General features: G+C 38.7%; 53 protein-coding genes, 1 other RNA gene and 3 pseudogenes (1 of these 57 cut by a window edge). 49 read left to right on the forward strand and 8 right to left on the reverse strand.

Going from position 1 to position 57,671, the window contains the following annotated elements; genetic code table 11:
* From IGI47_RS07415 to nth, 4 genes are all read left to right on the forward strand, one after another.
* Window positions 1–922, forward strand: partial view of an NADH oxidase gene (locus IGI47_RS07415; RefSeq protein WP_438783804.1) — the 3' portion only. It extends 431 nt beyond the left edge of the window; the window shows 922 of its 1,353 coding nt (coding positions 432–1,353); the start codon falls outside the window, past its left edge; the stop codon is at window positions 920–922.
* A gap of 213 nt (window positions 923–1,135) precedes the next feature.
* Window positions 1,136–1,423 carry a DUF5960 family protein gene (locus IGI47_RS07420; protein ID WP_311929945.1) on the forward strand — a complete coding sequence of 96 codons (288 nt, stop codon included), beginning with the start codon at window positions 1,136–1,138 and terminating at the stop codon, window positions 1,421–1,423.
* A 233-nt stretch (window positions 1,424–1,656) separates the two neighbouring features.
* Window positions 1,657–2,358 (forward strand): DnaD domain protein, encoded by a 702-nt coding sequence (locus IGI47_RS07425; RefSeq protein WP_311929946.1) that lies wholly within the window; start codon window positions 1,657–1,659, stop codon window positions 2,356–2,358.
* A gap of 1 nt (window position 2,359) precedes the next feature.
* Complete coding sequence (gene nth, locus IGI47_RS07430; protein WP_104661411.1) at window positions 2,360–3,022, forward strand: endonuclease III; 663 nt, start codon at window positions 2,360–2,362, stop codon at window positions 3,020–3,022.
* A 289-nt stretch (window positions 3,023–3,311) separates the two neighbouring features.
* Here the strand turns inward: nth and IGI47_RS07435 are convergent, their stop codons facing one another.
* Entirely contained in the window at window positions 3,312–5,648 is a 2,337-nt protein-coding gene (locus tag IGI47_RS07435) for a PBP1A family penicillin-binding protein (protein WP_438783806.1), read from the reverse strand.
* Window positions 5,638–6,285: a Holliday junction resolvase RecU gene (gene recU, locus IGI47_RS07440; RefSeq protein ID WP_438783808.1), complete on the reverse strand. Its 648-nt coding sequence runs from the start codon at window positions 6,283–6,285 to the stop codon at window positions 5,638–5,640. The genes IGI47_RS07435 and recU overlap by 11 nt, the downstream gene beginning before the upstream one ends.
* A gap of 62 nt (window positions 6,286–6,347) precedes the next feature.
* On the opposite strand from recU, the gene IGI47_RS07445 reads away from it, so the two are divergent.
* The 6 genes from IGI47_RS07445 (at window position 6,348) to IGI47_RS07470 (ending at window position 11,315) form a co-directional block, all read left to right on the forward strand.
* Window positions 6,348–6,887: a DUF1273 domain-containing protein gene (locus tag IGI47_RS07445; RefSeq protein ID WP_438783809.1), complete on the forward strand. Its 540-nt coding sequence runs from the start codon at window positions 6,348–6,350 to the stop codon at window positions 6,885–6,887.
* Between the two features lie 88 nt (window positions 6,888–6,975).
* Complete coding sequence (gene gpsB, locus IGI47_RS07450) at window positions 6,976–7,389, forward strand: cell division regulator GpsB (RefSeq protein WP_311929950.1); 414 nt, start codon at window positions 6,976–6,978, stop codon at window positions 7,387–7,389.
* A gap of 19 nt (window positions 7,390–7,408) precedes the next feature.
* An RNA gene (gene rnpB / locus IGI47_RS07455) (RNase P RNA component class B) lies at window positions 7,409–7,784 on the forward strand.
* Window positions 7,785–7,917: 133 nt separating this feature from the next.
* Window positions 7,918–9,081: a THUMP domain-containing class I SAM-dependent RNA methyltransferase gene (locus IGI47_RS07460; protein WP_311929951.1), complete on the forward strand. Its 1,164-nt coding sequence runs from the start codon at window positions 7,918–7,920 to the stop codon at window positions 9,079–9,081.
* Window positions 9,082–9,113: 32 nt separating this feature from the next.
* Window positions 9,114–10,610, forward strand: a complete 1,497-nt coding sequence (locus IGI47_RS07465; protein ID WP_438783810.1) for a carboxypeptidase M32 — start codon at window positions 9,114–9,116, stop codon at window positions 10,608–10,610.
* A 21-nt stretch (window positions 10,611–10,631) separates the two neighbouring features.
* Window positions 10,632–11,315 carry an HD domain-containing protein gene (locus IGI47_RS07470; protein ID WP_311929953.1) on the forward strand — a complete coding sequence of 228 codons (684 nt, stop codon included), beginning with the start codon at window positions 10,632–10,634 and terminating at the stop codon, window positions 11,313–11,315.
* A 513-nt stretch (window positions 11,316–11,828) separates the two neighbouring features.
* On the opposite strand, the gene IGI47_RS07475 is transcribed toward IGI47_RS07470, so the two are convergent.
* On the reverse strand, window positions 11,829–11,954 hold the full coding sequence (locus IGI47_RS07475) for a hypothetical protein (protein WP_438783812.1): 126 nt from the start codon (window positions 11,952–11,954) through the stop codon (window positions 11,829–11,831).
* 186 nt (window positions 11,955–12,140) lie between these two features.
* Window positions 12,141–12,326 (reverse strand): hypothetical protein, encoded by a 186-nt coding sequence (locus IGI47_RS07480; RefSeq protein WP_438783814.1) that lies wholly within the window; start codon window positions 12,324–12,326, stop codon window positions 12,141–12,143.
* Window positions 12,327–12,852: 526 nt separating this feature from the next.
* Between IGI47_RS07480 and IGI47_RS07485 the strand changes: the two are divergent.
* The 7 genes and pseudogenes from IGI47_RS07485 (at window position 12,853) to IGI47_RS07515 (ending at window position 21,205) form a co-directional block, all read left to right on the forward strand.
* Window positions 12,853–14,039 (forward strand): annotated as a pseudogene (locus IGI47_RS07485) (glycine C-acetyltransferase).
* A 107-nt stretch (window positions 14,040–14,146) separates the two neighbouring features.
* Entirely contained in the window at window positions 14,147–15,100 is a 954-nt protein-coding gene (locus IGI47_RS07490) for an L-threonine 3-dehydrogenase (protein WP_438783815.1), read from the forward strand.
* Between the two features lie 206 nt (window positions 15,101–15,306).
* On the forward strand, window positions 15,307–16,677 hold the full coding sequence (locus tag IGI47_RS07495) for an APC family permease (protein ID WP_311929958.1): 1,371 nt from the start codon (window positions 15,307–15,309) through the stop codon (window positions 16,675–16,677).
* Window positions 16,674–17,075 (forward strand): annotated as a pseudogene (locus IGI47_RS07500) (serine dehydratase beta chain); the annotation flags it as partial. The gene IGI47_RS07495 and the pseudogene IGI47_RS07500, both read left to right, overlap by 4 nt.
* Window positions 17,076–17,146: 71 nt before the next feature.
* Window positions 17,147–18,562, forward strand: a complete 1,416-nt coding sequence (gene pepV, locus IGI47_RS07505) for a dipeptidase PepV (protein ID WP_438783816.1) — start codon at window positions 17,147–17,149, stop codon at window positions 18,560–18,562.
* Between the two features lie 38 nt (window positions 18,563–18,600).
* On the forward strand, window positions 18,601–19,461 hold the full coding sequence (gene sdaAA / locus IGI47_RS07510; protein WP_438783817.1) for an L-serine ammonia-lyase, iron-sulfur-dependent, subunit alpha: 861 nt from the start codon (window positions 18,601–18,603) through the stop codon (window positions 19,459–19,461).
* 193 nt (window positions 19,462–19,654) lie between these two features.
* Window positions 19,655–21,205, forward strand: coding sequence for an AbgT family transporter (locus IGI47_RS07515; protein ID WP_438783819.1), 1,551 nt, complete (start codon window positions 19,655–19,657; stop codon window positions 21,203–21,205).
* Between the two features lie 72 nt (window positions 21,206–21,277).
* On the opposite strand, the gene IGI47_RS07520 is transcribed toward IGI47_RS07515, so the two are convergent.
* Window positions 21,278–21,601 (reverse strand): hypothetical protein, encoded by a 324-nt coding sequence (locus IGI47_RS07520; protein ID WP_123862412.1) that lies wholly within the window; start codon window positions 21,599–21,601, stop codon window positions 21,278–21,280.
* A gap of 125 nt (window positions 21,602–21,726) precedes the next feature.
* Between IGI47_RS07520 and IGI47_RS07525 the strand changes: the two genes are divergently transcribed.
* The 5 genes from IGI47_RS07525 (at window position 21,727) to IGI47_RS07545 (ending at window position 29,450) form a co-directional block, all read left to right on the forward strand.
* On the forward strand, window positions 21,727–22,875 hold the full coding sequence (locus tag IGI47_RS07525) for a VanZ family protein (protein WP_311929962.1): 1,149 nt from the start codon (window positions 21,727–21,729) through the stop codon (window positions 22,873–22,875).
* Window positions 22,876–22,972: 97 nt separating this feature from the next.
* Window positions 22,973–24,322 (forward strand): DEAD/DEAH box helicase, encoded by a 1,350-nt coding sequence (locus tag IGI47_RS07530; RefSeq protein WP_311929963.1) that lies wholly within the window; start codon window positions 22,973–22,975, stop codon window positions 24,320–24,322.
* A 584-nt stretch (window positions 24,323–24,906) separates the two neighbouring features.
* Window positions 24,907–27,549, forward strand: a complete 2,643-nt coding sequence (gene alaS, locus IGI47_RS07535; RefSeq protein ID WP_438783820.1) for an alanine--tRNA ligase — start codon at window positions 24,907–24,909, stop codon at window positions 27,547–27,549.
* Window positions 27,550–27,697: 148 nt separating this feature from the next.
* Window positions 27,698–28,294 carry an ECF transporter S component gene (locus IGI47_RS07540; protein ID WP_095443847.1) on the forward strand — a complete coding sequence of 199 codons (597 nt, stop codon included), beginning with the start codon at window positions 27,698–27,700 and terminating at the stop codon, window positions 28,292–28,294.
* A gap of 19 nt (window positions 28,295–28,313) precedes the next feature.
* A complete protein-coding gene (locus IGI47_RS07545; protein WP_311929965.1) occupies window positions 28,314–29,450 on the forward strand; it encodes a cation diffusion facilitator family transporter in 1,137 nt (378 codons plus the stop codon).
* Window positions 29,451–29,513: 63 nt separating this feature from the next.
* Here the strand turns inward: IGI47_RS07545 and IGI47_RS07550 are convergent, their stop codons facing one another.
* The gene (locus tag IGI47_RS07550; protein ID WP_311929966.1) at window positions 29,514–29,918 is read right to left on the reverse strand and encodes a ribonuclease HI family protein; all 405 of its coding nucleotides are present in this window, start codon (window positions 29,916–29,918) and stop codon (window positions 29,514–29,516) included.
* A gap of 77 nt (window positions 29,919–29,995) precedes the next feature.
* Between IGI47_RS07550 and IGI47_RS07555 the strand changes: the two genes are divergently transcribed.
* The gene (locus IGI47_RS07555; RefSeq protein WP_113845539.1) at window positions 29,996–30,433 is read left to right on the forward strand and encodes an EbsA family protein; all 438 of its coding nucleotides are present in this window, start codon (window positions 29,996–29,998) and stop codon (window positions 30,431–30,433) included.
* 124 nt (window positions 30,434–30,557) lie between these two features.
* On the opposite strand, the gene IGI47_RS07560 is transcribed toward IGI47_RS07555, so the two are convergent.
* Window positions 30,558–30,770, reverse strand: a complete 213-nt coding sequence (locus IGI47_RS07560) for a cold-shock protein (RefSeq protein ID WP_005879125.1) — start codon at window positions 30,768–30,770, stop codon at window positions 30,558–30,560.
* 175 nt (window positions 30,771–30,945) lie between these two features.
* On the opposite strand from IGI47_RS07560, the gene IGI47_RS07565 reads away from it, so the two are divergent.
* The 26 genes and pseudogenes from IGI47_RS07565 (at window position 30,946) to IGI47_RS07690 (ending at window position 56,070) form a co-directional block, all read left to right on the forward strand.
* Window positions 30,946–32,616: a formate--tetrahydrofolate ligase gene (locus IGI47_RS07565; protein ID WP_438783821.1), complete on the forward strand. Its 1,671-nt coding sequence runs from the start codon at window positions 30,946–30,948 to the stop codon at window positions 32,614–32,616.
* Between the two features lie 304 nt (window positions 32,617–32,920).
* On the forward strand, window positions 32,921–33,292 hold the full coding sequence (locus IGI47_RS07570; RefSeq protein ID WP_438783822.1) for a hypothetical protein: 372 nt from the start codon (window positions 32,921–32,923) through the stop codon (window positions 33,290–33,292).
* 1 nt (window position 33,293) lies between these two features.
* Window positions 33,294–33,992 (forward strand): CBS domain-containing protein, encoded by a 699-nt coding sequence (locus IGI47_RS07575; RefSeq protein ID WP_438783824.1) that lies wholly within the window; start codon window positions 33,294–33,296, stop codon window positions 33,990–33,992.
* 4 nt (window positions 33,993–33,996) lie between these two features.
* The gene (gene lspA / locus IGI47_RS07580) at window positions 33,997–34,461 is read left to right on the forward strand and encodes a signal peptidase II (protein ID WP_005879682.1); all 465 of its coding nucleotides are present in this window, start codon (window positions 33,997–33,999) and stop codon (window positions 34,459–34,461) included.
* A complete protein-coding gene (locus IGI47_RS07585) occupies window positions 34,458–35,369 on the forward strand; it encodes an RluA family pseudouridine synthase (protein WP_311929970.1) in 912 nt (303 codons plus the stop codon). Before lspA ends, IGI47_RS07585 begins: the two co-directional genes overlap by 4 nt.
* 241 nt (window positions 35,370–35,610) lie before the next feature.
* Window positions 35,611–36,150, forward strand: a complete 540-nt coding sequence (gene pyrR, locus IGI47_RS07590; protein WP_438783826.1) for a bifunctional pyr operon transcriptional regulator/uracil phosphoribosyltransferase PyrR — start codon at window positions 35,611–35,613, stop codon at window positions 36,148–36,150.
* Between the two features lie 11 nt (window positions 36,151–36,161).
* Window positions 36,162–37,445, forward strand: a complete 1,284-nt coding sequence (locus IGI47_RS07595; RefSeq protein WP_438783827.1) for a solute carrier family 23 protein — start codon at window positions 36,162–36,164, stop codon at window positions 37,443–37,445.
* 12 nt (window positions 37,446–37,457) lie between these two features.
* Window positions 37,458–38,384, forward strand: coding sequence for an aspartate carbamoyltransferase catalytic subunit (locus tag IGI47_RS07600; protein WP_005879675.1), 927 nt, complete (start codon window positions 37,458–37,460; stop codon window positions 38,382–38,384).
* 18 nt (window positions 38,385–38,402) lie between these two features.
* Complete coding sequence (locus IGI47_RS07605; protein WP_311929972.1) at window positions 38,403–39,683, forward strand: dihydroorotase; 1,281 nt, start codon at window positions 38,403–38,405, stop codon at window positions 39,681–39,683.
* 4 nt (window positions 39,684–39,687) lie between these two features.
* Window positions 39,688–40,764, forward strand: coding sequence for a carbamoyl phosphate synthase small subunit (locus IGI47_RS07610; protein WP_438783829.1), 1,077 nt, complete (start codon window positions 39,688–39,690; stop codon window positions 40,762–40,764).
* A gap of 2 nt (window positions 40,765–40,766) precedes the next feature.
* Complete coding sequence (carB, locus tag IGI47_RS07615) at window positions 40,767–43,952, forward strand: carbamoyl-phosphate synthase large subunit (RefSeq protein WP_438783831.1); 3,186 nt, start codon at window positions 40,767–40,769, stop codon at window positions 43,950–43,952.
* Between the two features lie 122 nt (window positions 43,953–44,074).
* Window positions 44,075–44,851, forward strand: a complete 777-nt coding sequence (locus tag IGI47_RS07620) for a dihydroorotate dehydrogenase electron transfer subunit (protein WP_311929975.1) — start codon at window positions 44,075–44,077, stop codon at window positions 44,849–44,851.
* Entirely contained in the window at window positions 44,848–45,780 is a 933-nt protein-coding gene (locus tag IGI47_RS07625) for a dihydroorotate dehydrogenase (RefSeq protein WP_438783833.1), read from the forward strand. The genes IGI47_RS07620 and IGI47_RS07625 overlap by 4 nt, the downstream gene beginning before the upstream one ends.
* Complete coding sequence (gene pyrF, locus IGI47_RS07630; RefSeq protein WP_311929977.1) at window positions 45,777–46,487, forward strand: orotidine-5'-phosphate decarboxylase; 711 nt, start codon at window positions 45,777–45,779, stop codon at window positions 46,485–46,487. The genes IGI47_RS07625 and pyrF overlap by 4 nt, the downstream gene beginning before the upstream one ends.
* 1 nt (window position 46,488) lies before the next feature.
* Window positions 46,489–47,124, forward strand: coding sequence for an orotate phosphoribosyltransferase (gene pyrE, locus IGI47_RS07635; RefSeq protein ID WP_311929978.1), 636 nt, complete (start codon window positions 46,489–46,491; stop codon window positions 47,122–47,124).
* 468 nt (window positions 47,125–47,592) lie between these two features.
* Window positions 47,593–48,234, forward strand: a complete 642-nt coding sequence (locus tag IGI47_RS07640) for a YfbR-like 5'-deoxynucleotidase (RefSeq protein ID WP_081133533.1) — start codon at window positions 47,593–47,595, stop codon at window positions 48,232–48,234.
* A 30-nt stretch (window positions 48,235–48,264) separates the two neighbouring features.
* A complete protein-coding gene (locus IGI47_RS07645) occupies window positions 48,265–48,969 on the forward strand; it encodes a carbonic anhydrase family protein (RefSeq protein WP_438783834.1) in 705 nt (234 codons plus the stop codon).
* Entirely contained in the window at window positions 48,966–49,880 is a 915-nt protein-coding gene (locus IGI47_RS07650) for a LysR family transcriptional regulator (protein WP_438783835.1), read from the forward strand. Before IGI47_RS07645 ends, IGI47_RS07650 begins: the two co-directional genes overlap by 4 nt.
* Before the next feature lie 469 nt (window positions 49,881–50,349).
* Window positions 50,350–50,793, forward strand: a complete 444-nt coding sequence (locus IGI47_RS07655; RefSeq protein WP_311929981.1) for a GNAT family N-acetyltransferase — start codon at window positions 50,350–50,352, stop codon at window positions 50,791–50,793.
* A 297-nt stretch (window positions 50,794–51,090) separates the two neighbouring features.
* Window positions 51,091–51,861: a DeoR/GlpR family DNA-binding transcription regulator gene (locus tag IGI47_RS07660; RefSeq protein WP_438783836.1), complete on the forward strand. Its 771-nt coding sequence runs from the start codon at window positions 51,091–51,093 to the stop codon at window positions 51,859–51,861.
* Window positions 51,854–52,486 carry an HAD family hydrolase gene (locus IGI47_RS07665; protein WP_311929983.1) on the forward strand — a complete coding sequence of 211 codons (633 nt, stop codon included), beginning with the start codon at window positions 51,854–51,856 and terminating at the stop codon, window positions 52,484–52,486. Before IGI47_RS07660 ends, IGI47_RS07665 begins: the two co-directional genes overlap by 8 nt.
* A 192-nt stretch (window positions 52,487–52,678) precedes the next feature.
* Window positions 52,679–52,795, forward strand: a pseudogene (locus IGI47_RS07670) (DUF3788 family protein); the annotation flags it as partial.
* A gap of 343 nt (window positions 52,796–53,138) precedes the next feature.
* Window positions 53,139–53,861: an ATP-binding cassette domain-containing protein gene (locus tag IGI47_RS07675; protein WP_438783837.1), complete on the forward strand. Its 723-nt coding sequence runs from the start codon at window positions 53,139–53,141 to the stop codon at window positions 53,859–53,861.
* Between the two features lie 14 nt (window positions 53,862–53,875).
* Window positions 53,876–54,526, forward strand: coding sequence for a methionine ABC transporter permease (locus tag IGI47_RS07680; protein WP_376716936.1), 651 nt, complete (start codon window positions 53,876–53,878; stop codon window positions 54,524–54,526).
* A gap of 11 nt (window positions 54,527–54,537) precedes the next feature.
* Window positions 54,538–55,350: a MetQ/NlpA family ABC transporter substrate-binding protein gene (locus IGI47_RS07685; RefSeq protein WP_438783838.1), complete on the forward strand. Its 813-nt coding sequence runs from the start codon at window positions 54,538–54,540 to the stop codon at window positions 55,348–55,350.
* 246 nt (window positions 55,351–55,596) lie between these two features.
* Complete coding sequence (locus IGI47_RS07690) at window positions 55,597–56,070, forward strand: YbaK/EbsC family protein (RefSeq protein WP_438783839.1); 474 nt, start codon at window positions 55,597–55,599, stop codon at window positions 56,068–56,070.
* Window positions 56,071–56,707: 637 nt separating this feature from the next.
* Here IGI47_RS07690 and IGI47_RS07695 read toward each other — a convergent pair.
* Window positions 56,708–57,298, reverse strand: a complete 591-nt coding sequence (locus tag IGI47_RS07695; RefSeq protein ID WP_311929988.1) for a response regulator transcription factor — start codon at window positions 57,296–57,298, stop codon at window positions 56,708–56,710.
* Window positions 57,299–57,671: the final 373 nt, after the last annotated feature.

Here is a 57,671-nt window from a genome sequence, read left to right on the forward strand (position 1 = left end):
TGAAGAAGCAAAACGCGTAGTGATCGTAGGTGGAGGCTACATCGGGATCGAATTAGTTGAAGCATTTGTTGAATCAGGTAAACAAGTGACGTTGATCGATGGACTTGATCGTATTCTTAACAAATACCTTGATAAACCATTCACAGACATCCTTGAAAAAGAACTTGTCGATCGTGGCGTCACATTAGCCTTGGGAGAAAATGTTTCCGAATTTATTGCAGATGACAACGGTAAAGTGAAACAAGTTGCAACTCCAAAAGAAACATTTGATGCAGATATGGTTATTCTATGTGTTGGGTTTAGACCGAATACTACTCTGATCAAGGGTAAAGTAGATACATTGCCAAATGGTGCCATCAAAGTGAACGAGTACATGCAAACGAGTGACCCAGATATTTTCGCGGCTGGAGACTCTGCGGTAGTCAATTACAATCCAAGTGGAACACAAAACTATATTCCTCTTGCTACGAATGCAGTACGTCAAGGTTTGCTTGTAGGAAATAATCTGACGGAACATAAAATGGCTTATTGTGGTACACAAGGTACGTCTGGACTTTATTTGTTTGGGTGGACGATTGGTTCAACAGGTGTGACAAAAGAAAGTGCACCTATGAATAATCTTGATGTAGAAGCAACTGTCTTTGAAGACAATTATCGTCCTGAGTTTATGCCAACGACTGAAAAAGTCATGATGGAATTAGTTTATGAAAAAGGAACGAACCGTATCGTTGGCGCTCAATTTATGTCTAAATACGATATTACGCAATCTGCGAATACGATGTCGTTAGCTGTTCAAAATAAAATGACCGTCGAAGATCTAGCACTTTCTGACTTTTTCTTCCAACCACATTTTGATCGCCCTTGGAACTACTTGAACTTATTAGCTCAAGCAGCTCTTGGCGAAATTGAAACAGCACAATAGTTAGAAGGCACCTGTGTATTTTTTCGTTTTAGTTAATGATAAAGGCAAAAAAGCAAAGATTCTACTTTGCTTTTTTGCCCTTTTTTAAAATCAGGGGAGTGTGACGAATTAGTTGTTTTCTAAAGGATTTTCTGCCAAAATAAGTAGAGAAAGACAACTCATGGATAAATGAACATGGATCGTCAAGAATGATTGATGGGGAGGAATAGTAAGATGGAAAAAGAATATTTTGTACAACAAGAGGCATTTATGGAGGATTATCAACAATTAGCGGCGCAAAAAGATGTGACGATTGAGTTGCTAGCGGATAAGATAATCAGCCAATTGAATCAGACACAAGAAGATTATTATGAGATGCCTGCAGAAGAAGCAAAGGATGGCGTATCTCACCGCTTCCCATTTTCTCGCCGTATCTATTCAGATGAAAATGATGGAACGCTGAACACAGAATATACTTACGAAGGCGAACCCTATATTTTACAAACGGAAGAAGATTTTTAAAAGTAATGCTTTTAGCTATAGCTAAGTAATCGATTGACCTGTCTATTTCAAAAAAATTTGAAATAGACAGGTCAATTTTTATAGAAATCGGAACACCAAATCCATTACATTTATTCCGAAAAGTGAAAAGGTGCAAAATAAAAACAAAAAAATAAACCTCATTAACCAAGGGAATGGTCACTTGCTTCATTTAATTTTTTTACGTATACTGAGAATGAAGCGGAGGAAAAACCATGTTGAACTTAGAAAATTATTTAAAATCAGGTCAAACGATTATATCGAATTTATTGCTAAAAAATTATCATCGGATTGGACTTCAGTCAGAAGAATTTTTATTTATATTGCAGATACACATGGCACAGCTAGAAGGTGATTCATTTCCAGATTTGCAGATAATTGCTCTAAACATGGGTGTCAAGCAAGACCGTATTTATCAACTATTGAATCGATTAGTCAGCAATGGCTTTATAAATATCAAAACAGAAACGATCGATGGAAAGAAAGTGGATCGCTATGACCTTTATCCGATATATGATGTTCTGGGAGATTTTTTGGAAAAACAAAGTCGAAAACTAGAAGATATGAGTCAGGAGAAAGAAGTCCAGTCTGTTTATCAGATGTTTGAACAAGAGTTTGGGCGGCCTCTGTCTGCGATAGAATTTCAGCGGATCGGTCAATGGCTTGAAGAAGATCATTACCAACCGGAGATCATCAAACTAGCATTGCGTGAAGCTGTCTTGAACCAGGCGTACAGTTTCAATTATGTAGATCGGATTTTGTTGTCTTGGGAGCGTAAAAATCTCAAAACAAAACAGCAGGTAGAGGAAGATCAAAAAAGAAGAAAGCAGCAGCTTTTGCAAAAGGAAGTGGACTCATCAAATCAACAAGAAGAGGAGCTTCCCAAAGTATCATTGAAAAACTGGTTGGAGGACTAATATGTTAAGTAAGCAGAAAACGATGGAAGCAATTGAAAAAATGTATCAGATGTTCCCTGAGGCTCATGGTGAATTACAACATAGCAACCCTTATGAATTACTGATAGCAGTCATCTTGAGTGCTCAAGCCACTGATGTTTCTGTAAATAAAGCAACTCCTGCCCTGTTTGAGGCATTTCCTACGCCTGAAGACTTAGCGGCTGCTTCGGTTGAAGAAATCATTCCTAAAATCAAGACGATCGGCCTTTATCGAAACAAAGCAAAAAATATCAAAGCATGCGCACAACAATTGATCGAAAACTTTGGCGGTCAAGTGCCAACTACTAGAGAAGCATTGGTATCATTGCCTGGAGTAGGGCGAAAAACAGCCAATGTTGTCCTTGGGGATGCATTCGGTATCCCAGCGATTGCTGTCGATACACATGTCGAACGAGTGTCGAAACGTCTGAGAATCTGTAAATTGAACGCTTCGGTACTAGAAGTAGAAGAAACGCTCATGAGAAAAATACCAGAAGACTTGTGGGTGAAAACACACCATACCTTGATTTTTTTTGGTAGGTATCATTGTACGGCAAGAAACCCGCGTTGTGAAGTATGTCCACTACTGGATATGTGCCAAGAAGGTAAAAATAGGATGAAGTTGCATAATAAAGATAAGTCATGAAGATCGAATAATAAAAATCGAACGAATTCGGAAATAAGTCGAAATTCACAAAAATTTGAAAAGCAATTTTCGTGAATTTCTTCTTGTTTCTCGGAGTTAAACACTTCTGTCCCTGCCTCTTTTTTCTCCAATTCCTCAAATCGAAACGACTTTTTTCTCGACCTCATTCGATTTGCATAAACGGTAGCAACAGACTTATTGAAATCATGCTGTCTGCTTAACTCATATGTAGAGCAAAATCCAGGGATTCGCATTGTATTTTGCGAATCCCTGGATTTTATTAAGCATATCATCCAGCTGAACTGCCGCTAACTAGTGATTCATTCGCATTACTTGACGGCGTCGTTGACTCAGAGGACTCTTGTGGAGCCGATGAGCTAGATGCCGGTGGAGTGCTGCTTGATGATGAAGGCGCAGTACTTGATGATGTTTCACTACTAATTGATGACTCAGAGCTCTGACTGGATGTCGTGCTTTCTGTTGAACTTTGAGTCGTAGTATTTTCAGTAGTAGAAGATGTTGAACTTTCTGGTATTGTAACAGTCGAAGATGGAACGGTACTTGACGGTGTGGTTCTTCTTTGCGTATTGTTCACTTGATCTCGATAGTATAACTCGCCACCATAGCGAACAAGTCCACTTGGCATTTCCCAATCTTCATTTGTCACATTTGCTGATACATATTTCATCAATTCTCTATAAACATCTGAAGCCACATGAGAAGATTCGGATGTTACAGGCGTTAGCTTCTCGTTGTATCCAGTCCAAACAGAGATCGCATAATTTGGTGTGTAGCCGGCAAATAAAATATCAGGATACACGCCGCTCGAAAGACCTATTTTTGCATATTCCTCATCTGTATAGTTAGATGTCCCAGTTTTTCCAGCTTGGAAAAGTCCAGGGATGAGTGCATTCGATCCAGTTCCTTTTGTGATCGTATCTTTTAGGATATCAGTGACCATATAGGCAGTTTCTGGTGACATGGCAGTTTTTCCTTCAGGTTCATACGTTTGTTCAGTACCATCTTGGAAGACGATCTTATTGACATATTGTGGTTTATAATAGGTTCCGCCGTTGGCAAAAGCAGCGTAGGCAGCAGCCATTTTCAGTGATGATGCACCATATTTTGTCCCATCTTGTTTTTCTGTGTTGCTTGAGATTGCATTTGACTGATGGATCGTACTGTACTCGATGCCCAGATCCTTCAAGAATGAGCTTACTTTATCAGAGCCGACTTCATTAAATAGTTTTACGGCAGGGACGTTTCTAGAAAGATATAATGCTTGTCTTAATGTGATCGTACCTAGATAGCTGTTATCCCAGTTACCAACAGGAGTCGAAGTTCCTTCGTAGTTATAAGGAGCATCAGTAATCATTTTTCCAGTTGAGTATTTTAAATACTCGAATGCAGGGCCGTAATCAGTGACAGGTTTCATTGTAGAACCGAAATCGCGTGAAGTATTCACTGCTAGATTCATTCCTAGAGTCACGTCATCTGCAACATGGCGGCCACCGATCTGTGCTTTCACTTCTCCGGTTTTAGTATCGATCAGTGTCGATGCAACTTGCATTTTGTCGTCCGGGTAATTGACGTATTCATCCGTATTCACAATGTTATAAAGTTGTTTTTGTGCATCTAAATCTAAATTCGTATAGATATCTAGACCGTCAGTATAGACATTCTTATCCGTTTTTTCTTGGACCTCATTAATGACTTCTTTTACGTAGTTATCAACGATTTTTGAATTATCTGCCTCTTTTTTCAATTCTTGGAGACCTTCATTTATCGGTGTATTGACCGCATTGTCATAATCGCTTTGAGAAATCTTGTCATTTTGCAACATCGTGTACAAAACAGTATCACGACGCTTCTTTGCTTGTTCAGGATACTGATAAGGGTCATAAGCAGATGGTGCTTGCGGCATTCCAGCCAATAACGCAGTTTGTGGCAAAGATAAATCGCCTAGCTTCTTACCAAAATACATCTCTGAGGCAGTTTCCATGCCGTATAGTCCATTTGACATATATACTTTGTTCACATAATAAGTCAATATTTCTTGTTTTGATTTTTTCTGTTCTAACCTCACAGCCATCCAAGCTTCTTGTGCTTTTCTTTTTAATGTTTGGTCAGAAGCGTTTGTCGAGAAGTAAGAAAGTTTGATCAATTGTTGTGTCAAAGTACTTCCTCCTTGCAGTCCGCCAGAAGTAAAGTTTGAGACAGCAGAACCAATGATCCGTACAGGGTCGATCCCGATATGTTTATAAAATCTTCGGTCTTCGACAGAAACGATTGCATTTTCTAGCGTCTTTGGTAATTCATTTGCAGAAATCTTTTCGCGTTTTTCTGCACCTAGGTCTTCGAACAGTTCACCATCTTGGGTATAAAGTTTAGAAGAGACGGTGGCGTCTAACGCATTGTCAGTCAATGCAGGTGCATCCTTTGCGTAGAACCAGAAAAGTCCGACTCCCGCTAAAAATGCTACGCATGCTAGTGACAGCACGATCAGAAATATTCGTGTAATCAGGCTTTTCGTATTTTTCCTAGTTTTTTTTCCAGACTTCTTCGGTCCTTTTTTAGAAGAAGGGGTACTGTTGCGTCTGGAAGTTCTAGTTTGTTCATTTGCCATTCTTGTGTTCTCCTTCAATAGTTAGTGTTGAGAGATACTGATCGACTGCATCTAAATAAGGGATACGTGGCGAAAAGCCAGTTTGGATCTCGATCCCCAAATTTTCTATCAAAGAGAGCGGCAGAGATTTCCTGCCGTTTTCCTTTTGTGCATGCCAATAGTTGATCAGGTGTGTACTATTTAAATAAAAGCAGCGTTTCAAAGATGAAAACCATAATAAGACAAAACAAATCCCATTTTGATGCAGACAAGCTTCCATATGGCTGATTTGATGCACATGAAAGTTTTTAAATGGAAAAGAAGTTTTATTCTTCGTTTCTTTTGCTTCAAAATCCAAATAGAAACCTCGATATACACCGTTATAATCTGTTGTGGAAGCTTGGGTGAAATATGCTTCCTTAATAACAGCGGCGCTACGTCGAGGATAATCTACTTTAACGATTTGTATTGGTGTTGGTTTTTTATGGATAACAGCTATTTGGCGCGCAAGGTAATACTCATTACTTTCGTTGATCGCTTCTTCAAAACGCATACCTCGATTGCCGAATTCTATCGGTGCTTTTCTTTTTTCTTGAATTTTCTCTTCTAAAGAGGCATTCTTATGGTATGGTTGGCCATTCGGATAGCGTAAAACCATTTTAATCACACTCCTAGGCCATATTATAGCAAAAAAGGCGAGAGAAAGAAAAGGAAACTGAGATGGATAGTGTAAAAGTCATTTACTTTTCGGGATATCGGAGTTTTGAACTTGGTGTATTTAAAGAAAATGATCCCAAAGTGTCAGTTATTAAAAAAGTCTTAAAAAGAGAGATCCAGCAATTAGCAGAAGAAGGCTTGGAATGGATCATTGTAAGTGGCAACCTTGGTGTGGAATTGTGGGCAACGGAGATCGTAGCAGAATTGAAACTTGATTACCCCGAGTTGCATCTAGGGATCATTTATCCTTTCATGGCATTCGGTAGCAATTGGAATGAGAACAATCAAGAGAAGAAAAGACTAGCAGAACAACTTTCTGACTATGTTGAAGCTGTAAGTCATCAGCGCTACCAATCGCCGAGTCAATTAAGAAATCACACCCGTTTTCTTCTTGAACACACAGATGGTTGTCTATTGATTTATGATGAAGAATTTCCTGGGAAAACCCAGTATTTTTTAAAGGATGCAGAAAAATATCAAGAAGAACATCCCTATGAAATTCGCTTGATCAGTATGGACGATTTACAAAATTTCAGTGAATAAATGAGATAGTGTTTGATTTATCAATATTTTTCCGATACAATGAGAAAGTAGAAATGTTATTATGTAAATGAGAACTAGAGGTGTAAATATGGCGAACTTGGTTTATAGTCCTAAAGACATTTTACAACAAGAATTTAAAACAAAAATGCGTGGATATGACCCCATTGAAGTCGATGAATTCTTAGACAATATTATCAAAGATTATGAAACTTACAGCAAAGAACTCCTTGCTTTACAAGAAGAAAATGATAAGTTGAGCGCAAAAATCGCTCAATTATCAAAAACTCAAGGAGCTACTCCAACACGGGTGCAACAAACTGAAACACCTAAGAGCACAGCAGTAACGAATTTCGATATCTTGAAACGTTTGTCAAATCTTGAACGTGAAGTTTTTGGAAAAAAATTGGATCAACAAGCAGCAGTAAAAGTTTCCCAACCAAATCCAAATAACTACACAAATGTAAGTGATGACGATGATAATGAAAAAACTCGTCAATTCTAACAAATGAACGATCTTTGCGGTTTTCGGGTAATCGCGGTCTGACTTGATCAGGCTGAGGAAAGTCCATGCTCGCACAGGCTGAGATGTCTGTAGTGTTCGTGCTTAGCGAAAAAATAAGCTAAGGTACTCTTTCGGGAGTAACGGCAGGAAAACGAGCTAAGGTCATATGACTATGCTTTAGTATCCTTGAAAGTGCCACAGTGACGAAGCGAATAGGGAAACTTATTCGGTGGAACGCGGTAAACCCCTCGAGCGAGCAACCCAAACAACGGTAGGGGCGCTTTTTGTCGGGGAATTAAGAACGAGACAAAAGGGCAGGTTAACTGCAGATAGATGGTTACCACGTTCTCCTTTCTTCCCTGAAAAGGAGGACGTACAAAACATGGCTTACAGAAAACCGCAATAAAACAGGGAATACCTTCCAACCATGTTGTGAAGGTTTTTTTAACATTTGAGATTAAACTTTCGTTTTGATTTTTTAAAAGCTGGACGAATCGTTCAGCTTTTCTTATAAATAAGGAGAATGATATGGACATTAATAGAGAATTTAATCTTGTGGCGACTGCTGCAAGCGGTCTAGAAGCATTGGTCGGAAAAGAGTTACGTGATTTGGGAATTGAGTGCGAAGTCGAAAATGGGAGAGCCAGATTCAAAGGAACGATGGAAACGATCGCGACAGCCAATTTGTGGTTAAGAACTGCGGATAGAGTAAAAATCGTTGTTGGCGAGTTTGATGCGTTTACTTTTGATGAATTGTTCGAGAATGTGAAAGCTTTACCATGGGAAGACTTTCTTCCACTAGATGCCGAATTCCCAGTAGCGGGCAAATCGATCAAATCGAAGCTTTATAGTACACCCGATTGTCAGGCAATCACTAAGAAAGCAATCGTTGATCGTCTACGTACGTACTATCATCGACCAGCTTCAGTGCCATTAACGGAAACAGGTGCACATTTTCAATTAGAGGTTGCATTGTTGAAAGACCATGTGATGATTACTTTAGATACGACTGGACCAAGCTTGTTTAAAAGAGGCTATCGTTTGGAAAAAGGTGGCGCGCCGTTAAAAGAAAATATGGCAGCTGCCCTAGTGATGCTGACGAATTGGAGAAAAGACCGTCCATTTTATGATCCCGTTTGTGGTTCTGGAACGATTTGTATCGAAGCAGCATTGATCGGTCATAATATCGCACCTGGCTTCAACCGAGAATTTGCCTGTGAATCATGGGATTGGTTCAACAAAGAAGTAATGAAAAATGTACGAGCTGCAGCAGAAGAAAAAGCAGATTATGACATCGAACTAGATATCACTGGCTCAGATATCAATGGACGAATGATCGAAATCGCTCAGGCAAATGCTGAAGAGATCGGTTTAGGTGATTCGATCACCTTCAAACAGCAAGCAGTGAAGGATTTCAAGACTGAAAAAGAATATGGCGTGATCGTTGCAAATCCTCCGTATGGGGAACGTCTTGGAGAAGAAGAAACAGTTAGACGTTTGTATGAAGAAATGGGCGATGTTTTTAGACCACTCAAAACATGGAGCAAGTATATTTTGACAAGTGATCTTGCCTTTGAAGAATATTACGGACAAAAAGCAACAAAAAAACGTAAATTATATAACGGTGCTTTGCGTACGGATCTATTTCAATATTGGGGAACGCGTCCTCCAAGAAAAAGTAAAGAAGCGTAAAAAATAAAAATGGATGTTTGGAGGAATTAGTAATGAAGGAAAAGGAATTGCTACAAGAACTAAAAGAAATCAATCTACTGCAACAAGCTTTAGGGATCTTGGATTGGGATATCCAAACAGGAATACCTGAAAAGGCTAGTAATGAGCGAAGCGAAGTAAATAGTTATCTATATAGTATTTATTTTTCAAAAAAAATCGGCCCTAAAATCAAAGAAGCCATTCATTACTTTTCTGAACATCCTACTGAATTGTCTGAAACAGGAAAAGTCATCTTTGAAAAAGTGAAAGAAGACTATGAGTTAGAATATAAAGTACCAGAAGAACTAATGACTGCACTGACCGCTGCAACTTCTAGCGCTCAAGTACAATGGCAGAAATCTCGTGAAACGAAAAAATTTGCGGATTTCCAACCAGCGCTAACAAAGAATATCGAATTGACAAAAGAATTGATTCCTTATTGGAAGAAAGACGAAGCAACGGATTATGACGTTTTGTTAAATCAATATGAACCAGGAATGACCGTTGAGATCTTAGATCGGGTATTTGATCAGTTAAAAGCGGGAATCCTCAAGATTTGTCAAACCATAAACGAAAAAGGACAAGAACCAAGAACGGATTTTCTTACGCGTAAAATGACAAAGGCACAACAAGAAAAATTCGTAGTCGGTGTCATTGAGCAATTAGGCTATGATTTTTCAAGAGGCCGTTTAGATGATACGATCCATCCTTTTATGCTTGGTATCAATCATAATGATGCACGGATCACTACACGTTGGAATGAGCATGATTTCAAAATGGCAGTTTTTGGTGTGATCCACGAAGCTGGTCATGGGATGTATGAACAGGATATCGATGAAAAATATGCATATACGCCAATTTATCAAGGTACTTCTATGGGAATCCACGAGTCACAATCCCTTTTCAATGAAATCATTATTGGAAGCAACCGCAATTTCTGGGAGAAACAGTATCCATTTTTCCAAGAATGTGCAGAAGGTACATTTGATGATATCTCCTTTGATGATTTTTACCGATCATTGAAAAAAACACAATCTAGTTTAATACGGATTGAAGCAGATAGCTTAACTTATCCGTTGCATATCATTATTCGTTATGAAATCGAGAAAATGATCTTTAATGAAGGGATAGCCATTGAAGAATTACCAGAAATTTGGAATGATAAATATGAAGAATATCTGGGTGTTCGTCCTGAAAATGATGTAGAGGGTATCTTACAGGATGTCCATTGGTCAGGGGCTAGTTTCGGCTACTTCCCATCTTATGCATTAGGCTATATGTATGCAGCACAACTGCTACATGCAATGGAAAAAGAACAATCAATTGATGAAATCTTAGCTTCAGATGATTATTCACCGATCAAAGAATGGATGAAAGAACATATCCATCAATACGGTGCGTCACGTAAACCAACTCAATTGATCCAAGATGCTACAAATGAAGGATTGAATCCTCAATATTTGATCGATTACATGGAAAAAATCTATTTTTCTGTCTACCAAGTCGATTAAAAACAAGGAGAAGTATCATTTATGGAAAAACTAGCTCAAATTGCTGAATATAGCATGAAGCAGTTGGCAAATGATCAGACGGGTCATGGAAGTGACCACACAAAACGGGTGGTCAAGCTAGCTAAAAAGATTCTAGTGACTGAACCTCAAGCTGATCCATTTATCACGCTTGCTTCTGCTTATCTGCATGATACGATCGATGATAAAGTTGTTCGAGATGAACAAGTGGCGAAACAAGAATTAAAACATTTTCTAATAGCAATCGATTTAAAAAAAGAAACGATCGATGCAATTTTCTTCATTATTGAAAATATGTCTTTTTCAAAAGGGATATCTGAGAAAGCGCCAGTGCTATCACTAGAAGGTCAAATCGTTCAGGATGCAGATCGAATCGAGGCGTTAGGAGCGATCGGTATTTTGCGAACAGCCTATTTTGGTGGAGGACATGGCCACCCGATTTTTGATCCAAAAATCCATCCAACAAATTATACCAATAAAGCTGACTACCGTAAGGGATCAACTGTTATCAATCACTTTTACGAAAAGCTCTTCTTATTACCAGATTTGATGAATACAGCATATGGCAAAGAAGAAGCGAAGCGCCGAGAATGTTTTATGCGTGATTTCTTGATCGAATTTTTTAATGAGTGGGACATTGATGACCTGGATTTTACACCGGATAGTTGGCTAAAGAAGTCATACTGATGAAGAGCATGTCAATCAAAACCACCCGTTCACACGGGTGGTTTTGATTTTTGAAATTTCCGAAAAAACTGACTCTTGGATGACATTTATTCGAGAGTCTGTAGCAAAATTAATTGTTAGATTTGTCCCACATTCAGCTTTTTTAAGTATAAAGAAAGTATGAATTTTTTTCTTGTTGTTGAGAGCAGAACGAGTTCATTCAGCTTCTCTAAGGTAACCTTGCCAAGAATCCATTTCTAATTTTTTGAGGTTTTCAGCGCTATAAGCAATACGATAACCAGTGTTTTTATGGGTATAAAAAGAAATTGGTTCGCCCTGATAAAGAAAGTCGATTATCAATGTAGAATTTAGCCCATCTTTTACCGAAAAATTAGTTATGTCACTTTTGTTATAAGTTGTAACGGATGCTTTTCCCGAAATTTTTATTGCAACTATTTTGTCTTTTATAAATACTAGGCAATAAGGTTTTTCAAACAGATTGGTGATAATCGAGGCTCGAGCTGATAAAAACAATCAAGTAGCGGATTTAGCAACAGGATTCATTCGAATACTAGCAAGAATGTAATTACTACGGGGGTGCAAGTTATTCGCCAAAAGTAGTTCTTCAGCTTTTGTTTTATTAGGTGGTAAAAAGGCCATGAAATTTTACCTCCTTTTGATTATAGTCTAAAACCATCAATTCATTGGTTGGCTTACAAAATCCGTTCCCACCGATCTTGCTTTTTACAAGTGGCTATTTAAGCATAAAGTTTTTATATACTTATGTGATAAAACAATGTTTGCATTTCAATCGTTGCGGTATGAAAGATGTTGAATGTTCAATTGTTATGAACCATGTTTTTTAAGTGCTTTTACATCACGGATGGTTGTATAAATATCATATAGCATAAATAGAGTTGCAAAAGCATAAGTAATCCCTACCATAAAAGTATTCGTTACATATCTTATTCCAAATAATATGAATAGATAGACCGATACCTTCCCACCGATAACTATTTTCTCACGTTTCACCCTATGTCCACCTATGGTCGCTAGTTTGTTAAGCAAACAATAAACTAAAAATAATCGCTGAACAAGTCTTATTTGTAATCTGCTATTTTTTTACGAGATATCCTGAAAAAAATTCTTACATAGGGCATGACTTACACAGAAATTTTGTATTGCAGACGGAATATGAGAAAACACTAATAAAAATGATGATTAATTGTTTTTTTATCAAGTCAAGAAGAAGTGATCTAGTATTTAAATTACAAAAAAATTCAGAAAATAGTTGCTATTTTTCTCTTTATTGCCTTAAAAGCATTTCTATACAATGTAGAAAAAAATCAACTAAAAATAACTTGGAATCAAAAAAATAAATAAGTTGGTTGGGTAATAATCGTTTCATAATAAAACGTTATGTTTGAAAAAAGCGGTTAAATAACTCTCATTATTTATGTAAGCGCTAACAACAACCGGCATAATAACAAACGGGAGGATACTGTTTTGCATATAGTGAATCCCTAGGTTTTTGTTTCAAAAAAACGGAGGTGGGGAAATGTCTTCAGAAATACTGTCAGATTATTTGGATCGCGAGTTATCTTTATTAAAGGATCAAGGATTGTACAATACGATCGACATTCTAGAAGGAGCGAATGCAGCAATCATCAATGTTGAAGGACGGCGGTTGATAAACTTAGCATCTAACAATTATTTAGGATTTGCCAACCGTGCAGAACTAAAGGACGCATGTATCAAGGCTACTATAAAATATGGCGTTGGTGCTGGAGCAGTTCGGACGATCAATGGCTCGTTACAGATTCATCAGGAGCTAGAAAATAAAATTGCCGAGTTTAAAGGAACGGAAGCAGCAATTGCTTTTCAGTCTGGTTTCAATTGCAATATGGGCGCAATTTCAGCAATCATGACGAAAGATGATGCCATATTATCAGATGAATTGAATCATGCTTCGATAATCGACGGTTGTCGATTATCAGGAGCGAAGATCATTCGAGTGAAGCATCAGGACATGACCGACTTAAAAGAAAAAGCCAAGACAGCAGTGGAAAGTGGACGTTATAAAAAAATAATGTATATCACGGACGGTGTTTTTTCAATGGATGGGGACATAGCTAATTTGCCAGACATGATACCTATTGCGGAAAAATATGGCTTGATTACTTACGTAGATGATGCCCACGGATCTGGAGTAATGGGTAAAGGAACTGGTACAGTGAAGCATTTCGGTTTGAATCATAAAATCGACATGCAGATGGGAACATTATCAAAAGCAATTGGTGTGATTGGCGGTTATGTGGCGGGCTCGAAGTTATTGATTGGTTGAAATCGCGCAGTCGCCCATTCTTATTTTCGACTTCTCTTACACCAGGAGCCGCAGGCGCAGCCTTAACTTCTATTCAACTGATGCAAGATCATCCCGAATTAGTTGATAAGGTATGGGAAAACGCAGAATATTTTAAAAGCGAGTTGAAAAAAATCGGGTATGATATCGGCGTTTCACAGACACCGATTACCCCAGTTATTTTAGGTGATGAAACAATGACCCAACGTTTTTCAAGCAAATTGATTGAACAAGGGATCTATGTGAAGCCAATCGTTTTTCCAACTGTACCATTAGGAACCGGGCGGGTCCGCAATATGCCGACTGCGGAACATACAAAAGAGATGTTAGACCAAGCAATCGCTGTTTATTTGAAGGTGGGAAAAGAGATGGGGATCATTTAAGAAAAAAATTATTTCCTTCATTTGCCGTAGCTATTCAACGAGAGCCACTAATCGATTTGCTTTCGCTAGATAAGAATAGAAAAAATAATTTGCAAAGGAGCCTTACGATGAAAAAAGTGTTAGTTACCGGATGTTTAGGACAAATTGGATCAGAATTGGTTACGCGTCTCAGACAAGATCTAGGAAAAGAAAATGTCATTGCCACAGATATCCGTTTACCTGAAAAAAGTGCAGATGATGAACTATTCGAAATTTTAGATGTCATGGATTATGAAAAGATGCGTAGCTTAGTAGAAACCTATCAAGTCGATACGTTGATCCATTTGGCAGCGTTATTGTCCGCTGTCGCTGAAGCAAAGCCGAAATTTGCTTGGGATCTTAATATGGTAGGTTTAGTCAATGCTTTAGAAGTAGCACGCGAATTTGATTTGAAGTTTTTCACGCCAAGTTCGATCGGCGCGTTCGGTCCGGATACTCCGAAAAAAAGTACACCACAAGATACACTTCAACGCCCTACTACGATGTATGGAGTAACAAAAGTCGCCGGTGAATTGCTTTGTGATTATTATCATACGAAATACGGGGTGGATACAAGAGGCGTTCGGTTCCCTGGTCTGATCTCTTACAAAACTTTACCAGGTGGGGGTACGACAGATTACGCGGTCGATATTTATTATTCAGCGATCAAAGAGGGGAAATACACCTGTTTCATTGGTCAAGGTACCTCAATGGATATGATGTATATGCCAGATGCGATCGAGGCGATCATCCAATTGATGAATGCTGATCCGAAGAAATTGATTCATCGCAATGCATTTAATATCTCAGCAATGGCGTTTGAACCAGAGGAAATCAAGGAAGCAATCCAAAAGTTCATCCCTGACTTTGTAATGACTTATGAGGTAGATCCTGTTAGACAAGCCATTGCTGAGTCTTGGCCAGACTCATTGAATATTAGTTGTGCACAAGAAGAATGGGGTTTCTGTCCGAAATATGATCTATATGCGATGACACAAGATATGTTGACGAAACTTCAAGAAAAATTAGTGACCACAGTCTAACCCCTTCAAAAAATATAAAAAGAGGCTGGGACAGAAGTGTTTAACTCCGAGAAATAAGAAGAAATTAACGAAAACTGCTGTTCAAATTTTTTTGAATTTCGGCTGATTTAAGAAGGAGTTGCTTCTGCTCCCACCGTTTATTTGTTTTAATGAATGAGACAAAAGTGTTTTTTACTTTTGTCCCACGCTAAGGGAGGAAAAGGGAGATGGAGAATAACGAAGTAACACAATTAAATATCGAAGGAAACGAAGAAGGCTTAAAAAGAACCATGGGCTTTTTTACTGCTCTATCCACTGTGATGGGTACGGTGATCGGAGCTGGAGTTTTCTTTAAAGCGGCAAGTGTCGCCGAAGTGACGGGCTCTGTCAGCTTACATATGTTCTCATGGTTTTTAGGGGGAGTGATTTCAGTTTGTGCAGGATTGACTGGTGCAGAATTAGCAGCAGCGATACCTGAAACAGGCGGAATGATCAAATATATCGAACGGATCTATGGAAAAACTGCTGCATTTTTACTAGGTTGGGCGCAAGTAATCATTTATTTTCCCGCAAATGTCGCCGCACTATCCATTATTTTCGGTACGCAATTCGTCAATCTTTTTGACTTAACAACTTCCTTGATCGTGCCAGTCGCTATCATTGCAGCTGTAACGATCATGTTGATCAATTTTCTAGGATCAAAAGTGGGTGGTGCCTTTCAGTCGATCACTTTAGTTTGCAAGTTGATTCCCTTACTGTTGATCGTTTTATTTGGACTATCTCGCAGTGGTGGAGTGGAATTTCAGCTTTTCCCATTTGAAGCAGGGAAAGATCTTCCATTGTTTTCGGCATTAGGAGCGGGACTTTTAGCGACGATGTTTGCTTATGATGGGTGGATTCATGTGGGGAATCTTGCAGGTGAATTAAAGAAGCCAGCCAAAGATCTTCCTAAAGCTATTTCTATAGGAATCATTGGTATCATGGTTGTTTATTTATTAGTCAATGCAGTCTTTTTAAAAACTGCTTCAATCGAAGGTGTCAGTGGCAACAGCAATACAGCCAGTGAAGTAGCAACAATGATTTTTGGTGGTTTTGGCGGTAAGTTAGTCACAATCGGTATCTTGATCTCTGTTTACGGAACAATCAATGGTTATACGTTGACGGGTATGCGCCTTCCATACGTGATGGCGAAAGAAAAACGATTACCATTTAGTCAGTATTTGGACAAATTGACCAATCAGACGAAAATACCTTTAGTAGCAGGTATCTTAGAACTGAGCATTGCTGTAGGGATGATGATGGTTGGTGGGTTTGATATGCTGACAGATATGCTCGTCTTCGTTATCTGGATATTTTACACGATGGTCTTTATTGGCGTGATTATTTTAAGAAAAAAAGAACCAGACCTGAAAAGGCCCTATAAAGTACCCATCTATCCAGTGATCCCACTGATCGCAATCGTGGGCGGGATCTTTATCGTTGCTAGTACCTTAGTAACCCAAACAGTGCTAGCGGTTAGCGGGATCGCAATAACATTAGCAGGCATTCCAATTTATATCTATTTGAAGAGAAAACATGGACCAGGAGAGAGAACATGACAGCTAAGTATTCGAGTGTCTTCAATATTATCGGGCCAATAATGGTTGGTCCTAGTAGTTCGCATACAGCAGGTGCTGCAAAGATCGGAAAGTTTGCCAGAGAAATGTTCCAGGAAAAACCGACAGAGGTCGATATCTATTTATATGGTTCTTTTGGGAAAACCTATCGCGGACATGGGACAGACGTTGCGTTACTGGGTGGACTCCTCGGAATGCTGCCTGATGATCCTAACTTAGGAAAGTCGTTTGCACTAGTTTATCGCGAAGGAATCGAGGTATGCTTTATTCCTTCAAAAAAAGAAATGGATCATCCCAATACAGTGAAAATCATCTTAAAATCGATCAATAAAAGTGTAGCTGTTACTGGTATCTCAATTGGTGGTGGAAACATTGAGATCTGTAAAACAGAAGAATATAACGAAACAGAGACGATCCAACACACATAACTATGAATCATCAGGAGGTTACTATGAAAATCAATTGGCAGAATGAAGTAGAGTCAATAAAAGAAGAATTAATGAATGATCTAAAAGAACTTTTGACTATCGAGAGCGTACGAGACATTGAACATCGAACGGCAGAATATCCGTTAGGACCTGGACCAGCTTTAGCATTACAAAAAGTATTAGCGTTTGGCGAAAGAGATGGATTCAAAACGAAAAATATCGGTAATTTAGCTGGACATATCGATCATGGACCTGAAGAAGCAGAAATGTTCGGGATTCTTGGATATGTCGATGTAGTTCCTGCTGGTCAGGGGTGGGACACCGATCCTTTTGAGCCGGTCATCAAAGATGGAAAACTATTTGCCCGAGGGTCAAGTGACGATAAAGGACCTTCACTTGCTGCTTATTACGCTGTAAAACTGATCAAAAAATTGAATCTGCCGATCAATAAAAAAATTCGCTTTATTTTCGGAACAGATGAAGAAAGTGAATGGACAGGAATCCATCTCTATAAAGAAGTAGAAGAACTACCAAAAGTTGGCTTTTCACCAGATGCAAACTTTCCGATCATCAATGGAGAGAAGGGGATCATATCCTGTGAATTATCGTTTGAAAGTCAAAAAAGTGAAGCGAGTAAGCTGAAATTGGCAAGTTTTACTTCAGGGTTACGTTCAAATATGGTCCCTAGTGAGGCTATTGCGGTCGTAAATATAATAAAACTAGAGTTGATTGATATACTGGCACATGATTTTGATCGTTTTTTAGAAGAAAACCACTTGAAAGGTACATTTGAATTGACTGAGGATATCGCAACATTCAAAATTACTGGAAAAGCAGTCCATGCGCAAGACCCTAAACAGGGAATCAATGCAGCTACTTATTTAGGTGAATATTTAAATCGCTATCAATTTGATACGGACGGGTCAAATTACCTTTCTGTGATTGCCAACTATCTACATAAAGATTTCAATGGACATTTGCTTAATATTCATTGGGAAGATGAAGTGATGGGTCAAGTGACTTCAAGTGCCAACGTATTCAGATATGATACTGATGAAAAGCAAATCATTATCAATATTCGTCATCCAAAAGGAACAACAAATGAAAAAATTTTACAAGAGATAAGTGAATTGTTACAACCATTCGCTGCTTCAGCAAAAATCATTGGGGATATCAAACTGCCCCATTATGTTTCTGTAGAAGATCCTTTTATCAAAACATTGTTGGAAGTTTATGAAGAACATACAGGTGAAAAAGGAGACGAGCGCACGATTGGCGGAGGTACTTATGGCAGAGTTCTAGAAAAAGGTTGTGCTTTTGGTGCTCTTTTCCCTGGCCGTGAAAATGTGATGCATCAGCCAAATGAATATATGTATGTCGAAGATATCTATCAAGCGACTGCTATCTATGCAGATGCTATTTACCGATTAGTCCAATAGAAAGTGTGATGTCGCTGACAGTGAGGGAGAATAAAAGAATGGTAACAATAGCTGAACTGATTTCTCTAGCAGCTGATAGTAGTCTGTCTGAAGTGATGATTGATTTAGAAATGAAAGTAAGCGGACGGACAAAAGAAGACATCTGGGGAGAAATGGCGAGAAATTTAGTGGCAATGGAACAAGCAGTTGAAAAAGGCTTGACTGGTGTAGCCTCGGTGACGGGATTTTCAGGTAGTGATGCACCGAAGCTCACTGATTATTTAGAAAAAATGTCGTTTTTTAGCGGGAAAAATACGCTGCAAGCGGCAAGAAACGCTATTGCAACGAATGAATTGAACGCATCGATGGGTGTGATCTGCGCAACTCCAACCGCTGGAAGTGCCGGAGTATGTGCTGGCGTCATTACAATGATGAAAGAAGTTCATGGGGTGAATGAAAATCAGCAAGTCAACTTTTTGTTTACTGCAGGAGCAGTAGGATTAGCAATCGCTAATCAGGCCTCTATTAGCGGTGCCCAAGGAGGCTGTCAGGCAGAAGTTGGTTCTGCTAGTGCAATGGCAAGTGCAGGCCTCGTTGAGCTTGCTGGGGGTACCCCTGAACAATGCGGTCATGCCGTAGCACTGACTTTGATGAGCACGATGGGATTAGTCTGTGATCCGGTCGCAGGACTAGTGGAGATTCCCTGTATCACACGAAATGCAATGGGGGCGTCACTTGCTTTGTTAACGGCAGATATGGCCTTAGCAGGTATCAAGAGTGCTATTCCAGCAGATGAGGTGATACAAGCGATGGATCAAGTGGGAAGAAAGATGCCAACCATGTTCAAAGAAACGGCAGAAGGTGGATTAGCGGATACGCCAACTGGTAGAAAAATTGCAGCGCAATTATTTGGAAAATAATAAAAAGAATGGATAGATGAGCTGGTTGGTATAGAAGATCAAGTACTTTTTAGGATGGCCACTATTCATTTGATATGTTGCATTAAAATGAAGCTATTCCTGTAGGTATTACTATCAAGTAAGTTTGTTCATCTAAGTTTAAGGAAGAGTCAACCTTTTTGCCAACCGGCTACTTTTAAAGGAGATAAAAACAATGAAAGAAGGCGTAAAAAAGAATCATTCAAAATTAGATAAAATTTTAGATGGTGTAGAGAAACTGGGGAATCGTGTACCACATCCCGCAATTATTTTCTTGATGCTCATCGTGTTTGTGGCTGTACTATCACAAATTTTTCAAATGATGGGGCAGAATGCCACTTATGAAGTATTTAATTCAGATAGTGGACAGTTGGAATCAACGACAGTTCACGTAAAGAGTTTGTTTAGCGGAGAAGGTATTCGCTTTATCTTAACTTCAACGGTTTCAAATCTAATGAGTTTTCAAGCACTTGGTGTGACTTTAGTGGCAATGGTAGGCGTAGGTTTTGCAGAAGAAGTAGGGTTAATTGGTGCGATGATCCGCAAATTAGTGAAAGTTGTTCCTAAATCATCTTTGACTGCAGTCTTAGTTTTACTAGGAGTCATGTCAAGTATCGCTTCTGATGCGGGTTACTTGGTTTTGATCCCACTAGGTGCAGCAGTCTTTTATAAAGTGGGACGGCATCCTTTAGCTGGTCTATCGGCAGCGTTTGCTGGTGTTTCAGGCGGGTTCGGTGTCAATCTTGTCATTACACCGATAGATGGGATGCTTACTGAGATTTTGAATGATGCTGTACATATTATAAACCCGGGTTACTCCGTTGATTTGATGGCTAATTTTTATTTTTCGGTTGTTTCTAGTGTGTTGATCGTCATCGTTTGTACACTGATCAATGAAAAATTGATCGAACCACGTTTAGGAACATTCAAAGAAGAGGAAGCCATTGCAAATGACGAACTCGAGGATGAATCAAAAGGGTTGCGTTGGGCATTGGTCGGCTTTTTAGTTGTATTGACAGTTATCTTACTGATCACGATCCCAGAAGGAGCAGCGTTGCGCCATCCAGAAACTGGAGAATTGATTGGTTCTACGCCTTTCATGGATAGTTTGATTTCGTTGATCCTGATCGTCTTTTTGGTTCCAGCTATTTGCTTTGGAAAAGCAATTGGCAAGATCAAATCAAGTTTAGACGTCGTTATGCCAATCATCAAAGTATTTAGTAACTTAGGTGGAATGATCTTCTTACTATTGATCATCAGCCAATTTATTGCTTACTTCAATTTTACCAATCTAGGAACGGTTTGGGCAGTAAACTCGGCGACGATCATCGAAGGAATGAATTTAAGTAGTTTGGCATTGTTGCTCAGTTTCTTAGCGTTAGTATTATTGCTTGACTTTGTATTGGTAGGAGCTGTGCCTAAATTTGCAATCTTAACGCCCATTTTTGTTCCATTATTGTATCAATTGGGGGTTGCGCCAGAAGCTGTTTTAGCCGCTTACCGTGTAGCAGACTCTCCAATCAACATTATTACACCATTTATGCCTTATTTTGCATTGATCGTGACATTTGCGGCAAAGTATCAGAAAAAAACGGGTGTTGGAACGATCATCTCGATGATGTTGCCTCACTCAGTCGGCTTGATTATTACATGGGTGATTTTGTTCATTCTTTTCTATGTATTCAATATTCCATTAGGGCCCGGTATCGAGATGAATTTGCACTGATCACATTGTACTAATCAAAAATAGAACGACCTTGAGTATTAGGAAGCTGCCTAATCACACAAAGTCGTTTTTTTATGTTTTGTTTTTTAAGTAGTTGAAGCGGCGAAACGCTCGCAAAAGGTTGAGTATGATCAAAAAAAACGCAATGATAATAGGTACCCAAATCAGATAGATCGGATAACCTACTCTTTCAGAAAGAGCTTTTGCTGAGAATTGATCCAATTCTTGTAAGGCCTGTTGCCACGTTTGAAGGTTGAAAACCAGCATAAATCCTGAGATGATCAGGAGGATAAAGCCTAGATAGTGGATAGTCGTTTTTTTGCGTATGTACGCAAAAACAAAATAAAGGATCAATAAAAACATAGGAACCCCAAAAACAAAGTAGATATTCAACATTGTTCATTCCCCCCTTCATGTTTATCATACTTCAATTGATTTAATTTTAAAAATAATACCTCCATTACTTGCATATTTTGTAACGGTACTGATAAGATAAATATACATCTGGTGGGGGGATTTTTATGTCAAGTTATATTGAACCGATACGATTTGCGCTGATTGTTTTTCCATTTTTAGCATTAGCGATCTCATCGGTTTTTTTTATTTATGAATATCGAAAGTATGGAACATTTATTTTAACGAGAGCAATTGTTTTGTACTCATTTGTCTTTTATTTACTATGTGCATATTTTTTGGTGATCTTGCCATTACCTACGAAAGAAGCTGTGGCACAGATGACAGGGCCAAAAATGGAATTGCATTTATTCGCTACTTGGGAACATTTTAGACAAAATACAGTCTTAGTTTTATCAGATCCAAGTACGTACTTGCCCGCGATGAGACAAAGTGTTTTCTTAGAGCCAGTGTTCAATTTATTACTGATTGTGCCTTTTGGTATCTATTTAAGGTACTATTTCCGTTTTTCTTTTATCAAAACTGTCATTGCAAGCTTTTGTCTCTCATTGTTTTTTGAGTTGACACAGTTGAGCGGTCTTTATTTTATCTACCCTAGACCGTATCGTTTATTTGATGTAAATGATCTCCTCACAAATACCCTCGGTGGCGCATTGGGCTTCATCATCGAACCAGTTTTCACCTTTATGTTACCAACTAGAGCTCGAATGGATGAAGTCTCATATGAGAAGGGCAAGACTGTGTCGCTTACTAGACGATTGGTCGCCTATTTGATTGATTGGGGATTCTTGTCCGTTTTGACTTTTATCATTACGTTGTTATTGCAAGCGGCTTTTAAAATAGGAAGTATCACTTCAAGTGGTGGATGGATATTTATTGAAGTCATCTTATACTTTATGCTAGTACCTTATTTAACTAATGGACGAACTCTTGGGAAGAGAATCGTTCGTATAAAGATCGTAGCAGATGATAACTCAAAACTTAGCTTCAAATCATTGTTTGTCCGCTATGCGTATCTCTACTTTATTTTCTATGGTTTAAGTTGGATCTCGCAGTTGCTGCAAATTGTTTTTGATCATACAACGGGTGTGACTCAGATGACTTCAGTATTTATATATCTTGGGATTTTGTTTGCACAATTTATTTTTGTTTTGAATATTATTCTATCCTTTATCCGAAAAAAACGAGTCTTATTTTATGAGAAGGCAAGCCATACGCATACAATCAGTACGATTGAAGACAAGCATAAACAATAAGTTGCAGGGATGCAGAGTTTGAAATAAGGAAGCAAAAAATGCCTGTATGTGTTATAATTCGAAAGTCGTGAAAAAATGAAAGAGAAGAGGTGCTAAAATGAGTAATTTTGAACAATTCCATTTTAAACCATATATCAATGAAGCATTGATGGAAAAAGGGTTCAAACAACCCACTGAAGTCCAAGAACGATTGATCCCATTGATCGCTAAAGGAAAGAATATCATTGGTCAATCACAAACTGGCTCAGGGAAGACACACACATTCCTATTGCCATTATTTGAAAAAATAAATGCTGAAAAAGAAGAAGTTCAAGTGGTTATCACTGCCCCTAGTCGGGAACTTGCAACGCAAATCTATGATGCTGCTAGTCAGATTGCGAAATTTTCAAGTCCAGAAGTCCGTGTATCAAATTTTGTCGGCGGAACAGACAAGCAACGTCAATTGAATCGTTTGCATCACCAACAACCCCATGTTGTAGTTGGTACACCAGGTAGAATTTTAGATATGATGAATGAGCAAGCGTTGAAGATCCACACAGCTTTTGCTTTTGTAGTGGATGAAGCGGATATGACATTAGATATGGGCTTTTTAAATGAAGTCGATCAAATTGCAAGTCGTTTACCTGAAAAACTGCAATTCTTAGTGTTCTCAGCAACGATTCCTGAAAAACTACGTCCATTTTTACGTAAGTATATGGTCAATCCAATCATTGAAGAAATCAAACCGAAAGCAGTCATTTCTGAAGATATTGAAAATTGGTTGATTTCAACTAAAGGGAAAGATAAAAATCGAATGATCTATCAATTGCTAACGATCGGTCATCCTTATCTGGCAATCGTTTTTGCAAATACTAAGCAAAATGTGGATGAAATTGTGGACTACTTGAAAAATCAAGGTCTTAAAGTCGCAAAAATCCATGGGGGTATCACACCTCGAGAAAGAAAACGTGTGATGCGTCAAGTACAAAACTTAGAGTATCAATATGTTGTTGCTACGGATCTAGCTGCTCGTGGAATCGATATCGAAGGAGTTTCCCATGTCATCAATGCAGAAGTTCCTGATGATTTAGATTTCTTTATTCATCGTGTCGGTCGTACAGGACGTAATGGGCTGAAAGGAACAGCAATCACGTTATATTCTCCAAGTGATGAACAAGCAATCGATGGCATTGAAAAAATCGGTGTGACTTTTGAACCAATGGAGATCAAGAATGATGAAATCATTAAAACTTATGATCGAAACCGCCGAACGAAACGGGAAAAATCAAAAGATACTCTTGATCCAACATTGATTGGCCTTGTGAAAAAGAAAAAGAAAAAAATCAAACCTGGGTATAAGAAAAAAATCGATTGGGCAATCGCGGAAAAGAACAAACAAGAACGCAAGATTGAACGAAGACAACAAACAAGAACTGCTAGAAAAAACAAGAAAAATTCACATAAATAAAACTTCAAAAGTGAGCTAGTCGTCCTGGCTTGCTTTTTTCTTGTAAATTTAACTATCTCTAAGCTAGGAAAAATGTATTGAATCAATAATACTGAGTGTTGTGTTATCTAGATTTTAGATACCAAATTACCTTGATCTGGCAGGGATTTTCCTGTTGTTTTGGCTAAATCTAAGGCTATTGTTTTTCTTGATGAATAGTAAGCATGCTTTCTCTTTTTGAAAGAATTTCTTGTGATTATAATCTTTCAAAGCTATTTGAACAAAAAATGTTTATGGAACAAGGAAAGAAATCTTAGAGAGTTGTTGACAGAAGAAATGAGAATACGTATACTAATAAGGTACGAAAAGGACATGGTTTGTTTGTTCAAAGACTGACAGAAAATTCTTTCTAGGCTGGAAAAAGAATAGTCTACATCCAAATTGCTCCCTTTTTTCTCTTGATAGCAATATCAACGCCACTCAGCGTTATCGAGTTTAAGAGGTAATGATCGAACATCATTGCAATCAAGGTGGTACCGCGAGTTTTCGTCCTTGGCTGTGATGGTGTTTTTTTGTACTTTAAAATCAAGGAAGAAGGTTATGAAATGAAACAATTAAGTAGTGCGCAAGTTCGACAAATGTTTTTAGATTTCTTTCAATCAAAAGGGCATACAATTGAACCGAGTGCATCGTTAGTTCCAGTGAATGATCCAACTTTATTATGGATCAACTCTGGGGTTGCAACATTAAAAAAATATTTTGACGGTTCAGTCGTACCAGAAAATCCAAGAATCACAAATGCGCAAAAATCGATTCGTACGAACGATATTGAAAATGTTGGGAAGACAGCTCGCCACCACACGATGTTTGAGATGTTAGGGAACTTTTCAATCGGGGATTACTTTAAAAATGAAGCAATTCACTGGGCATGGGAATTTTTAACTGGTCCTGAATGGATGGCTTTCGATCCTGAAAAACTATATGTGACTGTTTATCCCAAAGATACAGAAGCAAAACGTATTTGGCATGAAGAAGTTGGGTTACCAATGGATCATATCATTGACGTGGAAGATAATTTCTGGGATATCGGTGCCGGTCCATGTGGTCCAGATACAGAAATCTTCTATGATCGCGGAGAAGCTTATAATGACTTAGCAGAAGATGATCCCGAAAATTATCCTGGTGGGGAAAATGAACGATACCTAGAAATCTGGAATCTTGTTTTTTCTGAATTCAACCACAAACCAGATAATACATTTGAACCATTGCCACATAAAAACATTGATACGGGGATGGGACTTGAACGGATGGTTTCCATTGTTCAGGATGCTCCAACGAACTTCGAAACAGATTTATTCTTACCGATCATCCATGCGGTAGAAAAATTAAGCAAGCAAGTAAAATACGGTGAAAATCCTGTTACAGATATTTCTTATAAAGTTATTGCCGATCATATTCGTGCGTTGTCTTTTGCTATTGGAGACGGGGCTTTACCATCTAACGAAGGACGCGGTTATGTACTACGTCGCTTACTACGTCGTGCTGTGATGCATGGCAAAAAATTAGGGATCGAAAAAGCATTTTTATATGATCTTGTGCCAGTTGTTGGAGAGATCATGGTTAGTTATTATCCTGAAGTCCTTCAACAAAAAGAATTCATTGAAAAAGTGGTTCGGACAGAGGAAGAACGATTTAATGAAACAATCAATGAAGGATTGGAAATCCTGAATCAAGTCATCGCGGATGTCAAAAAAGAAAACGGCACAACACTTTCTGGAAAAGATATCTTCAAACTTTATGATACCTATGGATTTCCAGTCGAATTAACAGAAGAAGTGGCGGAAGATGAAGGGCTAAAAGTAGATCATACTGGCTTCGAAAAAGAAATGGAAGCACAAAGAGAACGTGCCCGCTCTGCGCGTAGCACTGAAAAGTCTATGGGCGTACAATCTGCTTTATTGACAGATATCAAGGTTGAAAGTAAATTTGTCGGCTATGATCATATTGAATCAAATAGTGAGCTTTTGGTAATCGTCAGAGGTGAAGAACTTGTAAGCGAGCTTACAGAAGGTGAAGCACAACTTATTTTTGCTGAAACACCATTCTATGCGGAAATGGGTGGACAAGTAGCAGATACTGGTTGGATCATTGATGCCTCTGGTGATATTGTGGCAAATGTCGTTGACGTGCAAAAAGCGCCAAATGGTCAGTTTATGCATACGGTTGAGGTTCTTTCAACGATCAAAGAAGGAAAAGTCTACCATTTATTGATCGATGCACCTAGAAGAAATCGAATCATCAAAAATCATACAGCGACCCATTTGTTGCATAAAGCATTAAAAGAAGTATTAGGAGAACATGCGAATCAAGCAGGTTCATTAGTTGCTCCAGGCCACTTACGTTTTGACTTTACTCACTTTGGTCAAATCACAACAGATGAATTGATCAAAATGGAAAAAATCGTCAATGAAAAAATTTGGGAAGCTATTCCAGTCGAAACGATCGAAACGGATATTGATACGGCTAAAAACATGGGGGCTATGGCGCTATTTGGTGAAAAATATGGTCGTGAAGTTCGTGTAGTCAATGTGGGTGATTGGTCGATCGAACTTTGTGGCGGAACGCATGTAGCAAATACTGAAACTATCGGGATATTCAAAATCGTTTCTGAGTCTGGTATTGGTGCAGGTGTTCGTCGTATTGAAGCAGTAACAAGTAAAGAAGCATATGAACTTCTTGAAGAAGAAGAACAACAGTTGAAAGATGTCGCTGCAATCGTAAAATCTCCTCAGTTAAAAGAAGTAGTGTCTAAAACAGAACAATTGCAACAACAGCTGAAAGAACTGCAAAAAGAAAATGAACAATTGGCTAGCAAGTTGGCGAATCAACAAGCAGGCGATATATTCAAGAATAGCGAAACAATCAATGGAAAAACAATAATCACAGCTCAAGTCAAAGTGAAAGATATGAACCAATTACGTCAATTAGCAGACCAATGGAAACAAAAAGCGATTTCTGACATCCTTGTTCTAGCAAATGAACAGGATGGAAAAGTCAGCTTATTGGCTGCGATGACAAAAGAAATGAATGAAGCTGGTTTGAAAGCTGGCGATTTGATCAAAGCAATCGCACCAAAAGTTGGCGGCGGTGGCGGTGGTCGACCTGACATGGCTCAAGCAGGTGGGAAAAATCCAGCGGGTATTCCAGATGCATTGTCAGAAGCGAAAGCATGGTTGGCGAATCAATAAGAACAGTTATCAAATTTGAATGAGCAATATTAACTTGGAGTGACAACATCACTCCAAGTTTCTTGTTTTGTGCTGATTTGTAACCAATTAGTTGACAAATAAGTAAAACCTTTTACGATTAGGATAAAGAAAATAAGGAGGGAAACAGATGAATACTAAAAATAAAACATTTCGTTTGGTCATTCGTGCGATTTTATTAGCAATCATCATTGTCCAAGCAATGGTACCGTGGTTAGGGTTCATTCCACTAGGTTTTATAAGCTTGACGATCATCCATATCACAGTAATTGTAGCAGCCGTTGTTTTAGGACCAAAAGACGGGATGGTTATTGGCTTGTTTTGGGGGATAGCAACAATCATTCGCGCATATGCAATGCCAACGACTCCATTTGATACACTTGTCTTTACGAATCCGATCATCTCTGTTGTTCCTCGTGTCTTAGTAGGTCTAGTGGCAGGTCTTGTTTTTCACTGGATCTATCGACGGTATCACTCAATAGTTGTTGGTTCGGCAGTTGCTGGCGTATTGGGTTCACTGGTAAACACAGTGTTGGTTTTAGGATTTATGGGATTGTTTTATACGGGGGCTACTGCAGAAGCATATGGAGTCGATTCTTCTTTGCTATTCAAAACATTAGCAGGAATCGCTGCAATCAATGGTATTCCAGAAGCAATTGGAGCAGGTGTGATCACCCCGTTGATTGCAAAAGCACTATTTTCAGCAACACCCCTTAAACCAGAATAACGAGAGAAAGGGTAAAAAAGTGACAAAAAAGAAGAAAATAACATCTGTGGAACGAACAAAAAAAGGGATCTTAGCTGGCGTTTTAGGCTTGCTCTCCAACCTGATCTTATTTATTTCAAAGTTAACGATTGGTCTCTTTTCTGGAAGTGTCTCGATCATGGCAGATGCTATCAACAGTTTGTCAGACACTGCTTCGTCGATTTTAACCTTAGTGGGTTTTAAGATTGCAGCAAAACCGGCAGATCCAGAGCATCCTTATGGCCATGAGCGGTTTGAATATATCAGCGGTTTGTTTGTTTCGATCATTATTACGTATGTCGGGTTTCAATTTTTAGAGACCTCGATTGGAAAAATCATTCATCCGGAAAGTCTTACACTTTCTCCGATTATTTTTATAGTGTTACTCTTTTCCATTGTTTTAAAATTTGTCCAAGGACGAATGTATGTAACGATCGCGCAATCCATCGATTCAGAAACCTTACGTGCAACAGCTAAAGACAGCTACAATGATGTTTATACAACATTAGCAGTTTTGCTTTCGGCAGGGATCGAATGGTTGATGGGCTGGCGAATCGATGGGTATGTTGGGTTTGCTTTGGCAGCGTATATCTTGTTAAGTGGCATCATGATGCTACGTGACTTTGTTTATGAATTATTAGGAAGTCGACCAACAAAAGAAGAAATTTTAGCGATGGAAAAACTGCTATTATCCTATGAGAACATCTTAGGGTTCCATGATCTCCTTGTTCATAATTATGGACCAAGTAAGAAATTTGCTTCTGTTCATATCGAGGTAGATGATAGTCTTGATTTGAACCAAGCCCATAAAATCATGGATATCATCGAAAAAGACTTTAAAAAGACTTTAGATGTAGAATTGGTTTGCCACCTTGATCCAGTGCCGGTGAACAATGAAAAATATAGAGAAATACTAAAAGTTCTTAAAAAGATCATCAAGGAAACTGGAGAAGGCTTGAAACTTCATGATCTTCGTATGATCCGTAATGGAAAGGAATTGCAGTTCGATGTGGTGGTGCCTGAAAAGTTCAACTTTTCTGATGAAGAATTAGAACGTGTGCTTCGTGTCCAGATCGAGGAAAGAATTGGCAATTATGATTTAGATATCACATTTGATCATAATTATTTGCTTCATTAAAGAGTCTTTTAAAAGACTCTTTAATTTTGCGCTGAATGTTCAAAAATGAGAGAAGGAACATTCTTACTCTTTATCCAGCAGTGCTTGTAAGGCTTGTCGGGCTAAATGGTCGGCTCCTTTATTTTTACTTTCAGGTATCCACTGAAGTATCAATAATGTGAATTCCAAGAGAAGTGTCTGGATGGCTTGGAAGTACGAGATAAAATTTTGATTGGATGTATGATCTTTATCGATCGTTGAAACTAACACTTTACTGTCTGAATAACACAAGATGGTTTCTTTTGTAAGACCTTTTTCCTTTAGAATTGTTAAAGTTTTTAAAAAGACTTCAAACTCAGCTTGATGGTTTGAGCCTTCTGAAAGAGGGACCTTAAGCTGTTCTTGTCGGTTTTCTTGGACAATCAGTATCCCACCGCCACTAGGACCGGGGTTGCCTTTTGTCGAAGCATCCATATATACTTTTATCATAAGGGAAACACACTCCTTTTTATAAAAATAGTGTTATGGTATAATTATACCATTACTAATTGATGCGAGGTTGAAGGATGAAAAAAATAATTCGCTGGCAGCCTGAATGGGCGCAGACGATCATTTATTGGTCATTGACCTTGATTATTTTATTTTTCAGTTTGATCTTATCTCTTGAGAATACTAGACCGTATTGGAAAAGTAATTTAGTCTTGGGGCTATTTTTAATTTTCCTATTTCTTGGTCTAAGACGTGCGTTTGTTTTGAACTCTCATTCGATAAAGATCAGATATGCTGCATTTTGGAAAGATCGTGTGATCACCGTACAAGAAATCGACAAGGTCATTCCAGAAAAGCGAGGAGTTAAAATCAAGTATGTAGGAAAGACAGAACCTTCCTTTTATCTAATGCAAAAAAAAGCTCAGGCTTCATTTGTGTCATTTTTTAAAGACAATGAACAACAAGAGCAACTAGAAAATAAAGCGGCAACAAGAGGATTTAGTTCGGAGAAATAACTGATAAAAACAGGGATCTTTCAGCTGTTCAAAAGATTTGACTACTTGGATAAACCAAAACAGCTGCGAGCTTGAATAAAGACTAAAAAAACGGCTATGTTTATACATAGCCGTTTCAGTATCTTCAGTTATCAATTACTTGTTTCTTTACATGGGCCGCTTGTGTACCACGATTTCCTTCAATCACTTCAAATTCAACAGGTTGATTTTCCTCAAGTGATTTGAAACCTTCTTCTTCGATTGCAGTAAAATGGACGAATATTTCTTCTGTCTCATCATAACTGATAAATCCATATCCTTTTTTATTGTCAAACCATTTCACGATTCCTGTGGTCAAAGCACTCACGACCTTTCTAAAGTCTGATCATAAACTATATTATAAAGAGTATTTATAGGTACGTCAAATAAATTAAAAAAGCTATTTTTTTTTAAATTAAAAACAGGTATAATTACTATTATCTTAACAAATGATCTATTTTTTGGAAATATAGTTCGTAAAAAGGAGTGTTTTGATGAAGAGTGATTTACAAATTTCGCAAGAAACAACATTAAAGCCGATTATTGAAGTTGCAAAAACAATTGGTATCCATGAGGATGATCTAGAATTATACGGAAAGTATAAAGCAAAAATCAATTTTTCCACGATCAATGATCTAAAACAGAAATCAGACGGACAGCTGATTTTAGTTACTTCGATCAACCCAACGCCTGCTGGTGAAGGAAAGTCGACAGTGACAGTTGGCCTAGGTGATGCATTGAATAAAATCGATAAAAAAACAGTTATCGCGCTACGAGAACCATCTTTAGGCCCAGTCATGGGAATCAAAGGAGGCGCAGCTGGTGGCGGCTATGCACAAGTGTTACCGATGGAAGATATCAATTTGCACTTTACTGGAGATATGCATGCGATTACTTCGGCAAATAATGCGTTATCTGCAATTTTGGATAATCACATCCATCAAGGAAATGAGTTGAATATCGACGCACGAAGAGTTATCTGGAAACGGGTCGTTGATTTGAACGATCGTGAATTGCGAAAAGTCATTGTTGGTCTAGGCGGTCCGATTCAAGGTGTGCCTAGAGAAGATGGATTTGATATCACTGTGGCTAGTGAAATCATGGCTATCCTCTGTTTAGCTACTGATATCGATGATCTAAAAATGCGTCTGGCTCGAATCGTGGTTGGTTATACATTCGATCGTCAGCCAGTGACTGCAGGGGATCTAAAAGCAGAAGGGGCACTTGCACTTTTATTGAAGGATGCAATCAAGCCGAATTTAGTACAAACGATCTATGGCACACCTGCGTTCATACATGGTGGTCCATTTGCGAATATTGCCCATGGCTGCAACAGTATTTTAGCGACACATACTGCACTTAAATTAGGGGACTATGTAGTCACAGAAGCCGGATTTGGTGCAGATCTAGGTGGCGAGAAATTTTTAGATATCAAGGTTCCCAACTTGAAAAAAGCACCCGATGCAATCGTGATCGTAGCAACTGTCCGTGCATTGAAAATGCATGGTGGGTTACAAAAAGATCAACTAAAGACAGAAGATCTTCCAGCCTTGAAATCAGGTTTTAGTAATCTAAAACGCCATATCCGTAATATGGAAAGCTATGGTATTCCTGTTATCGTAGCCATCAATGAGTTTGTTTCAGACACAGAAGTTGAACTGGCACTATTAGAAGAGCTATGTGAAGATCAAGATGTGCTAGCAAAACGGACAAGTGTCTGGGAAAATGGAGCAGATGGGGGTATCGAACTTGCTAAAGCAGTGGTGCGCTTGATCGATAGTCAACCCGCCCATTACCGCCCGCTATATCACGTAGAAGACACGATTGCAGAGAAAACAGCTGCTATCGTCAAGAAAATCTACGGTGGTAAAGGGGTCACTCTCAGCAATAAAGCAGAAAAACAAATTGCAGAGTTTGCTAAAAATGGCTGGGATAAATTGCCGATCTGTATGGCAAAAACACAATATTCGTTTTCTGATGATCCTACTTTGTTGGGTGCGCCAGAAGAATTTACACTGACGATCCGCGAATTTGTTCCGAAACTAGGGGCTGGATTTATTGTCGCACTAACTGGCGATGTTATGACGATGCCAGGGCTTCCGAAAAAACCAGCAGCTTTGAACATGGATGTTACAAATGATGGCGAAGTCATTGGATTATTTTAACGTAATTTAGGCAGAAGTCGCCCATCCTCTATGAGCAGAGCAATTTCTAAACATTTATGTTCAAAGAGAACCATACGAATAACAAGCCAAATGATCCGAAAGATAGTATTTTCGAGATCATTTGGCTTGTTTATTATGAGTAGATAACTGTGAATGAAGAAGTGGAGTAAATAATCGGTAAGTTCTGTGACTTTCCAATCCTTTGCTTGCAATGGGATCAAGGAAAAAATTCAGTGGGCAACTGCCTGACTCTTTCTTGTTGGTGTATTTTAAGGTATACTAAAACAGAATAGGAGGGTGCATGATGGAGATCAAACTGACGAGAAAAACTGGTTTTTATGGAATGGGCAGCCCGCTTGTTTTGTGGATCAATGGCAAAAAGACGAAAAGTATCAGTAATAATCAGTCGATCACTCTCAACGTAACAGCACCATTTACGATGCAAATCACTTTTTTTGGGTTAAAAAGTCCTATTTATACGATTACACATTCGGCTGCTAGCTATGTGGTAAAGATGAATCTCTTATTACTACAATCCTACCCCTTTTTATTTTTAGCTAGTGGGTTAAGTGCTGTGTACGTGCAACAGTTCGGTTACAGTTTAGTAGTGATCTTAGTCATGCTGGCTTTCTTTTTTTATATCAAAAACCAAGCGTATATAATCAAGGAGGAATGAAATGGCAAACTCTGACATTTTTTTAAGTAGTTTCAATCGCATCGAAAAATGGATGAGAGATGCAATGGGTAATACTCGGAATATGGGGTTCACTGAGTTGGTACGAAGATTGGCGCAGAGAAAGAATGTGGTGATCAAGAAATACGAAGAAGATTTGCTACAACTGGCACAGTTAAGGAACGCCATCGTTCACGATCGTATCGCAGTAGATTTTGTGATTGCTGAGCCTAATGACTGGGCAGTCAATAAGATACAGCAGATCGAAGGAGAGTTGCTCCAACCAGAGACCGTATTGCCTCGATTTTCAAAACATGTGACTGGTTTCGAACGGGATCTCCCGTTGTCAGAGTTGCTAGGAACGATTGCGAGAAAACGTTATTCCCAATTTCCTCTTTATAATAAAGGGAGATTTGAAGCGTTGATCACTTTACGGGTGATCGGTTTTTGGCTAGCGAAAGAAAGTCAAAAAGGAACGATCGATCTTACACGGAAAAAAGCTGCCGACTTGATTTTTAAAGATGGTAAGTATACGAATTATCGCTTTGTCTCAGCGAGTACTTATATTTTTGAAGTCGAAGAGATGTTTCGTGAGCAAGGCACATTGGAAGCAATATTGATTACCAAAGATGGTAATCCTAATGGCAATTTATTAGGGATCATCAGACCAAGAGATATTTATCATCAAGTAGAAAAGGATTGATTTTTTGTTAGCTATTTATTTTATTATCAGTGGCTTGTTGATCGGACTTGATCAGTGGGTGAAATGGTGGATCGTCCATGATTTAGCATTGGGAGAGACAAGATCGTTGATTCCTAATATTTTATCATTGAACCATATTCGTAATACAGGAGCCGCATGGAGTTTGTTAGAAGGCAAAATGTGGTTTTTCGCTTTGATAACGATCATTGCGGTAGTTGTAGTCATCACATTGATGGTCAAAAACCGTAAAACTGGCAATCGTTGGTTTATGATCGGATTAAGTTTGATTTTAGCAGGGGCGATCGGCAATTTCATCGACCGTATGCGGCTAGGATATGTTGTAGACATGTTCCAGACTGATTTTATAAACTTCCCTATTTTTAACGTAGCAGATGTGACACTTGTTTGTGGAGTGATCTGTATTTTGATTTATACTATTTTAGATGAAAAGGACCAAAAGAAAAAATGACCGAATTAAAAGCAACGATCCACCAGGAAACTGGCCGGATCGATAAAGTACTCACAGGATTGTTCTCTGACCATAGCCGTTCTCAAATACAGCTCTGGTTGAAAGAAGGAGCAGTGTCCGTCAATGGGCAACCAGTGAAAGCAAACTATAAAGTAAAACTAGCTGATGAAATAGTGGTACTGATCCCAGAGCCAGAAACTCTAGATATCATTGCGGAGGATATTCCGTTGGAGATCGTCTATGAAGATGAAGCTGTCGCAGTGGTCAACAAGCCACAAGGTATGGTCGTTCATCCATCTGCTGGGCATACACATGGAACGATGGTGAATGCGCTGATGTATCATGTCAAAGATCTTTCATCGATCAATGGCGTGATCCGTCCAGGGATCGTCCATCGAATCGACAAAGATACTTCAGGTTTATTGATGGTCGCTAAAAATGATCAAGCCCATGAATCTTTAGCCAAACAGTTGAAAGACAAGACTTCCTTGAGAAAGTATGTGGCACTTGTCCATGGTGTGATCCCACATGAAAAAGGAACGATCAATGCTCCGATCGGACGTTCAAAAGTCGATCGAAAGATGCAAGCAATCCGTGAAGATGGAAAACCAGCAGTGACACATTTCCAAGTATTGGAACGCTTTGCCGATTATACCTTGGTAGAGTTACAATTAGAAACCGGTCGCACACATCAAATCCGTGTACACATGAAATATATCGGCTATCCTTTAGCAGGTGACCCGACTTACGGACCGAAGAAGACATTAAAGGGACATGGACAATTCCTTCATGCGAGATTATTAGGATTTAAACATCCCGTCACTGGACAACAGATGGTATTTGAAGCACCGCTTCCAGAAGTTTTTGAAAAAACTTTAGAAAAATTGAGAAAAGATATTGCTTTTTAAATAAGTTAACGGTATAGTATTTAACAATGAAAGCATAAAAAAACTAAATATGATTTCCTTTAAGTTTAGTCCCGTGAGGCTAAGAAGGGTGTGAGCAAAGCGACATATGGTGCGCCATATCGAACGTTGCTCTCTAGCAGAGTATAACTATCAGTGTATCCAAAGTATACGCTCAGTCTAAAACATTCCTCCTGTCCTCTTAGGGCAGGAGTTTTTTTGTGTAAAAAATGGAGGGGACCACATGCAAGCAAAAGAAGTTGTTGATCAAGTAACGATGAAACGTGCACTGACACGAATCACTTATGAAATTATTGAAAGAAACCACAGTATCGACGATGTCGTTCTTGTCGGCATCAAAACGAGAGGAATATACATCGCTTCAAGGATCGCTGAACGCTTGAAACAATTGGAAGGTATCGAGGTACCAGTGGGAGAATTGGACATCACACTTTATCGCGATGATAAAAAAGAAACACCAGATGAACCAGAACTACACTCTTCTGATATCCCTGTTTCATTAGAAGGAAAAGAAGTCATTTTGATTGATGACGTTTTATACACAGGACGAACGATCCGAGCAGCGATGGATGCAGTGATGGACTTCGGACGTCCAAGAAAGATCTCTCTGGCGGTTCTTGTTGACCGAGGACACAGAGAATTACCGATCCGTGCCGATTACGTGGGGAAAAACATTCCTACATCTAAAGTCGAAGAAATTCTTGTGGAGATGCAAGAGCTAGATGGTCAAGATCGAATCATGATCTTGAAAGAGGTAGAATAGGGGAGAACAGTATGTCAGAGAAAAAAGAATTTCATAACGATAATGTAGTATTAGATATCCACGACCGCCCAACAGTAGGCCAATGGGTAGGATTAAGTTTACAGCATCTTTTCACCATGTTTGGAGCAACTGTGCTTGTACCGATCTTAGTTGGTATCGACCCAGGGATCGCCTTGGTGAGTTCAGGATTAGGAACATTGGTTTACCTTGTGACAACAAAAGGAAAAATCCCAGCTTACTTGGGAAGTAGCTTTGCCTTCATCGCAGCGATGCAGCTTTTGATGAAAACCGATGGGTATCCGGCGATTGCTCAAGGGGCGGTTACTACAGGACTTGTTTATCTGATCGTCGCTTTTATCATTAAAAAAATTGGCTCGTCTTGGTTGGATAAAATTCTGCCACCTATCGTAGTTGGCCCAGTTATCATGGTTATTGGATTAGGTCTTGCGGCTAATGCGGCAACGAACGCAATGTACAATCAAGAAAAATACGATTTTAAATATATCGCGGTCGCATTGATCACATTGGCACTAACGATTTTCTTCAATATGTGGTTAAAAGGTTTTCTGGGACTTATCCCGATCTTATTAGGAATCATTTGTGGATATATCGTTGCTTTATTATTCGGTATTGTTGACACGAAACCAATCGTTGATGCTGCATGGTTTGCTTTACCGAACTTCGAAATACCATTTGTCCAATATGAACCGAAACTTTATCTAGGAGCAATCACAACGATGGCACCTATCGCATTTGTCACGATGACAGAGCATATCGGTCACTTGATGGTCTTGAACAAACTAACAAAACGGAACTTTTTCGAAGATCCAGGTTTACACAAAACATTAATGGGAGATGGTCTGGCACAGATCGTTGCTGCATTTGTCGGTGGACCTCCAGTAACAAGTTACGGTGAAAATATCGGTGTCTTGGCAATCACTCGTGTACACAGCGTCTTTGTAATCGGCGGTGCTGCAGTCTTCGCAGTTATCTTAGGGTTTGTTGGGAAACTAAGTGCTTTGATCCTAAGTATCCCTGGACCAGTTATCTCAGGAATCAGCTTCATCTTGTTCGGTGTCATTGCTGCAAGCGGGATGAAGATCTTGATTGAAAATAAAGTTGATTTTGACAAAAAGAAAAATCTATTGATTGCCTCAGTGATCTTAGTTGTCGGTATCGGAGGCTTGGTCTTCGAGGTTGGCACGTTCACTTTATCAGCAATGGCTTTAGCAACTGTACTTGGTATCATCTTAAATCTTATCTTACCAGAAACTTCACGTAGCGAAGAAAACTAAGGAGGAATCATCGTGATCATCAAATCAGAACGCATTAGTTTAAAACATCTATTGACAGTGGAAGCTTTAACGGACCAGGAAGTAATGGGATTGATCCGTCGTGGGCAAGAATTTAAACAAGGAGCAAACTGGACGCCGCAAAAATCACAATATTTTGCAACGAACCTATTTTTTGAGAATAGTACGAGAACCCACAAGAGTTTTGATGTTGCAGAAAAGAAATTGGGTCTAGAGGTCATCGAGTTTGAAGCAAGCACGAGTTCTGTACAAAAAGGTGAAACCTTGTACGACACAGTGTTGACGATGTCAGCTTTAGGGGTCGATGTTGCAGTCATCCGACATGGAGATGAAAATTATTATGACGAACTGATCCAAAGCAAAACGATCCAATGCTCGATTATAAATGGCGGCGACGGAAGTGGTCAGCATCCGACACAATGCCTTCTTGATTTGATGACGATTTATGAAGAATTTGGCCATTTCGATGGATTGAAAGTAGCGATCGTAGGGGATATCACCCACTCTCGTGTAGCGAAATCAAATATGCAGATGCTTAAACGACTAGGTGCTCAAGTCTTTTTCTCAGGCCCTAGAGAATGGTACGATGAAGAATTTGAAGTTTACGGGCATTACGTTCCACTAGATGAATTATTAGATACAGTTGATGTAATGATGATGCTCCGCGTTCAGCATGAACGTCATGATGGAAAAGAAAGCTTCTCGAAGGAAGCTTACCATCAGGAATACGGATTGACGATTGAACGAGCAAAAAAATTACAAAAACATGCAATTATCATGCACCCGGCGCCAGTCAACCGGGATGTGGAATTGGCAGATTCACTAGTTGAAGGGTTACAATCGCGCATCGTTCAGCAAATGAGTAACGGTGTGTTTGTCAGAATGGCGATTTTAGAAGCGGTATTAAACGGAAAAGCGTAAAGCTAGGAGGAAGAAAACATGAAAACACTCATTAAAAACGGTCAAATCAATACTAGAAACAACGAAACAACACCTGCAGAAATTTGGATCGAAGATGGAAAAATCAAAGCGATAGGAACTGGTTTTTCCGAGACTGAATTTGATGAAGTGTATGATGCAAAAGGGCAATTGATCACCCCTGGTTTAGTAGACGTCCATGTCCACTTGAGAGAACCGGGATTTACATACAAGGAGACGATCGAAGCCGGTTCGAAAGCAGCTGCTAGAGGCGGTTTCACGACTGTATGTGCAATGCCTAATCTGAATCCAGTACCTGATACAGCAGAAAAATTAAAAAATGTCTATGATCTGATCAAACAAAATGCGGTGGTGAAAGTGTTACAATATGCACCCATCACCGAAAACCTTCGCAGTGAAGTATTAGTAGATCAAGAAGCACTGATTGCTGAAGGGGCGTTTGCTTTTACGAATGATGGAGTGGGTGTCCAGACAGCAGGAACGATGTATCTTGCAATGAAAGAAGCAGCCAAAAACAAGAAAGCATTAGTCGCACATACCGAAGATGAATCATTATTGTTTGGCGGTGTGATGCATGCAGGCAAAAAAGCAGAAGAACTTGGCTTGCCGGGTATTTTAAGCGTAACTGAATCTTCACAAATCGCACGCGATCTCTTATTGGCGGAAGCGACTGGCGTTCATTATCATGTCTGTCACGTCTCCACAAAAGAAAGTGTGCGGGTAATTCGTGATGCCAAAAAAGCAGGAATTCACGTAACTGCGGAAGTTTCACCGCACCATTTGATCTTGATCGATGAAGATATACCGGAAGATTTTGGCTTTTGGAAAATGAACCCGCCTTTACGTGGAAAAGAAGACCGTGAAGCTTTGATCGAAGGGCTACTCGATGGAACGATCGATTGCATTGCCACTGACCATGCACCACATGGATTAGAAGAAAAAAGTAAGAGTTTCTTAGAATCACCATTTGGTATCGTGGGAAGCGAAACAGCTTTTCAATTGATTTACACACATTTCGTTGAAACTAAACGCTTCACATTGGAACAAGTTATCAATTGGCTAGCTGTGAAACCAGCTGAGATCTTCCAATTGAATGCTGGCACATTAACGATCGGGGCGCCTGCTGATTTAGCCGTTTTCGCTATCGAACACCTTAGCGAGATCGATAAAAAAGATTTCCTTTCCAAAGGGGAAAACACACCTTTTGTTGGGTGGAAGGTCAAAGGAGAAACGTTATTGACGTTTGTTGACGGAAAAATTGCTTGGCAAAAGGAGGAATAACCGCATGGAAAGATTACTGATTTTGGAAGACGGTACGGTATTTAAAGGAAACGCATTTGGCGCAAAAAACAATGTCTTTGGCGAGATCGTTTTTACGACTAGCATGACAGGCTATCAAGAAACGATCACTGACCAAAGTTTCAATGGACAAATCATCACTTTTACTTACCCGATGGTGGGAAATTATGGCGTCAATCGCGATGATTACGAATCTATATCTCCAACTTGTAAAGGTGTAGTAGTGAAAGAACATGCACGAGTTGCTTCAAACTGGCGCAGTCAAATGACGCTAGATGAATTTCTGAAACGTAAAGGTATCCCGGGGATTTCTGGGATCGATACGAGAGCGCTGACGAGAAAAATCCGTGAAGTGGGAACGATGAAAGCAAGTATCGTTGATGCAGGTGATTCATTTGAGCATGCGTTTGATCAATTGAAGGCAACTGTGCTTGCTACCAATCAAGTGCAACAAGTATCAACGAATAAACCTTACCCAAGTCCTGGAACAGGACGAAATGTCGTGGTGATCGATTTTGGTTTGAAACACAGCATTTTAAGAGAACTAAGTAAACGTAACTGTAATTTGACTGTCCTTCCTTATAATACGGATGCAAAAACGATTTTATCCTTAGCGCCTGATGGAGTCATGCTGACGAATGGTCCTGGCGATCCTAAAGACGTACCAGAAGCAATCGAGATGATTCGAGGTATCCAAGGGAAAATCCCGATTTTTGGCATCTGTCTTGGGCATCAACTTTTTGCATTAGCAAATGGAGCAGACACGTATAAAATGAAGTTTGGTCATCGCGGATTGAACCATCCAGTGCGAGAAATCGCTACTGGACGGATTGATTTTACCTCACAGAATCACGGATATGCAGTGGATGAGAAAACGGTGGACCCAAAACGATTGATGGTGACCCATGTTGAAGTGAATGACGGAACAGTAGAAGGAATCAGACACCGAAATTATCCAGCATTCAGTGTTCAGTTCCATCCAGATGCTGCACCTGGGCCACATGATGCTTTACATTTATTCGACGAATTCATGGAAATGATGGATGCAGGAAGGGAGAAATAAGAATGCCAAAACGGACAGATATCAAAAAAATCATGGTGATCGGTTCTGGACCAATCATCATCGGACAAGCCGCTGAGTTTGATTATGCAGGAACGCAAGCTTGTCTAGCCTTGAAAGAAGAAGGGTATGAAGTCGTCTTGGTCAACTCTAATCCAGCGACGATCATGACAGATAAAGAAATTGCTGATCAAGTGTATATCGAACCAATCACTTTAGAATTCGTGTCGAGAATTTTAAGAAAAGAACGCCCCGATGCATTGTTGCCAACATTAGGAGGCCAAACAGGCTTGAATATGGCAATGGAATTAGCTGAATCTGGTATTTTAGATGAGTTAGATATTGAACTTTTAGGTACAAAATTATCTGCAATCGATCAGGCGGAAGATCGCGACCTATTCAAGCAGTTGATGGAAGAATTGAATCAACCAATCCCCGAATCTGAAATCGTGACAACAGTAGAAGAAGCTGTTGATTTTGCAAATAAAATCGGCTACCCAATCATCGTCCGACCTGCCTTCACATTAGGTGGAACGGGCGGTGGCATGTGCGAAAATGAAGAAGAGCTACGTGTAATCGCTGAAAACGGCCTTAGTTTGTCCCCTGTGACACAATGTTTGATCGAACGGAGTATCGCTGGATTCAAAGAAATCGAGTATGAAGTAATGCGAGATTCAGCTGATAATGCAATCGTTGTTTGTAATATGGAGAACTTTGATCCTGTTGGTATCCATACAGGCGATTCGATCGTTTTTGCACCAAGCCAAACATTATCTGATCATGAATATCAAATGTTGCGTGATGCTTCGCTTTCAATCATTCGAGCGTTGAAAATCGAAGGTGGCTGTAATGTGCAGTTAGCTTTAGATCCAAACAGCTTCAACTACTATGTGATTGAAGTGAATCCTCGTGTTTCACGGTCTTCTGCATTAGCAAGTAAAGCAACCGGCTATCCGATTGCAAAATTGGCAGCAAAAATTGCTTTAGGGCTGACGCTTGATGAGATGAAAAATCCGGTAACAGGTACGACCTATGCTGAATTTGAACCTGCACTTGACTATGTTGTAGCAAAAATCCCACGTTGGCCTTTCGATAAGTTTGAAAATGGTGAACGAGTGCTAGGGACCCAGATGAAGGCAACTGGTGAAGTAATGGCAATCGGAAGAAACATCGAGGAATCCCTTTTGAAAGCTGTTCGTTCTCTAGAAATCGGGACTTATCATATTGAATTGCCAGAGTTAAAGGATGTCGAAGATGATCTATTGATCAAAAAAATGGTCAGAGCGCAAGATGATCGCCTCTTCTACGTAGCAGAAGCAATTCGTCGAGGTTTCCCGATCGAAGAAATTGCGGAATTAACAAAAATCGATTTATTCTTTTTAGATAAACTCCTTCATATCGTTGAATTAGAAAACCAACTAGCAGCACAACCGAATGATCATGAGCTACTAACGTTTGTGAAACAAAATGGATTTACGGATCAAAAGATCGCGAATTTGTGGAAAACTACCGCAAAAGAGATCAGACAAATGCGAACTGAGCAAAATATCCTACCCGTTTATAAAATGGTAGATACTTGTGCCGCTGAATTTGAGTCACAAACGCCTTATTTCTATAGCACATATGAATATGAAAACGAGAGTATCCGCTCAGAGAAAGAATCAGTCCTAGTTTTAGGATCAGGACCAATCAGAATTGGCCAAGGAGTGGAGTTTGATTATGCAACTGTCCATTCTGTCAAAGCAATCCAACAAGCTGGATATGAAGCAATCATCATGAACAGTAATCCAGAGACCGTATCGACTGATTTTTCTATCTCTGACAAATTGTACTTTGAACCATTGACTTTTGAAGACGTCATGAACGTTATTGATCTTGAACAGCCGATGGGTGTGATCGTCCAATTCGGTGGTCAGACTGCGATCAACTTAGCAGAGCCGCTTGTTAAAGCTGGTGTGAAAATTTTAGGAACAACGATCGAAGATTTGGATCGTGCAGAAAACCGTGATCTTTTCGAACAGGCATTGAAGCAACTGGATGTTCCACAACCGTTAGGAGATACAGCGACAAGTAAAGCAGAAGCTGTTGCAATTGCTTCAACTATCGGTTACCCAGTATTAGTCAGACCAAGCTATGTTTTAGGCGGACGTGCAATGGAAATCGTTGAGAATCAACACGATCTTGAAGACTACATGGAACATGCAGTCAAAACTTCCCCAGAACATCCTGTACTGATCGATCGTTATTTGCTTGGTAGTGAATGTGAAGTAGATGCCATTTGTGATGGAGAAACAGTACTGATCCCAGGAATCATGGAACATATCGAACGTGCAGGTGTCCATTCAGGTGACTCGATGGCTGTTTATCCGCCACAAGCACTATCCGCTGAAATCCAGAAGACGATCGAAGACTACACGATCCGCCTAGCACGGGGGTTGAACTGCATTGGTATGATGAACATCCAATTTGTCATCCATGATAATAAAGTCTATGTGATCGAAGTGAATCCTCGTGCAAGTCGTACTGTACCATTTTTAAGTAAAGTTACAGGTATTTCGATGGCACAGATCGCAACAAAAGCAATCTTAGGGCAGAAACTAAAAGACTTAGGCTTTGAGACTGGCTTGTATCCTGAAACTGAGAATGTCCACGTAAAAGCACCAGTCTTTTCATTCACTAAACTTCATAAAGTAGATACGTATTTAGGGCCTGAAATGAAATCGACTGGGGAAGTCATGGGATCAGACCAAAATCTCGATAAGGCATTGTACAAAGCTTTTGAGGCATCGGGACTTCGGTTACCAGATTATGGCTCCGTTTTGTTCACGATTGCGGACGAAACCAAAGAAGAAGCACTAGAATTAGCCAAGCGCTTTTCAGAAATCGGCTACAGCTTGTTAGCAACGAAAAATACAGCTGCCTTTTTCGAATCACATGGATTGATCGTTACGAAAGTTGCCAAAATATCTGAGCATATCCATGAAAAAAATGTCGTTGATTTGATCCGTGAAGGAAAAGCGCAGGTCGTGGTCAATACCATTGACAAAGACAGAGGAAATGCTTCGAAAGATGGTTTTATCATTCGCCGAGAGGCTGTTGAACATGGAACTCCGTTATTTACTTCATTAGATACTGCAGATGCAATCATTCGAGTAATGGAATCACGAGCATTTTCAACAAAAGCGATCTAAAAAGAAACGAGATAATGAAAATGTGAATAGTCATGTATAAAAGTATCAATTGGGAAGAGTCCCTTCTTAGTTGATACTTAGGTAGGACACACACTTGAATGTCTCAAATGAGGAGAGTAGATATGAAACAAGAATTAATGAAGGTTATCAATCAAAGACAACTGGCACCACGCATTTATGAACTCACGCTAAAAGGAGAATTAGTCAATGAAATGAATTTTCCAGGGCAGTTTCTGCATATTCGAGTGCCTCGTGCTGATTTGCTACTAAGGCGACCAATCAGCATCAACCAGATTGATCATGAAAATAAAACTTGTCGGATTATCTATCGAATCGAAGGAGAAGGGACAAAAATCTTCTCAGAATTGAAAATGGGCGATACACTCGATGTGTTAGGTCCTTTAGGCAATGGATTTGACTTGTCAGGATTAGAACCAGAAGATGAAGTCTTCATCGTTGGCGGTGGGATTGGTGTGCCTCCTCTCTATGAGTTATCAAAGCAATTAAAAGAAAAAGGGATCATTCCAATTCATTTTCTAGGATTCGCCTCAAAAGACGTATTATATTATGAAGAAGAATTCAATGAATTAGGAGAGACTCGCATTGCAACAGATGATGGTACCTACGGAATCCACGGCAATGTCGGAAATTTATTGTTGAGTACAAGCAAAATGCCTAAAGCAGTGTTTGCTTGTGGCGCAAATGGACTATTGAAGACCGTCGAACAACTTTATTCAGACCATCCCAATGTCCAGCTTTCATTAGAATCTAGGATGGCTTGCGGTGTCGGTGCTTGCTACGCATGTGTGTGCCATAAGCCAGATGATGAGACAGGAACGAAAAGTGTGAAGGTCTGTGATGAAGGACCTATCTTCAAAGTTGGGGAGGTCATTTTATGAGTGGAAATCCTTTAGCAGTAAAACTTCCAGGGTTAGATTTGAAAAATCCGATCATGCCAGCCAGTGGATGCTTTGGTTTCGGAAAAGAATATGGAAAATATTATGATTTGAATCAACTAGGATCGATCATGGTCAAAGCAACGACACCTAAGGCAAGATTTGGCAATCCTACTCCGAGAGTAGCAGAATCACCTTCTGGTATGCTGAACGCGATCGGCTTACAAAATCCTGGACTAGATGTTGTGATGAAAGAATTATTACCTGAATTAGCTCACTACCAGGAATTGCCGATCATTGCGAATGTCGCAGGGGCATGTGAAGAAGATTATGTAGAAGTTTGTGCAAAAATCGGTGAAGCACCGAATGTGAAAGCTATTGAATTGAATATTTCCTGTCCGAATGTCAAACATGGAGGTATCGCTTTTGGTACCGACCCAGAAGTTGCTTTTCAATTGACACAAGCGGTCAAAAAAGTAGCAAAAGTTCCAGTGTACGTGAAACTTTCGCCTAATGTGACAGACATCGTGCCCATCGCTCAAGCAATCGAAAGTGGCGGAGCCGATGGTTTCACCATGATCAATACACTACTTGGCATGCGGATCGATCTAAAAACTAGAAAACCAATTTTAGCAAATCAAAGTGGGGGACTGTCAGGTCCAGCAATCAAACCTGTGGCCATTCGCTTGATCGATCAGGTGGCGTCCGTTTCAAAACTACCGATTATTGGAATGGGTGGCGTCCAAACTGTTGACGATGTGTTAGAGATGTTCATGGCAGGCGCAAGTGCTGTTGCTGTTGGAACGGCTAACTTTACCGATCCCTACATCTGTCCTAAACTGATCGAAGGGTTGCCAGTCCGAATGGCAGAACTTGGTATCGAATCATTAGAGCAATTAATCAAGGAAGTAAGAGAGGAACGAAATCAATGAATCAACGACCAATTATCGCGTTAGACTTTTCAACTTGGCAAGAAGTAGAAGAGTTTCTGCAATTATTCCCAGAAGATGAGAAATTATTTGTAAAAATCGGCATGGAATTATTCTACCAAGAAGGACCAATCATTGTTCGTTGGTTAAAAGACGCCGGACACGATGTCTTTTTAGACTTGAAACTCCATGATATTCCGAATACTGTTGAAAAAGCCATGACAGGCCTAGCTAAATTAGGTGTGGACGTGACTTGTGTCCATGCAGCTGGTGGTATCCGAATGATGGAGGCTGCTCTAAGAGGATTAGAAGCAGGTACGCCAGAAGACAAAAAACGCCCGCTGTTGTTGGCAATCACACAATTAACTTCAACAAGTGAAGAAGAAATGCACCATGACCAATTGATCGATGTTCCTCTTGAGGAAAGTGTCATCCATTATGCCCAATGTGCCAAACAAGCTGGTCTTGACGGAGTAGTTTCATCCGCATGGGAAGTGAGATCCATCAAAGAAAAAACTGACCCATCATTTATCTGTCTAACCCCTGGGATACGTCCAGAAGGAACAGTTGCAGGAGATCAAACAAGAATTGTGACACCGGCTAAAGCACATGAAATCGGTTCTACGTTCATTGTCGTTGGTCGTCCGATCACATTGGCGCAAGTTCCATATCAAGCGTATCAATCAATTAAAGAAGAATGGAGCCATTAATATGAAGACAATTGAAACCACGATCGCAAAAGATCTATTAGAAATCGAAGCTGTTTTTTTGAGCCCTAGTGAACCTTTTACTTGGGCAAGCGGCATCAAAAGTCCAATTTACTGTGACAATCGGATCACGATGAGCTATCCAAAAGTCAGAAAAGAAATTGCACAAGGGTTAGCAGACAAAATCAAAGAAGCATATCCAGATGTTGAAGTCATTGCAGGAACAGCGACTGCAGGCATCCCACATGCGGCATGGGTAGCTGAAATTTTAGATTTGCCGATGGTTTATATCAGAAGTAAAGCGAAAGATCATGGTAAAGGAAACCAAATCGAAGGACGTATTTTTGAAGGACAAAAAATGGTTGTGATCGAAGATCTGATTTCAACTGGCGGAAGTGTACTAGAAGCAGCAGAAGCTGCTAAACATGAAGGGGCGAATGTCTTAGGTGTAGCTGCTATCTTCACGTATGAATTACCAAAAGGAAAAGCAAACTTTACTAATGTGGAAATGCCATTATTGACCCTTACGAATTATTCCGTGTTGATCGAAGCAGCACTAGAAGAAAAATACATTGATGAAACAGAACTAAACCTATTGAAGGAATGGAAACAAGATCCTGAAAACTGGAAGAAAAACTGATTGCTTAACATCTGTAAAAAATATTTTAGCATCAGAAATAAAATGGTATACTAGTGTTAAATAAACAACAAATAAAGAAGTATTCAAGACGAAAGTTTTGCTATGGACGAGTAGCTCGGTGATAAATCACGTAGAAAAAATTTTTTCTACGAGGTTTTAGAGCTATGTTATTTTGAATGCTTCCAAAACGTCAGCGAGGCGAGCTAATTCTGTGGAATTGTTTTAGAGCTATGTTGTTTTGAATGCTTCCAAGTCATCAACTGTTTTTTGGTAGTGTTATTTGAAAATACGATATACGATTGGTAGAGACTAGAATGCTTTCTTCTGGTTTCTATTTTTTTATATAAATCGGGAATGATTTTGTTAAAATTATAAAAAATCAATGGAAATAAAACGTGTTATTTGCAAATTTTAGTTATTTAATGGTAGGATTATCGGAAAAAGTATTCCATTAAAGGAGGTCTATTTATGGGATTGAATGAATTTATTTTAGGATTGAACAATTTAGAAAAAATTACTCGGGCTCCTGGTTTCTTTAAATTCACCGAGCATACGGTAGCGGCACACTCGTATCGAGTGGCTTCGATTGCTCAAGTTTTAGGGGATATCGAAGAAGTAAATGGTCAAAAGATCGACTGGAAACTACTCTATGAAAAGGCACTGAACCATGATTATACCGAGCGCTTCATTGGTGACATCAAAACTCCAGTAAAATATGCAAGTAAAGAGTTGCGGGGGATGTTGCAAACGGTAGAAGAGAAAATGACGGACGAGTTTATTAATCAGGAAATTCCAGAAGAATTTCAGGAAACGTATCGTAAACGTCTTTTTGAAGGAAAAGATGACACGGTTGAGGGAGAGTTATTAGCAATCTCTGATAAAGTCGATTTATTGTATGAATCTTTTGAAGAAATCATCAAAAACAATCCGGAAAAGGTCTATAAAGAAATGTTTATCGAAGCAGTCACGACGATCAAGTCATTTGATCATCGTCCATCTGTTCAGTATTTCTTCAATGAGATCTTCCCAGAATTACTGAACCAAGAATTCTATGGAAAAGAAGATTTTTTAGCAACAGTTTCGACTATTGTCAAGAAAACCAACAAATAAAATGAAAAAGAAAGCTCTGGAGGTATGGATTTGGAGAAAAATATGGATGTTGAATGGGGCTACTCGGGAGATAGAGGACCTGAACACTGGGCTGAGTTATGTGATTGGTTTGCCAAAGGAGCAGCTTTTTCTTTGCAATCACCTATTCAATTAACTACATGTGAGGAAACAGATGAGTCAAGTGAAACATTATCTTTCCATTATGAAAGGCAACGATTCACGGACAAGGAATTTAAAAATACGATTCATTTAGTTCCTTATGATCAACTTAGCTACGTTGAATTTAAGGGTCAAAAGTTTTATTTGACCGATATCCATTTCCATATGCCTTCTGAGCATTTAATCAATGGAAAACAGGAAGATATTGAGTTCCACTTTGTGCATATGAATGCCAAAAAAGAAAATTTGGTCGTAGGAGTCATGTATCATTTAGCAACTGGAGAAGGTTGGTTATATGATCGCGGAAATGGTGATTCTTGGGACGTGGAGAAGCACGAACATTGGACGAACCCAATCGTCTTATTCCCAGAGAAAAAGAGCCATTATCATTATGTCGGCTCGTTAACCACACCACCGACTAGCGGTCCTATACAGTGGTTTGTAATGGACCAGATCCAAAAATTGAATAAAGACTTTTTAATTCCATTTAAGGGACAATATGCACAACCGAATAATCGGCCAATCCAACCGCTAAAGAATCGAAAAATAAACTATTATGCGGAGGAAAATCAGTGAATTTCCAACAATTGAAATATGTGGTTGCTGTGGCAAATAACGGAAGTTTTAGAGAGGCGTCTAAGAAATTATATGTTGCACAACCTAGTTTATCGGCAGGCATCAAGGAACTTGAGACAGAGCTTGGGATTACTCTTTTTACTCGAACCAATCGAGGTGCCTTTTTAACCGAAGAAGGTCAAGAGTTTTTAAAACGAGCAGAACGTATCTTGGTGCAACTGGAATCATTAGAAGATTATTATCTGACGAACGAAAAGCGGGACAGCTTTTCTATTGCTTCGCAACACTATGATTTTTTAGGCCCTTTGACAGCAAAACTGATTACTTCATTCAAACAAGAAATCAAACAATTTCGGATCATTGAAACGACTACTGCAAAAGTGATAGAAGAAGTCAAAGAGCAACATAGTGAAATTGGCATCCTTTATATGAATGAACACAATCGTTCAGGGATCAAAAGATACTTGGAACAAGGAGAATTGGTGACACAGGCTTTAGGGACTTTCAAGACACATATCTTTTTACGTCAAGAACATCCACTGAGCCAAAAAAAGGAGATAGCCAAAGAGGAGCTATTTCCTTATACCCAAGTAAGATTTACTCAAGATGGCAGTAATTTTCCTTACTTTTATGAGGATTTAATCGAGATTCCTGACCAAGAAACGGTGATCTATACGAGTGATCGTGGTACATTGATGAACATCGTTCTGGAAACAGATGCTTATGCTTATGCTTCTGGATCTGGAATCGTAATCGGCGAGATGAAAGAATACCTTCGTTTGATCCCGTTAGCGGATAGTCAAGAAAATGAGTTAGTGATCATTTACTCTGTGAAACGGCCATTAAGCAAAATCGCTCAACGGTTCATCCATCACCTCACACAACTAATCAAACAGGAAAAACATCATTAGAAACAATTGGGATGACAGCTTGTAATAACCGTTGTTCCAACTGTTTTTTGTCTGTCTTTTCTACGTTATAGATGATAATATTGGAAGTAGCGGGAAACATAAAAAGTCATGAAAAGTCGTGAGGTGATGAAACGAAAACAGCTTAGACGAAGTGTTATCTAAAGTGTGATTTTTGTCGATACATTGATTGGTGTATCTGTTGTAGCGCAACAATTATCGAATACGAAAGTGTCCTAATGGCTATTTGTCTGCTAGTCATGGTTTTTAGAATGAAAATAACTGATTTTATACTAAAAACATAGAACAAATCAAGTGTATCTGCATAAACAAAATAGCTAGTAGCTTTCATAAGGTATGAGAATCATTTATATAATCATCAAAGGCGTGATATAAACTGCGCCAGTTCCACAGAAAGGATATGTGTAGGAAAGAAATGAGTATGAAAGAAATGAGTATGAAAGAAATGAGTATGAAAGAAATTGAAATCAAAGACAGAACTCCTTTGCTTATTGAGCAGTTGCTTGACGTATGGGAAAGGTCAGTAAGAGAAACTCATCTGTTCTTATCCGGAAAGGAAATAGAAGAGATAAAAAAATTTGTGCCAACTGCTCTAGTAGCCGTGTCGCACTTGCTTGTTGAAACGGATACAAACGGAAGGCCAGTCGCTTTTATGGGGATTGATGAAGGAAAATTAGAAATGCTGTTTATTGCTCCTGAAGAGCGTGGCAGAGGTTTAGGAAGAAAGCTACTGGAACGTGGAATTATAAAATATGGTATAAAAGAACTCGTTGTCAATGAGCAAAATCCACAGGCAAAAGGATTTTATGAACATATGGGATTTAAAGTTCGTGAGAGGTCAGAGATGGATGAACAGGGGAATCCATATCCTGTCTTGTTTATGGAAATAGGTTAAGTTATATAACTAAATACTACATGTTTTAAAGACAGTTGACAATAAATATAGACTGTCTTTTTTTGTGCTAAAAAACTAGCAGAGTCAGCTAACTAACTACACTTCTCAAAGTAACAAAGCTATGCTATATAATTTCTGTTTAATCGACAAACAGTTGGGGCTATTTCAGAAATTAAATTATGAGTGTACAGAAACGTGCGATGTATGAGTATGATATCCTATTGTACATTTAAGCTTATTTAAGCTATTATTATAATGTACTTAAAATCACTTATTATCATAAGGAGAGTTCTATCGATGAATCAACAAAAAAGATTACTGATAATAATGGAAAGACTGGTAAAAGAACAGTCGTTGACTTTACAAGAGATGATGCGACTTACGGGTGCTTCTAGAGACACGGCTAGGCGAGATACAATAAAACTAGCGGATAGCAATCTCGTGATCAGAACATACGGAGGTATTAGTTTAGCAAATGCATTTAATAAAATAGATGGATATTTAGGACGAACAACTCAAGAACTTCAAGTAAAAAAAGAAATTGCTCGAGAAGCAAGTAAATTATTAGTAGAAAAACAAAGCGTATATTTAGATGTGTCGACCACAATCTCTCTTTTGCCCCAGTATTTAGCGAATAGAAACATAAAAAAAGCTGTAACGAATTCGATTGACATTGCTGATCAATTTTTAAAGACTACTTCAATCCCAACTACAATCCTTGGGGGGACATTAAATAAAGAAAGCCGTTCAGTTACTGGTGGATACCCAATCTGGGAATTAACTAAGTATCGGTTTGATATTTCTTTCTTAAGTTGTGCAGGTATAAATAATCAAGGAATCTATTATGCATATGAAGAAGACATCGCAATGAAGCAAGCAATTCGAGAGAAAAGCAATAAAATCATGCTGCTATGCGATCATACAAAAATCAATTTATCTCATAATTACCTTGTCTACAGTTTTGAAGAAATCGACTACTTGATAACGGATAAAATAATTCCTGAAGACTTAGCCGTTAGAATAGGAAAAGATAAAATAATCTACACAAAGGAGAAACGCTATGATTAAAACGATATTATTTGATGTTGATGGAACGATAATTGATACAGAATATGTTATGACACATTCTCTACAAAAAACTTTGCGTGAAGAATTAGAGAAAGAACTCCCAATTCAAGAATTACATTATATTTTAGGTATTCCTGGAAGAGAAGCGATTAAAAAGTTTGTAAATACTGAGGAAGAAGAGGATATTCTCTTATCAAAATGGGGTAAAAATGTTCTTTTATTAGCAGAGAATGTCCAAGTTTTTCCACATGTAGCAGAAGTATTACAAAAGTTGCACATAAACGGGATTCAACTAGGAATTGTTACATCTAAAACAAAGGAAGAAATGAAGAATGAATTTGACCGATTTGATTTAAATCAATATTTTGATATACAAATTACAGCTTCAGATACTAACTTGCATAAACCTTTTCCAGATCCAATACAAAAGGCGATTGACGAGCTCCATGTAAAAAAGGAAGAGACGATTTATATTGGTGATTCATTATATGACATGCAAAGTGCGAAAGCATGTGGAGTCACTTTTGGTTTAGCTAAATGGGGAGTCCAAAATATTGAAAATTTTCAAAATGTCGACATAGTTATTGACTCTCCTCAAGAAATACTTGATTTGTTAGAAAAATAGAAAAAGAGTGTGAGAGAAGAATGATATGCTCCCCTGTTTTCTGTGTCCACTAGACGGGGAGCGCATCATAGTGTCTCACACTCTTTTTTGAGCATGGGACAAAACTAAACATCATTTTTGCCATAGACTCGTGAATAAACGAAATTCCAAAAGTCAGGTTTTTCGGAAATTTCAAAAAAGAGGCTGAGATAGAAGTGTTTAACTTCGAGAAATAAGCCAAAATTCACGAAATTTGCTTTTCAAATTTTCGTGAATTTTGGCTTATTTAAGAAGGAGTTGCTTTTGCTCCTACCGTTTATTCGTTTTTAAAGAATGAGACAAAAGTGTTTCTTACTTTTGTCCCACGCTCTTTTCTCTCCAATTTCTCAAATCGAAACGACTTTTGTCTCGACCTCATTTTAGTATATGAAATAGTGAAAAAGGAGGAAAATACGACAAGTGAAAATTAGTACAGTTCTAAAAACAGATTTTTCTCATAAACTGAGTAAAAATATTGCTTTTTTTTTGGTTTTAAGGGAATATATAGCTATAAAATGGCGATTTTTCATTATTTCATTGATTAATCAGAAATTTTCAACTGAATTAGTAGTTACTTTTTTACTATTATCAAACAGATTTTAGAGGTGTTATAACCTTAGATTGGAGAGTTGCCATGATTGAATTGAGGAATGTTTCTAAGCGATATGAAAATACCCAAGCATTGCACTCGATTGATTTTTCTGTCGAAGAAGGAGAAATTATTGGGATCGTTGGGAAAAGCGGCTCGGGAAAATCTACACTGCTTCGCTTGTTGAATCTGATGGAGGACCCGAGTTCAGGAAAAATACTGTTTGATGGCATAGATAGCCAAACTTTCACAAGAAATGAGCGTCGCCAGCAAAAACAACGGATGGGAATGATTTTTCAAAATTATAATCTATTGGATAATTTACGCGTATACGAAAACGTGGCATTACCTTTGAAATTACAAAAAAGAGTCAATGAGGATAAACTTGCACAATTATTAGACTTTGTTGATATGAACCACAAAGCGCAAGCTTACCCAGCCAATCTTTCTGGAGGAGAAAAGCAACGGGTTTCGATTGCCAGAGCACTAAGTAGAGATCCTCGTATCCTATTATGTGATGAGGCGACCAGTTCATTGGATGAGGAAAATACTGAAAGCGTTATACGCCTATTGCAAAAAACGCACGAAGCGTTTCAACCGACTATTTTCTTTGTAAGTCATGAACTTGAAACAGTCAAAAGCCTCTGTCAAAGGATTCTTGTCATGGAACATGGAGAACTGATTGGCGAATTATCCAACAATCCCGAATACTTTGAAGAGGAAAATCTTACTTATTTTGAAAAGATAAAAAGGGGGCTTGACCATTGACACATACTAGTTTTATGGAGTATTTGCCCCCATTGCTAACAAGTTTGAAGGAAACAGGGATCATGATGTCGATTTCAATGGTGATTTGTCTTTTGGTCGGCTTACCATTAGGCTTGAGTTTGTTTCTGACAAATCCAAAATTGAAAGGTCATCACCCATGGCTGTATTGGTTACTCAATTTTTTTGTTACAGTTGTCCGTTCATTTCCGTATTTATTATTTGTGATTGCCTTGATTCCAGTTACACGTTCTGTCCTAGGGAAAGCATTTGGTCCTGTTCCTTCATCCGTTCCATTGAGTATCGTAGCAATTGCGATTTTTGCTCGGTTAGTCGAGCAAGTACTATTAGATGTGCCAAAAGAGATTGGTACTCTGGCTAACTCCTTAGGAACATCCAGATTACAATATATTTGGTATTTTTTATTAGTTGAAGCACGTAGTGGATTAGTATTGGCTTATACGACCACGACCGTCAGTATGGTTTCCTATTCTACTGTTATGGGAGTCATTGGTGGTGGCGGAATTGGCGATTTTGCTGTACGTGTAGGTTATCAGCGTTATGAATACGGTATGATGTATGTCGCCATCGTGATCATGATTGCGTTGGTCTTCATTTTACAAATGTTCGGTAATTTCATTGCCCAAACACTAGACAAACGAAAATAGGAGGAAAAAGAATGAAAAAGGTTTATCTGATTGTATTGGCTACTCTTGTAACTGTGGTATTGGCTGCTTGTGGTGTAGGTAAAGAGGGGAAAGAAGACAAAGAAATTACGGTAGCTGTCCAGTTAGAATCATCAAAAGATATTTTAGAAATTGCGAAAAAGACAGCTGAAAAAGAAGGCTACACAATCAATATCATGGAAGTTAGTGATAATGTCGCATATAATGATGCCGTCCAACATGATGAAGCAGATGCGAACTTCGCTCAGCATGAACCTTTTATGGAGATGTTCAATAAAGAGAAGAAAGCTGATCTTGTAGCTGTTCAACCGATTTATTATTTCTCTGGAGGATTTTATTCTAAGTCATATCAATCAGCAGATGAGTTACCTCAAAATGCCAAAATAGGGATACCTAGCGATCCGACAAATGAGGGCCGCGCATTGGCAATCCTTGCTAAAAATGGAGTAATCACATTAAAAGAAGGTGTAGGGTTTGATGGGACAGTAGCTGATATTGTGAAAAATCCTAAAAATCTTACATTCGAAAGCATTGATTTATTGAATTTAGTAAAAGCCTATGATGAAAAAGATATCGCTATGGTCTTTTGTTATCCTGCTTATTTGGAGCCCGCTGGTTTAACGACAAAAGATGCGGTGCTATTAGAAGATGAAGAAGCAAGTGAACATTACGCATTGCAACTCGTTACGCGTGAAGGTGAAAAAGACAGTGAAAAAATCAAGGTACTAAAAAAAGCAATGACTACCCAAGAAGTAGCAGATTACATCAAAAATAATTCAAAAGGTTCAAATATTCCCGCTTTTTAGATTTTAGCTAAGGAGTACAGCTAACTTTCTAACGCAAAACTCTTCAAGTACAGTAAAAATGATGGCTCCCCCGATAATAGGACAATAAAATAATCAATGGTTTTTTTGAACTACTCTTTTCATCTTTGGAGAGTAGTTTTTGCTATATCAAAGGATAGTAAAGACCTAGTATAATTGTTGACTTTTCTACAAAAAAGAAATACGGTTAAAAAATAAAACTGTCAATTTTTTCTAGGAGTGAGTGCTGTGATTTCATTAAAAGACAAATTTTTAAAAGAAAATATTCCTTTTGAACTATATGGCCACCGGGTGATTTATACGAATGAAGATGCACTAGTCGTGAAAAAAGAGCAAGGATTTACTGGAACAGAAACAAAAAGCCTCTTTTTGAAAGATAAGAAAGACAACTATTACATCTATTTGACCTTTGCCACTAAAAAAAGCGATTTCAAAAAGATAGGCAAGCTGATCGGCAAGAGAGTTTCTGTTGTTTCTGCAGAGAAAATGGAAGAATTGACAGGTCAAAAACCAGGTGCTGTTTCTCCGTTTGGCTATACGTTCCATGTACCTGTAATCATTGATGAAGAATTACTTTCCCATCAAAAAATCGTCTTTGCACCTGGAAGACCTGATCAAACGATGGTCGTGAAAGTGGCGGATCTAGAAAAAATGATCCAAGTCTTAGGGTTGGAAGTCTACTATTTGCCAGTGGGAGAATAAAGAATGTCTGAAATTTTACGAGATATCGGTGTTTTTGCTCGTTCTTTGGTTTCAACCAGTATTGTTGAGTTCAAAGAGATCCATTTGAATAAAGAGCAATAGTTGCTTCTAGCATCTATGAGTCATTCATCTTCCTTGCATTGATGCCAAGAATAACACGCATTGGATATCAAAACCTATACACCAAGCATGGATAGGGTCGAATCATCTTGTGTTCCAACATGGTGTAGTCATTGCCCAAAAAGTTTAGAGGAATCCGCTCGCTTTGAATGGGAAAAAGAATTTAATAGGTGACAACTTAGCTATGGGGAAAATACAAAAGAAAAGTTATTTTGTTACACGCATCGAATTCTTGAACGTTTGTATTCGAAAAGAACGTGGGACAAAAGTAAGAAACACTTCTGTCCCATTCTTTAAAAATGAATAGACGCTGGGAGCAGAAGCAACTCCTTCTTAAATAAGCCGAAATTCTCATAGTTAAACACTTCTGTCCCAACCTCTTCTTGATGGCTCTTTTTTGATGCGAAAAGGGAACGAGGCTAAAAACAACCATTCAGTAAGGAAAGGGATTGGATCTTTTATCTATGTTGGGTGGTTGATTTTTTGCTGTGGTGTAGTTATCGATAGGTGGAGGACGCTAACTTTTAATCTGTATCAGCCCCAGTTCAAGCCCTTTGATGATGGCAGATACTGTTGAGTTCACTTCTAATTTACTGTTGATAGAGCAGATATGGGAATTGACAGTACGGCGACTTATAAATAATTTTTTGGCAATTTCATGCTGTGTCTGTCCAGTAGCTGCTAGTTTCAAGACTTCCAATTCTCTATCCGTGATTTTATTTGCGATCGATTGATTTGGCGACAAGAGTGTATGACCTTTGGAAATAAATTTGATTTTGGTGATCAATTCATCTAGGGAAGCAGTTTTATTTATAAAGGCTTTTGCGCCTATCTTGAATGCCTCATTACGATAGGTTTGTAAATCATAACCAGAAAGAAAAATTAGTTTGGTATGTGGGACTTGTTCCATAATTTCTTTTCCGACAACTAATCCGTTGACACTACCCATACGGATATCTAACAGAACAATATCTGGTTTATTCTTAATAATAACTTTTAAAATATCAACCTTTTCTGAAAAAATATCAAATTGTTCAAAATAAGTGGATAAGGAAAACTGCATCGCTTGGGCAAAAAGTGTATGATCATCAAATAAAATAATATGCATATGGCTAGATCACTCCTCATCGATTGGAATCATAAATGTAGTACTTAGGCCGTTGATTTGTATGTAAGTATGCTTTTCATTTTAGGAATAGCAAAGTCCTTCATTTTTTGCTACTAAAGTTGGCAAAATCACGAAGAGAATGAGTTCCTTATGAAACGTGTAGTTTGGATGTATCCATTCTATTTTACTGTATTTAAATTTAATTGAGAATCCGTATATTGTGCAATTTACAATATAGAATATAGAATTTTACACAATGTACCGATGCTTTTTTAATTCGTTGTGAGATAAACTTATTATAAAGAGTATTGTGGACTTAATAAGCGGTAGATAGTCTGTTGTTGGCTAAGCTATGAATTGCCTGTAACAAAAT

The organism is Enterococcus sp. AZ191 (assembly GCF_051713845.1).
Taxonomy (GTDB): domain Bacteria; phylum Bacillota; class Bacilli; order Lactobacillales; family Enterococcaceae; genus Enterococcus_B; species Enterococcus_B durans.

Excerpts from the sequence above, each read along its gene's own strand:
- IGI47_RS07420 (WP_311929945.1), top strand. The coding sequence starts at position 1,136 with ATGGAAAAAGAATATTTTGTACAACAAGAGGCATTTATGGAGGATTAT.
- IGI47_RS07425 (WP_311929946.1), top strand. The coding sequence starts at position 1,657 with ATGTTGAACTTAGAAAATTATTTAAAATCAGGTCAAACGATTATATCG.
- nth (WP_104661411.1), top strand. The coding sequence starts at position 2,360 with ATGTTAAGTAAGCAGAAAACGATGGAAGCAATTGAAAAAATGTATCAG.
- IGI47_RS07435 (WP_438783806.1), bottom strand. The coding sequence starts at position 5,648 with ATGGCAAATGAACAAACTAGAACTTCCAGACGCAACAGTACCCCTTCT.
- recU (WP_438783808.1), bottom strand. The coding sequence starts at position 6,285 with ATGGTTTTACGCTATCCGAATGGCCAACCATACCATAAGAATGCCTCT.
- IGI47_RS07445 (WP_438783809.1), top strand. The coding sequence starts at position 6,348 with ATGGATAGTGTAAAAGTCATTTACTTTTCGGGATATCGGAGTTTTGAA.
- gpsB (WP_311929950.1), top strand. The coding sequence starts at position 6,976 with ATGGCGAACTTGGTTTATAGTCCTAAAGACATTTTACAACAAGAATTT.
- IGI47_RS07460 (WP_311929951.1), top strand. The coding sequence starts at position 7,918 with ATGGACATTAATAGAGAATTTAATCTTGTGGCGACTGCTGCAAGCGGT.
- IGI47_RS07465 (WP_438783810.1), top strand. The coding sequence starts at position 9,114 with ATGAAGGAAAAGGAATTGCTACAAGAACTAAAAGAAATCAATCTACTG.
- IGI47_RS07470 (WP_311929953.1), top strand. The coding sequence starts at position 10,632 with ATGGAAAAACTAGCTCAAATTGCTGAATATAGCATGAAGCAGTTGGCA.
- IGI47_RS07475 (WP_438783812.1), bottom strand. The coding sequence starts at position 11,954 with ATGGCCTTTTTACCACCTAATAAAACAAAAGCTGAAGAACTACTTTTG.
- IGI47_RS07490 (WP_438783815.1), top strand. The coding sequence starts at position 14,147 with ATGAAAAAAGTGTTAGTTACCGGATGTTTAGGACAAATTGGATCAGAA.
- IGI47_RS07495 (WP_311929958.1), top strand. The coding sequence starts at position 15,307 with ATGGAGAATAACGAAGTAACACAATTAAATATCGAAGGAAACGAAGAA.
- pepV (WP_438783816.1), top strand. The coding sequence starts at position 17,147 with ATGAAAATCAATTGGCAGAATGAAGTAGAGTCAATAAAAGAAGAATTA.
- sdaAA (WP_438783817.1), top strand. The coding sequence starts at position 18,601 with ATGGTAACAATAGCTGAACTGATTTCTCTAGCAGCTGATAGTAGTCTG.
- IGI47_RS07515 (WP_438783819.1), top strand. The coding sequence starts at position 19,655 with ATGAAAGAAGGCGTAAAAAAGAATCATTCAAAATTAGATAAAATTTTA.
- IGI47_RS07520 (WP_123862412.1), bottom strand. The coding sequence starts at position 21,601 with ATGTTGAATATCTACTTTGTTTTTGGGGTTCCTATGTTTTTATTGATC.
- IGI47_RS07525 (WP_311929962.1), top strand. The coding sequence starts at position 21,727 with ATGTCAAGTTATATTGAACCGATACGATTTGCGCTGATTGTTTTTCCA.
- IGI47_RS07530 (WP_311929963.1), top strand. The coding sequence starts at position 22,973 with ATGAGTAATTTTGAACAATTCCATTTTAAACCATATATCAATGAAGCA.
- alaS (WP_438783820.1), top strand. The coding sequence starts at position 24,907 with ATGAAACAATTAAGTAGTGCGCAAGTTCGACAAATGTTTTTAGATTTC.
- IGI47_RS07540 (WP_095443847.1), top strand. The coding sequence starts at position 27,698 with ATGAATACTAAAAATAAAACATTTCGTTTGGTCATTCGTGCGATTTTA.
- IGI47_RS07550 (WP_311929966.1), bottom strand. The coding sequence starts at position 29,918 with ATGATAAAAGTATATATGGATGCTTCGACAAAAGGCAACCCCGGTCCT.
- IGI47_RS07555 (WP_113845539.1), top strand. The coding sequence starts at position 29,996 with ATGAAAAAAATAATTCGCTGGCAGCCTGAATGGGCGCAGACGATCATT.
- IGI47_RS07565 (WP_438783821.1), top strand. The coding sequence starts at position 30,946 with ATGAAGAGTGATTTACAAATTTCGCAAGAAACAACATTAAAGCCGATT.
- IGI47_RS07570 (WP_438783822.1), top strand. The coding sequence starts at position 32,921 with ATGGAGATCAAACTGACGAGAAAAACTGGTTTTTATGGAATGGGCAGC.
- IGI47_RS07575 (WP_438783824.1), top strand. The coding sequence starts at position 33,294 with ATGGCAAACTCTGACATTTTTTTAAGTAGTTTCAATCGCATCGAAAAA.
- IGI47_RS07585 (WP_311929970.1), top strand. The coding sequence starts at position 34,458 with ATGACCGAATTAAAAGCAACGATCCACCAGGAAACTGGCCGGATCGAT.
- pyrR (WP_438783826.1), top strand. The coding sequence starts at position 35,611 with ATGCAAGCAAAAGAAGTTGTTGATCAAGTAACGATGAAACGTGCACTG.
- IGI47_RS07595 (WP_438783827.1), top strand. The coding sequence starts at position 36,162 with ATGTCAGAGAAAAAAGAATTTCATAACGATAATGTAGTATTAGATATC.
- IGI47_RS07605 (WP_311929972.1), top strand. The coding sequence starts at position 38,403 with ATGAAAACACTCATTAAAAACGGTCAAATCAATACTAGAAACAACGAA.
- IGI47_RS07610 (WP_438783829.1), top strand. The coding sequence starts at position 39,688 with ATGGAAAGATTACTGATTTTGGAAGACGGTACGGTATTTAAAGGAAAC.
- carB (WP_438783831.1), top strand. The coding sequence starts at position 40,767 with ATGCCAAAACGGACAGATATCAAAAAAATCATGGTGATCGGTTCTGGA.
- IGI47_RS07620 (WP_311929975.1), top strand. The coding sequence starts at position 44,075 with ATGAAACAAGAATTAATGAAGGTTATCAATCAAAGACAACTGGCACCA.
- IGI47_RS07625 (WP_438783833.1), top strand. The coding sequence starts at position 44,848 with ATGAGTGGAAATCCTTTAGCAGTAAAACTTCCAGGGTTAGATTTGAAA.
- pyrF (WP_311929977.1), top strand. The coding sequence starts at position 45,777 with ATGAATCAACGACCAATTATCGCGTTAGACTTTTCAACTTGGCAAGAA.
- pyrE (WP_311929978.1), top strand. The coding sequence starts at position 46,489 with ATGAAGACAATTGAAACCACGATCGCAAAAGATCTATTAGAAATCGAA.
- IGI47_RS07640 (WP_081133533.1), top strand. The coding sequence starts at position 47,593 with ATGGGATTGAATGAATTTATTTTAGGATTGAACAATTTAGAAAAAATT.
- IGI47_RS07655 (WP_311929981.1), top strand. The coding sequence starts at position 50,350 with ATGAAAGAAATTGAAATCAAAGACAGAACTCCTTTGCTTATTGAGCAG.
- IGI47_RS07660 (WP_438783836.1), top strand. The coding sequence starts at position 51,091 with ATGAATCAACAAAAAAGATTACTGATAATAATGGAAAGACTGGTAAAA.
- IGI47_RS07665 (WP_311929983.1), top strand. The coding sequence starts at position 51,854 with ATGATTAAAACGATATTATTTGATGTTGATGGAACGATAATTGATACA.
- IGI47_RS07675 (WP_438783837.1), top strand. The coding sequence starts at position 53,139 with ATGATTGAATTGAGGAATGTTTCTAAGCGATATGAAAATACCCAAGCA.
- IGI47_RS07680 (WP_376716936.1), top strand. The coding sequence starts at position 53,876 with ATGGAGTATTTGCCCCCATTGCTAACAAGTTTGAAGGAAACAGGGATC.
- IGI47_RS07685 (WP_438783838.1), top strand. The coding sequence starts at position 54,538 with ATGAAAAAGGTTTATCTGATTGTATTGGCTACTCTTGTAACTGTGGTA.
- IGI47_RS07695 (WP_311929988.1), bottom strand. The coding sequence starts at position 57,298 with ATGCATATTATTTTATTTGATGATCATACACTTTTTGCCCAAGCGATG.